Raw genomic sequence first — 45,156 nt, forward strand, 5'->3', positions numbered from 1 at the left:
GGTCAGTCAGGAGGATACCCCCCTCGATGCCAGGATAGAATCCCGGCCAATAGTACCGTCGAGCGCCGCCCGTGTCAGTCCGTCCGCCATCAAACAGCTGGAACCTGTGGTAACCCAACCCAGTCCGAAGCGAAATTTCCGAGTACCCATTGATCCAAAGCCTGGTTTTGCAAGCTCGTTAGGCGATAGCGTTGCAGCAGGCCTTCGATATCGCGAACATGGTCAGCGTTTTCACTGCGCAGCGCCGCAGCGCGGCTGTGTTGTTGCCCAGCGCGGCCCAATCTTCGCTGACTTCGCTCCAGTTCGGGTCCGAATTAACCCATTGCAGCCGCCTGGTCCTCAGCAGCATCGGAAAAATGTGGTTTGTAAATGAGATTTGGGCCGGTGCGGGAACGCCGAAGTTCGCGTGGCCGACATCGGCAAGGATATCGTACAGCGTGACGACACCCTGGACTTCGGGCGCATAGTCCGGCGGTCCGACAATCACCCATGCCCCTCGACATCCTCGTCAAAACTGCCGTCGGCACGCCGGATTTTTGCCTTCACGAACCCATCCGATGTGTCGTCGTGCCAGCCCGGATTTGTATAAAAACTTGGGAGCGGTGCGTTGGTCGGCGAGGAAGAAAAACCGAACCCGCCACAGACCAGCAGGTTTTGGTCCTTATCCGTCCGTAACTCACCGAGTGGCACGCGTCGTCCTTTGTACTCGCCCGTATTGAAGCGAACCGCTAAGGCGCTGGCGCCAGTGATCGAACGGCTGCCCGGGTCAACGAGCAGCTGACTTGCATTTGCAATGAGCTGTGGTCGAAGCGGCTGTGAGGGAGGGCCGTCCGGCCGCTGTACTGCAGCTTTCCTGTTTGCCAGGTGCACGGTCCACTCGACGGTCGAGCCAGCGGCGAGTTGCGCAGGCTGAGGTGCTCCGCCATCGGGCGGCAGTTCGAACAACCTGAACCTTGCCGCCTGTCTTTTGACCTGATCTGCGTCGACTTTGTATTCGGTGACGGCCGTCTCCACCCCGCAGCGTCGATTTCGACGCCGCGATGGCCGGGTCGTTCCGGCCGACATAGAACCTGTCGAGGTCGTTTCCGAGCCTGGCAATTCCTATCGCTGGATAGATTCGATACGGCATAGCAACGCTCTCCCTTCGAAGTTGAGGTTTGGTCGACGTCATGCGACCGATCACTGCATTCCATTGAGGAGATCCAGGAACTCGCGAAGATCCTCCGTGGCTTCCGGGACCCTGGTTTATGGCAAGACCGGGGAAAATTCTGTCCTGAGGCATCCAGAATCCGGAGTCACCGACATCACGGCTCGCTCGTTGATGCCGGCGACTCTCTGCGCGACGGCCGCCCGGTCAAACACGTTGTAGCTGACCGAGCTGTGACACCGATAACAGTATCGGTTGAGGTAGTAGACGAGCTTGCGATCCTCTTCGCGGGCCGGGTTCCAGGGGTCGGTACCGAAGCCTCGCCCAGCTGGCGGGACTCGGTTTATTCCGGATGCTCCCGGCCCATGCAGTTCAAGCCATTTCGTGACTGCGTTAAGCTGAAAATTGTTGCCTCCCCCAACCTCGGTATTCTGTGCTTTTACTTCCTCGTTGAACTTCCTGATGGCGTCGAACGCCGATGCAAATTCCGGCGCGGCGGTGTCCTTGCCGCCGTCGTAGAGAAGGCCGAACGGCGATTGCGCCAGTGACGTGAAATCCTCCTCGTTAAATTTTGAGTCGGTCAGCCCATATTCCGGCAGCACACGGTCGAACCAATGATCGGTGTCGAGGAAATTCAGCTTTCCTCTCACTTGAGAGAACCCGCCGTGACACTGCTGACAGGAATCCGCGACGAAGTATTCTTGCGCGGCCGAATTGGTTTCGGGATCCCGGTCGTCCTCATCGAACGTCGCTTTGAGATTGAAGATGATCGGTCCGTTTTCTTGAAAGGCGCCATCGATCTTTTCCGGTTTGCCGGCTGAATCGAGCTTAACGAACGGACCATAAGTCATGAAGAAAGTGGGCCGCTTGTCGCCAGTGTACGGGCCGCTGCCGAGTTTGCGTGTGATGATGACCTGGTTGAATTTGGAGACATTCCGGTCGGGATCGAACGGGGTCGCGGTTGCGGTTGCCTCAAACGTATTCTGCAGGACATAAAGCGTTCCAATACCGTTTCGAGTCGGCCGGCGAGCCCGCCTTCGCCTTGAACCTGACCAGCTTGCGCCAGCCGAAACCGCCGCCGGAGGATCGGTTGGCTTTTCCGCGACATCAGTGATTTTCGGCGCAAAAAACGGATCGCCAGGATTTCATCATTCGAGCCGAGCGCCATCAACTGCTGCGAGGTAAGGGCGTGAAGTCGCTCGACTTGACGTTCGTATGACAAAATATGCAAGCAGATCGGCGATAGACGTAGATAGGATCGCATCAGTTGGCTGCCCCGGAAAAAGCTGCTTCGAAATCACATCCTTGTAGTATGCGATCGCAGCCTGCTCGCTACGCCCTCCACACTGGAACTGTTTGAGCTGGAAGGCGTGTCCATTGAGTTGACTGCGAGGATGTCCGGCCGAAATCTCCTCCGCTCGGGAAATACCAGCCGCGAAGACGGATAGCAGACAGGCGGCGGACAGCCTGATGGAAGTGCAAATGAATATATTGGCCAGGGGCATGAACTGTCCTCCTGTTAGACGACTGGCGTCGATGTTGGTGCCTCCAAACCGAATCGGCGAAAAACTGCCTTCAGCGGGCTTATGAACGTGCCTCGCGCGGTACCACCGACGACAAGTCCAACAGCCCCGCCGCGACATCGCGTCGACGACGAGCGCACCGGAGTCTCCTCCGAGAGAGAAGGCCTTCTCAGCGCCACCGGACGAAAACGACATCGGCGAATGCATATGATTGTCCACCGGAGACGATCAGCCCTTCGGCTTGGGGTGTCCAACACCACCCCGACCGGTGTGCAGCGAGGTTGCGCCGTGCTTGCGTACGCTTTGATAGAGCAAGGGGCTCCATAAGAGGCCATTGCGGCTCACCGATCGCCGGGATCATGTTGGTGACGTCGGCTAGATGGTCCAAACGAGCGGACCGCCGCATCGAACTGTTCGGCTCGTCGCCTATCTGGAGAGGCTCGAAATCAGCCAGAACAGCAAGCCGTGTCGAAGTTGCCGACGGTGCAGGCGCTCGACGATCAAGTCACCAATCTCACCGGCGCCGGACAGCGCCAAAACATGACACGCCGAAGTATGTACAGGCCTCATCGCCGGGCTTTCGTACCAAGCAGCCCAGGGAGCCTGCCTTGCCTCGCACGTGGCTGATTCCGATGCCGAGATGCGCAGGCCTGGAATGAAAGCGCGGGCTGGCCGGATCGGGATCACATCAGTCGCTATTCCGGCGACAAACCGAGGGATTTTCTGATCGGAGTGGCGAGATCAGCCAGGGGAATTTTCGTCTAACATAAACCCGGACGGCTAGGTCACCGGTGATCTTCCCGGCTGTCTCCTTCGCACCGTATCCGATCCCAACGAGGTTCGCATTCTGTAGCAATCGAAACGTCGTCGGGATGTCATGGCACGATTTGACGCAAGGCTTTTCGCCACTAACCCCCTATCCGCGGCTATTCGCAAAAAAACAGCCTGTTCTTCAGCCGAGCATCATGTCGAAACTGCGTCCTTGAAACATGCCCACCCTGGCTCAAATTTGCGGCTGGGCGCGGCTAGCCCACCTCAGTAGACTGCCAGCGCTTCGACGACACTATGTTCGCTCCGGCTTGAGGATAAGGCGTCGTACATCTGCATTCTCTCAATCCGATCCCGTTGATCACTGGTCATGGCTGGCGTTTTCGCTGCGCGCTGTGCCTAGGGGAGACGAGATCAATCTGGATTGGGCAGTGATTCACTTAACCGATCGCTCCCTTGCCCACCGGCGGCGCTTACATCGGCGAATTTGGAGCGCGTTACCCGATACGAGCCTTCTTTGAACCAGTCCGATACCTTCGCGTCCATCACGATCCAGTCAATTGCTGGGTGCTTGCACCAAGTCGCGTTGGGCACTTCCTTGTGACGGTCTCCGGATACGCTACGAGAAGCGGCTCATCGAGGTTCTCGCCATTAGAAAACGCCACATCGGATCCTGGAAATTAAACTGGCGGAAACGCCGGTTGAAGTCACCGGCGATGATGAAGGCCGTGTGCTCCGCAACTCGCTCGTCGATGAATTCCTTCAACGGGAGCCGCTGCTGCCAGAAGATCAAGCAATCCGTATCGGTGCTCTGATCGGGCGCGGCCTGCGTTGAACAGCTCGACTTTAGGTGGACCGAGACCACCCAGACCGAAGTCCCAAACACGTCCAATTTCAAAGCCGTGCCGCGTCGCGTGTAGTGAGTGCCTCCGTCTTCATCAACATCGGCAATCTGAAGGCCGAGGATGTCCCTTTGCTCAAGGACTTTAATGTCATCTCGCTTGCGAACGACGACAGCTGCGTGGAATATCCTTCGAGGCTGCGGCCTGCGTGTCCTCGACATATCGAGACTCAATGAAAGTCTGATATCGGACGCGGGAACAGGCGAGCAACCGCCTCCTGGGTTCCGACCTCTTGCAGTGCGACTACGTCAGCGGCCAGTCCTTCAGCGTAACGCTTTAACGCCTCGAAATCGGCTTGTTGGCGCTTTGTACCAATTCCTTCGCGAAGTTCCACGTCGACGTGGTGATGGAAATTGGCGATGTTCCAGCTTGCCAGACGAATATTTGTCTCGGCAAATGCAAGGGACGGAATACAGAATAAGATTGTGCCGAGATTGGAAGGTAGAAGGACGACGACATGGCGTCTGCTCTCCGATTGGGCTGTCAATTCTCCTCGCTACTCATCAGAAGCACCCACTGCCACGCGAACAAATGCTGCGTGGGCCTTCGTGCACTCCAGTCTTTTGCGACGAACCCGGGCTGACCCCCCTGCAGTTCGCGGAAGTGGATTGAAGCGTAGCCGCAGCGCCGTGACTCGGGCGTGACAAGTCGCTGGCACGGGTTGCCGACTAATTCCAAGGCGCTCCCCGGCTTGAGCAAAACGCGCCTGCATAGTCCGGCGGCTGAAGGTTCGCCCGATTGGGCCAGCGAAGGAATTCTCTTCCGTAGCCCGGCGAACTCTGCACTACCTTTTCATAACCGGCGGCAGCTGCGGACCGGCAATCAGACGACAATCATTCCGCTACCGGGGCTGTCACGCCCGAGTCACGCCGCCGACAGTAAGCTGTGACAGGCCGTGTTTTAGACGGTTCATCCATCGTCCGGTTTTCGGAGTACCCAAGGGGGAAGCAATGCTTAGCCGACGGTCAGTACTCAGCGTTCTCACCTGCGGAAGCCTCACTGGCCCATGGCTCTTCAATGCACTCCACTCGCGCGCCGTGGCGGGCGAAACGCGCACGAGGAAAAACATCGATCAGCTGACACCGCAGGAAGTCGCTGATTACGGCTATGCGATTTCGATTCTCCGGAAGCGGAGCGAGGTCAATCCGAATGATCCCGCCGGGTACGACTATCAAGCCGCACTTCACAACGCGGATCGCACTCATCCGGACGGCACGGTTGGTTCGTGCGAACATGGGAGCGAGGAATTCCTACCTTGGCACCGCATTCACCTGCTGCTCTTTGAGGATCTCCTACGTGCATCGGATCCTCCTCGTACCTCGAACATTACCCTCCCATATTGGAACTGGCAGGAAAACGCCTCGGGCAAACGCTTTCCGAAAGCATTCGAAGATACGGCTTCGCCGCTGTTTCATGCTGGCCGGTGGGGTGTTGACGCGGGACCGGCACAATGGGATCCCGCCGATATTGCCGTCGCGATAAATGAAGACGACTGGAATCTGTTTGCAGGGGACGCAAAGCCGGCACCGAGCTACGGCTATCTTGAGCTTCATGCCCACAACACCATGCATGGTACGATCGGCCCCACAATGGGCGATCCTGGAACTGCAGCCGAGGACCCGATCTTCTGGTCCTTCCACAGTTTCATCGACCTTACCTGGGCTCGCTGGCAGCGACTTAATAGCCAAACTGCCCAGAATGGCGCGGCTACCGTGTGGGTTGAACCGGAGAGTCGAACCGTCAACCAAATGATCGTCGCGACGATGGATTTGGGTTACCTGTATGAGTTCGATTTCGCGGCGGATGGCGAGGCCGAAATACAGATGGCAGGAACCCGAACAACCAACGCGCTGTCGCCCGATCGAGTTGGCCTGCGCGCGATGACGACTAGCGTGGCCGCCCCAACCAAGGAGGGCGCGAGGCGGTTGCTCAAGCTGGTCGGTGTGTCGCCGTCTCTTGAGGCGAGCTACGAAATCCTGGTCTATGTTCATCCCGCGGGCTTTGACCCATTAGCCGGCGGTCCATCCTCAGAACGCGACGGCTTCTTGATTGACCGCCTTGTGATTTGGAAGGGTCGCGCAGGACACGGCCACCATGGCGGCGCGAGCGTATATGTCGATCTGAGCAAGGCGAATGGCCGGGATCTCTTGGACGGCTGGCAGTTGACGGTCGTCACCTCGGCGCTACCCCTTGTACCGCCCGCCGAGCGCGTCAACCTTCAGGACTCGGTCAATGACCGCCTTGCTTCGATCTCAAATCTCATCCAGCGCCTTGAGATTGAGGAGCGGTAGATGGCCCGGACGCCGGTATTTGAACTGCATATTCGGCCGATGTTTCGGGTGATCGACTGGGCACACATGCTGCCCAAACGCATCGGACCGGATCCGATAGACCTTTGGAATTATGATTTTGTATGCGCGCACGCTGAGGAGATTCTTGTCGAGCTCACCAACGCCACGCCCATGCCCACCCGAATGACAGGAGGGCCTTGGCCGGACGAGTGGATCGCTGTCTTCGAGCGATGGACGGCTGAGGGATGCAAGAAGCTCACCTTGGCAGCTGGATCAAACTATAAGCTCCGGCAAGTTGGTCCAAACCTGGCCTTGAGCTGCAATGCGACGCTTGACGATGTGAGTTCGAGGGCCTGGTTTGACTTCACCGATCCAACCATCGAGACGCGGCGATACCGACTGGTAACGGAGCCGCTGCCGGCTGGCCAGGCGGGAACCCCTTTCCCAACCACGATCAAGGAGCAAATCTTGTCGACAACCGTTGCTTCGGTGGTCGTGGAGGACGCCGCGGGCTCACATGTTGTGGAGCGAAGCTAAGATGAGCGGTAAGGGTTCACCCGCCCGTTCCGCTGTGCTCGGCGTTCTGTTGCTAAGCATGGCAAGTCCCGTTGCCGCCGACCCCTCGGAGTTTACACCGACCTACGAGGAGAATGGGCAGCTTAAGGTTCCTGAAGGATTCGACACTTGGGTCTTTGTGGGCTCTAACCTGGGCTTGTCCTACAAGAACAATCTTGCCGCCATGACTTCGCTTGAGGCCGAGCGCGCGGTCGAAGCACTGTTCCACAATGTCTACCTCGATCCCCACGCCTACAAGGTCTTTGTAGAAACCGGAGAGTTCGCGGATCCCACGACCCTGGTTATGGAAATATTCGCCGCCGCGGACCGAGAACCCAAAGGCGTCCTGGCCGCAGGACAATACAACGGCGACTTCCGGGGCCTTCAGGTCGCGGTTAAGGATTTAAGCAGACCTGGCAGGCAGCCCAGCGGGTCCGCATGGGCCTACTATGTTTTCAACAACGGCGCCATGGTCCTGCCATCAGCTCCGGCTTTTCCGGATGTCGCGTGCGCCAACTGTCACAAGGCCCATGCGAGCAAGGACAATGTGTGGGTGCAGTTCTACCCCACCCTGAGAAAGCTGGCGTCTCCAGACGGGCAGGGGCGCTGACAACTTAGGCGGTGGCACCGCCGGCGCTCGGCGAGTGATCTTAACAAGAATCTTGGGGGCTGGTATGGCAGCGCGCAAAATTTCGCGAACAACGATCGGTAAGGCAAAGATTGTGGTGCGTCGTGTGCGCACGTGGCCCACGCCTAAGGTATTGTCATTCGGAGTGGGTCTCGAGCCGATCGTCAAAACCTCCAAGCCGTTGGCTGAGCGCATCGCCCGTTTGGCAGAGGAGGTGCCGTTCAGCGTCGCAACCTCGACGAAAAGCGGTGAGCCCATTCAAGCACAGATTGGCCTGCTGACTTCCGGCAATATCGATGCCTTTCGACCGCTTCCAGAGGAACGGGAACGTGCGCTCGAAAAACTTGAGGCCGTCGGCTGCACGGTTGTGCGGCGCGGCCGCTTCTCCGTTTCGATGCGCGGTCCGGCCCATGTTGTTCAGGAAATTATCGGGCAAAAACTGGTCGTGCAGGCCAGCCCGCAGCAGTCCCCATTGCGCTCAACTCGGATGTTCGCTGAGAGCTTTTGGAAGCCAAGCCCGCAAGATTTGTTTCTGGCGCCCGAAAAGTCATTGAGTGTTTCCAGCAAAGTAGCCGATGGCGTTGATCACTTGGTGTTCATTCCTCCTCCTCTGTTCTTCGCGCAACCCAGTGCAAAAGCGCCCAATGCAAAATTCCATTCACTCAATGAAGCTGCGATCCGCAAGCTGCTAAATGTGCGTAAAGGTGTCTCAGGGGCGGGTGTCCGCGTGGCGGTCGTCGACACAGGCTTTTTTCCGCACCCTTACTACACAAAAAACAAGCTCGCGCTGACGCCGGTAAAGACGAACTCAGCCCCGCGCCCGCACATCGACGTGGAGGGGCACGGCACGGCAATCACTTACAACGTCTTTGCGGTCGCTCCCGGTGCGGAGGTGTTAGGCTTCCAGCACACCGACCCCCCGCAGGATGCAATCGAGGATGCTGCCGATCAGGGAGCCGATATCATAAGCTGCTCATGGGGCTATGACCGAGAGCAGGTCTTTCCGATCCTCCAAGCGTCCCTTCTGGATGTCATTGCCGAAGGCAAAATTGTGCTCTTCGCGTCAGGAAACGGCCACTATGCGTGGCCGGGCAGTGAGCCCGACGTGATTTCCGTGGGGGGCGTTTACAGTGACGAGAATTTCGGGTTGGAGGCAAGTAACTATGCCAGCGGCTATATGAGCGGTATGTTCTTGAATCGGAGAGTGCCGGATGTAGCGGGATTATGCGGCCAGACCCCCCGAGCCATCTACATCATGATGCCAACCCAGCCCGCAAACGAAATGGACCGAGACTTAGGAGGCGCCGATTATCCTGCCGGCGACGGTACGCTTCCCGATGACGGATGGGTCGGCGCATCAGGGACGAGCTCGGCGACACCGCAAATTGCTGGGGTTGTCGCTTTGATGCTTGAGCGAGCCAAGGCAAAGGGGCGCACCCTGTCGCCCAGCGAAGTCAAAGCCATGCTTACCGGGTCATGCACACCGATTTCTCAAGGACGCAATGCAATGGGATTCCCGGCCGTAGGCCAGCCCAACAACGCGGTTGGATACGGTCTCGTCGACGCGGCCAAAGCCCTCGCACAAGTTTGATAACCAATCGCCTGCCATATGGCTGACAACCGTGTATGCTTGGTCGCCATGAAAGGTGACTGGTCATGAAAACGAGGGCCACGGTACGTGTTCGAATGCCGCCGGGACAAACTGGCTCCCAGCCAGTGCGGATGAAACTGGCTGCGGACGTATTGAAACAAAGTGGTTTCAAGGTACTGAGAATCGGCCGCATCGGAGTCAGTGTGGAGGCAGACGCCCAAGTGTTTAGGAGAGAGCTCGGTGTCGAGGTTCCTATCGCCTCGGGCACTATTGCTACCAATCCCCAACGGTCGGATCTTTCGGACCTCGTTGACCTCGTTGAGATAGCCGGCAAGCCACTGCTTTTTTAGCGACCGCGCCGAGTCTCAAACTTGCCGTGGTGACGATCGCTGCAGGCCAGCTACCCTGTAAAACGGTTTCCAAAACTCCCTCCCGATCGGCGCCTCCAATTTTCCAAGCCGATTCACAGAACGGTAGCCGACCTGCGCGCGCTGCAGCTGCTTGATGATCGAGTGAAGACGCTCGATCTCACCGTCGCGATCCTCGACGACATCAGCCGTGTCTGAGCAGCAACTTCCCTCGATTTGCTGCGTCTTTGCTGCGAATTTCACCTGGCCAGATGCGGTCGCCAGAAGCGCTGCGGCGTACGCCAATCGATCGCTTCGAGCAGCGTCGCGAGTTGCGCCGGCGACAGCGGCACCTAGCCACCTGGCTCCGCCAACCCGGCCACCAGAAGTTTCCACGGTCGATTCGCTTGGTGAACAGGCAAAGCCCCGTGCCATCCCAAAAGGGATCTTCAGGAGCGAGGTATTCTTGCCGCGGAACACGAACGGATGCCCCGAGAAGATCCTTCTTGAGATGTTCTTGGATCAGCGTGGCGAGGCCATCGTGCCCTTTGCGCATGTCGGTGTGAATGCCAGATGCGAACGGTAGGTCGGGGCTTTCGCATGTCAATGGGTCAATTTTTATCCCATACTTCGTCGTCTGCCAGAATGGAACATCGATAGCCTGATCGCCAGTATAGCAAACTGTTCTGTGGAAAAGAAAGAGAGAGAGTGTTTCCTGAGCCCATAAGATGTCCTGATGCCTCATTCAATCATGTAGGGCGAATCAAGGGCGGGCGTTATCTTGAAAAGGATATTGACGGCTGTCATAGCAGCACAAACTATGGTTTCCGGATGTGCTATAAGACCGTTGCCGGAAGAGGTGACGGGCGTTGATACGTTTGGAATCGTGAATCAAATCCGTTGTGAAATGCGCCAGAGCATTCGCAATACTCTTGTCGACTATTTGACTGGCGGGGAGGGGGTCGACGATCCTTCGCGGCAAATCGGACGCCAACTGAAGGCCTCTCCCGACGAAATTACTCGCTTCTCCCCCTCGGCGCTTACCGGCAATGCCAGAAAACTGGTGTCTCTATTTTGGTCAAGTGGTATCGCGTACAACTTTGAACTTGATATGAAATTGGACAACCAATTATCGGCATCTACATCGTTTCTCGATAAATTTCCCGCAAGATTGTTCGAGCTCGGAGTTGATGCCAGTTTGGATCGTTCCCGTCAGAACACGCGAGAATTTACCGTCACTGACAAAGTTGATAACTTAATCGCTCATCCGCCCTACGGGGGCTGTCGAGGCAAGATCGTCGGACCCAACTACATTTACCCGATCGCGGGTCAAATAGGCGTCGAGGGCATGCTGCACAATTTTGTCTACCTCAGCCTGCTCGGCAACTTGGCAGCTAAGAAAGACGCAACAGGAAGTGCACCGACTATTACTGAGACCCTGAATTTCGAAACGACGATTAGCGGGACGGCCTCCCCGAAGGTGGTGTTCAATCCCCTGCCAGAACGCAGCTTCCGGCTCGCAGAGGCAGGACTTGTTGCGGAAACAAAGCGCATCGACACGCATAAAGTTATCATCGGCTTGTCGATACCCGAGTCTGCTAACAGTGATTTCCGGGACGCCCGAGGCCAATACGAGGGGCAGTTCTTGTCAGCAACGGGTGACCCAACTTCACTAAACGCCGCGCGCGCTGTTGACCGCTCGATTGCGAGAAAGGCTTTCCAGACGGTTGTCCACATAAACACTAACTAGGAAGGTATCTCCATGTCCGACCAATCGGATCCACGCAATCTTGTCACGTTCATGACGGCTGACGAGCCTGTGTCGTTTGCGGCGCGGGATATATTTCAAGTTCTCGATATGTATCGCAGACATGGCAAGGAACAGGTTTTTCGCGATTGGTTGGACAAAAACGGCCCGGGCGGCAGCTTAGAGATCCTTCTTCCCAAGGATACGGTAAATGCGTTGAAATTGGCTGTCGCGTCGGATCCGGCGCTGAGAGACGATCCGATCGCTCAGCGAATCATGAACCCGCCCCAGGCGATTGAGGGTCTGGATACGTTCTCCGCCCATTCCTCGTGTTGCGGCTTCTCCTCCGGCGGTTAGGAGGAAGCAGACGCCCAAAGGGTCGACTACAGTTGATGGCTTCTCATCCAGGCTGGCGTCATCGGTACGTCGATCATAGATCCCCGGACGCTGCTCAACTTGGGAGAAACGGGAGATAAGCGCCGACCGAAAATGGTCGCGGAGCAAGGCTGCCTAGAAGGCATCCAGTTTGGGCTGGGGTTTCCTGGAAGCTTTTCGAACTTTCTGGGTCGCGCCTCAGCCCGAGTTGCGGGTGCTTATGGACAAAGTAGGATACTAGATTCGGCTTTTGATCGTGCGGAAGGCATCGACTTCTGGCACGTATTCCGCGGGCGTCAGCATCTCCTCCCGAGTTCTCTACGGTCTGAACGGCAGCCTCAGTTCGGCCGCTCCGATGATCGGTTAATTATCCTAAGAGCAGCCGTCAACGTGTAGCACTATGGTTCAGACACTATGTCGGCGCACACTTCACTACACCGTCCACCGTATCGCTGAGGAATATGTGGTTGACGTAGTGCCCGGTCGCCTCGGCATGTGAACCTGCAGTTGGCAGAAGCGTCTTGCCGGGATCGAGCAGCCGGCAGGCGACATACATCCCCAGAAGCGTGTATCCGGCTCCCGCGCGTACTCGCCGACGAAGTTTGGGTCGGCGAAGGTCTCATAGACCGCGATCCATGGCCGGGCCCGAGACAGAACAAATCAACCAAGCTTGTCGTCCTTGTCCCGGATCATCACCATCGCTGTCGCTTACCAGACGTGCTCGACTGTGCGTCAGCCCACTTGCGCGAGCACTCGTCGATACGGTCGAACGTATCGCCGCGTCCGTCCATATCCGCTACGAGCGCGACGCTGACGAAACCGGGTCCGCCCTCGACCGGTGGAAGCCGCCACGCCTCGTACCGCGTCACACCCTGTTTCGTGCCCGGAGGCGGCGTTGGGTTCGGACCCCATCGGTCCGCGAGAACGGGATCACGTCGGCGCAGTTCGTCGAAGTCGATCGTCCAACGATGATCGGTCACCGTGCCGAATGACGGGATGATCCGGGGCAGGAGGTAATCGCGGACGATGTTGTCCAGGTCGTGAAGCACTGCTGCGGGGGTCGCTGCGCTCGGACGTACCACCACCTGGAGAGCGACGGCGATCACCAGCGGACTGATGACCCAGTCCCACCGCTGCTTGAAGGCTGCGATCTCTTCCTCAACCCTGCGCTTGAAGGCCCCTGAGCTGCCCGGGGTGATCGGAAGGTCGCCCAGCTGAAGGCGCAGCTTGGACCGGCCGATCAGCAGCGCCCATTGATCGGGCGGCAGAATCGGCGTCGACCCTTCCGGACGCCCGTACATCCAACCGAGGACAGGGATGTCGATGCCGCTACACCCGAGCAGAGCGCGTTGCGCGCTCCAGCGAAGCATCTTGAAGTACGCGTCGTAGAAGTCGTCACCCAGCCGCTCGCGCTGCCCACGCTCATCGCGGATCAGGTTGCGAAGATCCTCCATAGCCTCTTCCTCTTGGTCCCACCGGTAGACGTCTCCATAATTCTCCATCTCGTCGACACGGATCGCTTCGGCCGCAAGCTCCATATCGTCGAGCAGCGCCGACAAGGGCCGGCCGGCCACATGGATCATCGGATAATCTTCGCCGTGCCGGCAGCTGACGGAGAGCGCCTGGATCTGAGCATCGTTCTTGTAGAGGAGGTGCCGACGCATTCCCGGCACCCCCGCCCGCCGTTTCCCGAGGAGATCCAGCAGGTTCTTCGCGATCGTGTGCGCCTGCGGCGCAGTTCGGCTGGTGGTCGCTAGGTCGATCTTCAGCGCGACGGGTCCATTGAACGGTGCCCGCGAGAAGGTCGCCATCTGTTCAGACACCGCTGTCTGGAACCGGTCTCGATCGGCGTCCCGCATCCTCTTTGACTGCGGCTCAATGTCATGCACCAACACACTCACGCCTCGCCTGGCGCGCTTGCGGTAGCGCGCGACCGCCAGGCGCTCGTCTCGAGCCCGATTGGTGCCCCGCCGCATCAGTTCTTCGATCTGGCTGGCCACGCTGGCTAACTCCCCCTGTGACAGCGCAGCGAACATATAATGATCAGGGGCGCTCCGCGACCTTGCGAAAATGGTCGACGGACGTGATGCCTTAACAATCGGCGATCTGCGCGCCTGCATCGCTCATGTCAAGCAGGGCAGTCGTGCCGCGTCGAGATTGGGGCCTCAACGCGCTTCCGGAGTGCGCGCTGGACGGTCCATGCGATTGGGAACGATCGTGTGTTGCAAGGCAGCTTATCGTAGATATCGCCCGGGAGCAGACTGGCGGCTTCCGGCCCAAATCTGCCTCGGGAAATCCACATCCTCGCGCCGATCGGTCAGATCGACGCCAACGGCCAGCGCGGGGTGGTTTGCTGACATAGTTGTCGGGACTGGGGTTCTGCGCTCGCTGACACGATTTCACAGCTCCTCAGGCTATTTTTTTGAGACGCCCCAGCCATAGGGATACCGGATTGGATCGATGGGTTGAAGCGCCGGTGTGTATCTCACCTGCAGCAATCCCTTCGGGACGATCAGCTCCTTTGCGAGTTCCTCCTCGAAAGCGTCTTGGCTTACGCTTCGCGCCGGCGTCGGTTCGCCTTCCTCCACTGCATATTCAGGATCGCTCAGGCTAAAGACGTTCACCGTGTCGACGAACACGCCCGTGACCAGACGGCCGCGCTTCTCGGCCTTCGTGACGACCGACGCGGATAGCATATGGCCTTTGCCAGGCACCCTGTAGAAATCACCGTGCGCTCCGATCAGGGTTTCGGCGATGAACTCGAAGCTGTCCTTGAACTGCGGGAATTTCTCTAGCTCGAACGCATCGCTGAACATATTGCCTTTAATGGCTTCACGGAGTTCACCTCTCGAGTCGAAGAAAATCTCGTAAAGGATGCCATCGAGCAGCGGACGGATTTTTTCAGGCTTCATCCCGCTAGTCTTGCCTAAGAAATTCCGGATATAGGCTTCTGCCGATCGGGCGCCGCCATGCGCAGCCTGATAGATGTTGCGGCCCAAGACGAAGAGCGTCTCGTCCTTGACCGTGTTCGCGAAGGTCGGCGTCAGACGGTCCATCGCAGGGTTTTGCGTGTACCAGTCCACGCTCTTCAGGCCTCGGATGATTTGGTGTGAGGTTTTGCCTGGATCGAGCACGAAAAGGCTGTCCGCGAGTGATGACGACGCATAGGTGGTTACGAAGCTCATGGCGCTCGTGTTGAAATAGAAATCCCCGGCCAAGGAAGTGTGTTCCCAGGTAATTTGCTTCCCGTTGGTATCGGCGGCGACGGTGTTGCGCACGCGCTTGAAGACAGTCTCGATCGGAGTATCCGGCACGTCAATATGTTGCAGCAGCGCGCCGGTATACACGCCATTGCTGGACAACCCATCGGCCGCTATATGACCCGGCGACGTCGCATAGGCAATGATCGTCCCGCGCGGAGCGAAAACTGAGGCAAGCCCTCGATTTGCGCCCGATCGATGCCACGCAGCCTCGAACGGGTTTTCACGACACGCATCGAGAATGATGATCTTCGTGTCCGCCTTCGATCGGTCGAGGACATCGATGACTTGGTTGAGCGAAAGGGACGAATATTTCGCCTGGTTTTCACCTCCTGCATCCGTATCACAGGCGAAAAGGAAGTTCTCGCCGTCAATCTGGATGCCGTGACCTGCAAAGAAGACCAGAGCTACGCCGCCCGGCTGTATCGTGCCTTGGAATGTGCTCAGCGCGGTGCGCATTTGGACAAATGAGCCATCAGAAACCGATGTTAGACCAAACCCGTATTTTTTTAACTTCCTCGCGATCGCCGTCGCGTCATTGACGGGGTTTCTGAGCTTCTTTGTGTTCTGGCCGGTATAGTTGGCATTTCCAATGACAAGTGCTGCACGCTGTTGGATCAAGTACGGCCTCGGAGGTCTCTGCAGATGCTGATTGTTGGCGATGTCAGTACCATAGCCGCTTAAACCGCCGGCTGGAACAATTTACTCGCGGGGCGAGCTCCAAGGGTGCCGCCGCGCTTGAACCTGTCGCGAAGTACAGTTGAAATCTCGAATCGCGATTTAGAACTACGACGAGATTTTAGTCAGTCGCTAATGCGAGCTAGTGAACGACCGCTTCGGGGGTTGGAAGTCGCCGTTGAAACCAGGTTACGCTCAACGACAGCTATCCTCCAGCAATGATCCAAGAGCAGACCGTCTGGAATCGGCCCCACAGCTGCCGGACAGGAAGGCGCCGCATACTGGTCATTGGAAAAGCTGATAAAGTATTCCAGGAGCCGACATTGTTAGCGCCGAGGTCGTTTGACGCGGTGGTGACCGTCGCGGCTAGAACCACTTCCCCTTCGCAAGCCGTTGCCGGACGAACGTCAGATAGGCCTCTGAGCTAATCGCAGTCTTCCGCCGGTTCCGTCGACTGTTGCAGAGCCAACATGCCGCGACGACGTTCTCCGGTGTATCCTTCCCCCATCACATCTGGCAATGAGGTGCTCTACCGTACATCTACTGGATCCACCTTCGGCGGCCGGCGACATTGACCTTTCGTCGAGCGCGCGACCATGATCGCTGACCGTTTCATCCCGTGAGTACAGCGTTGCAGTATGACTGAGCCTTTCCAACCCTTTCTGCAGCGTTGCGTTTCGGTCGATCTGGAAGTGGATCCTGCAACCGCCACCATCTTCGCTTTTGCGGCGGTGCGCGATGACGCTCGTCCCGCAATCCTGGCAAAGAAACGCGATCTCGTGGCGGCCCTTGACCGTCTGGGAGCAGAATCAGCCGAGGCCGAGCATCTGCTCGGCCACAACATCATTCGACATGACTTGCCTCATCTGGTCGCGGCGCGGCCTCGGTTGGCTAATCTTTTTCGATCGCCGATCGATACCTTGTGGCTCAACCCTCTCGCGTTTCCGCGCAACCCCTACCACCACCTGGTCAAGCACTACCACGACGGTCGCTTACAAGCGGGCCATGTCAACGACCCGGAAATGGATGCGCGGCTAGTGTTCCAGGTGCTACGCAATCAGTTAGCAGCTTTGACGCAACAGAACGCCGACCAGCCCGATGCAGTGGCGGCCTTTCATTTCGTCACCACGAGGATGGAAAACCCAGGCGGGTTCGACGCGGTCTTCCAGGAGATTCGGGGGGCTCCTGCGCCCGAACCATCTACGGCAAGGCAAGCGATTTCCCGGCTACTGGCGGGGCGCGCCTGCGAGAGGCGGGTCGAGCAGACGCTGAACCGCCTTTCCAGCCCGCAACTCGGATGGCCTATGGCCTATGCTTTGTCCTGGATCCTGGTTGCGGGCGGGGATTCCGTCATGCCGCCCTGGGTGCGGGCGCAGTTCCGCGAGGCGGCACTGATCGTGCGGCATCTGCGCGATACCGACTGCGGAAGCCCGGATTGCGCCTGGTGCAGAGAGAAGAACGACCCGATCCGCGCACTGTCGCGCTGGTTCGGGTTTGATGCCTTCCGCGCGCAGCCGGTCGACGATACGGGCCGCCCCCTCCAAGAGCGGATCGTCGATGAGGCGATGCGCGGGGCAAGCATCCTCGGCATCCTGCCGACCGGCACCGGCAAATCGGTCTGTTACCAGATCCCCGCCCTGTCGAAATTCGACAAGACTGGGGCGCTGACAGTGGTGATCTCTCCGCTGGTCGCGCTGATGGCCGATCAGGTGCAGGGCATGGCGCGGGCGGGCATTTCCTCGGCCGTCACCGTCAACGGAATGCTGTCGATGCCCGAGCGGCAGGATGCGCTGGACCGTGTGCGTATGGGCGAGGCGGCAATGCTGCTGATCTCGCCCGAGCAATTGCGCAGCAACTCGGTCCGCTCGGTTCTGGCACAGCGTGAAATCGGACTCTGGGTGCTGGACGAGGCCCATTGCGTGTCGAAATGGGGCCACGATTTCCGGCCCGACTACCGCTATGTCAGCCGCTTCATCAAGGAATCCGTAGGGGATGAAGCTGCTGCCCCAGTGCTTTGTCTGACCGCCACCGCCAAGCCCGAAGTGGTGCGCGACATCCGCGACCATTTCCAGTCACGTCTGGAGCGCGAACTGATGCTGCTGGACGGCGGCGCGGTGCGCACCAATCTCAGCTTCGAGGTCCGGCCGACGCAGCGCGGCACCAAGCTAGCCGATATCCTCGACGTGATCGAGGCCAGGCTGCCACAGGACGGCGCTTCGGGTGCGGTGGTCTACTGCGCCACCCGCAGCGAGACGCAACGCGTTGCCGATTTCCTCAAACAGCAGGGTTTGTCAGCGGAACGGTTCCACGCCGGTCTGACGCCCGAGGAGAAGCGCGACATTCAGGAGCGTTTCCGCATAGGCGACCTGCGGATCATTGCCGCGACCAACGCTTTCGCCATGGGGATCGACAAGCCCGATATCCGGCTGGTGGTGCATGGCGACGTTCCGGGCTCATTGGAGAACTACTTGCAGGAAGCCGGGCGGGCGGGCCGCGATCGCGCCCATGCCAATTGCGTGCTGCTCTTCGCCGCTGAGGATGTGGAGCGGCAGTTCTCGCTTTCGGCCCGCTCGCGCCTGGCTCGACATGAAATCGGCGCGATCGTCAAGGCCCTGCGGCGGCTGGACGAGCGGACGAAGAAGACCGGCACCGTGGTCGCCACCTCGGGCGAGGTCGTGCGAGCCGAACGCGATCAGGAGTTCGAGCGCGACAGCACCACCGACGATACCAGGGTGAAGACTGCGGTGTCCTGGCTGGAAGAGGCCAAGCTGCTGCGCCGCGAGGAGAACCGGGTTCAGGTCTTCCCCTCATCCCTCAGGATCCGCAACCTGGAAGAAGTCGAAGCGATCCTGGCCAGGGCCGCGATCACCGGCACCCGTCGGAAGGAGCTTCTGGATATCACCCGCCACCTGATGAACGCGTCCCCCGATCAGGGCATTTCCACCGATGAACTTGCCGGGATCAGCGGATTGACAGGGGGTATGCTGAACAAGGCGATGGCCGATCTCGAGGCGCTCGGGATCGCCCGCAACGACGTCGTGGTCACGGTCTTTGTCCATGTCGCCGTCGAGGGTCATTCGCAGCAGCGGCTGGCGCAGGCCACACGGCTTGAAACCGCGCTGACCACCCTGATGCGCGAGGCCGCCCCCGATGCCGAAGGTGCCGGAGGCATTCCCCTGCATCTGGCCGAAACCTGTCAGGCGCTCCGCAATCAGGGGCACAGCGCGGTGCGACCCGACATCGTGGAAAAGCTGCTGCGCAGCATGGGTCGTGACGGGCGCGATCAGGATGGTGGCAAGGGCAATCTGCGGCTGCGCAAGGCTTCGCGCAACACATTGATGGTGACGCTGCAACGGACCTGGCAGGCACTGGAACAGACGGCAAGCCTGCGGCGGCAGGGCGCAGAACTGTTGCTGGGGCATCTTCTGGGCAAGCTGCCGAAGGGCAGCCGCGGTAAGGACATCCAGGTCGAAACCACAATGGGCGATCTGCTCGCCACCCTGACCGGAGACGCCCTGCTGCGCGGCAGCGGCATTCAGGACATGACCAAGCTGATGGACCGCGCACTTCTGTGGCTGCACGAGCAGGAGGTGGTGACTCTGGGCAAGGGGCTGACGATCTTCCGGCAGGCGATGACGGTCCATCTGAACCCTTCGGGCGGCCTGTTCACCGTGAAGGATTTTGTACCCCTCGAAGAACACTACGCCGAGCAGACGATCCAGACCCATGTGATGGCGGCCTATGCCGAAAAGGGCCTTGCCGCGATGGATCAGGCGCTGCGGCTGTCCGAGGACTACTTCGTGCTGGAACGCGACGCCTTCCTGCGCCGCTGGATGCCCGGCAAGGGCGGCGAGATCCGGCGTCAAACCACCGGCACCTCCTGGAAAGCGATCGTTGAGGCACTGAAGAACCCAGTTCAGCAAGAGATCGTTGCCGACGACCGCGAACAGACCAGCGTCCTGGTCCTGGCAGGACCGGGTTCGGGCAAGACGCGCGTTCTGGTGCACCGCATCGCCTATCTGATCCGGGTCCGTCGCGAGGATCCGCGCGGCATCCTTGTTCTGACTTACAACCGTCATGCCGCCGCGGAGATACGCATCCGGCTGCGCCACCTGATCGGCGATGACGCGAATGCAGTGACCATATCCACATGCCACGCCCTCGCGATGCGGCTGGTGGGAGCGAGCTTTGCCGGAACTGCGAACGAGACGATGCACGACTTCGATGGGATCGTCATGGAAGCCGTGCGCCTGTTGAACGGCGAAGGGCTCAGCAAGCCCGAGGCGGAGGCACAACGCGACACCCTGATCCAAGGTCATCGCTGGATTCTGGTGGACGAGTATCAGGACATCGGCCCTGAGGAATACGCGCTGATCTCGGCCATTGCGGGCCGCTCACTGGACGATCCGGACCTTCAGCTCAGCCTTTTTGTGGTGGGCGATGACGATCAGAACATCTACGCCTTCGCCGGGGCGTCCATCCGCTTCATCCGGCAGTTCGAGGCCGACTATCGTGCACGACCGCAGTTCCTGATCGAGAATTACCGCTCGACCGGACATATCATTGCGGCGGCCAACGCGGTGATTGCGCCCGCCGCTGACCGTATGAAGGCGGGACACGACATTGCCATAGATCGCAGGCGCAGCAAGGCGCCGCCCGGCGGAGACATGGCGGCGCTCGATCCGGTTGCGCAAGGGCGAGTGCAGGTGCTGGACTGCCGAGCCGGTGACGTGGCGCAGGCGATGGCCGCAGTGGATGAACTCGTCCGGCTTTCGCGTCTTGATCCGGAGTGGAGCTGGTCGCGCGCCGCGATCATCGCGCGCGACTGGCGGCGGCTGGCTTCGGTGCGGGCCTATGCCGAAACGCTTGGTATCCCGGTGGAGATGGCAAACGAGAGCCTGCCCGGCATCTGGCGCTTGCGCGAGATGCAGCAGTTCATTGACACACTGCGCCGCGAAAATACGCGTCTGCTGGCCGTCCGTGATCTGATGGATATGCTGAACGCGATACCGTCCAATCGCTGGACGGATCTGATCGCCGAAGGCATCGCCGCTCTTGCGAAGGAGCTTGCGAACAAGACCATGCCCGTGCCGGACCTTGTCGAGTGGTTCGCTGAGTGGGCCAATGATGCCCACAGCGATCAGCGCGCGCTGCTGCTGCTGACGGCGCATCGATCGAAAGGTCTGGATTTCGAGGATGTCGTCATCCTGAATGGCGGTTGGGACAAGCCTTCCAAAGGCGAGGACCCCGATGCGCCGCGCCGCCTGTTCTATGTCGCCATGACCCGAGCGCGACGCAGCCTCGCGATCATTACTCAAGCGCAGCATCCGTTCGTCCAGCAGGACAAAGAGCATGTGCTGCGCCGAGCCGCGCCGGCTGTCGCCGACGGCGCGGCTCTTCCGACCGCGCTGTACCAGGTGCCGAACCTCAAGACCGTGGACCTGTCATGGGCGGGGCGTCTCAGGTCGGGCCATCCCTCCCTCGCCGCCATCTCGGCGGCGAAAGCAGGAGATCCGATTCAGATCGTGCGCCATGGCCCGCTCTGGGCGATACAGGACAAGCACGGGCAGGCCCTCGGACGCATGGCCAGAAGCTGGTCGCCTCCCGAAGGCCTCAGCTTTCTGCGCGGCGAGGTCGGTGCCATCGTGCGCTGGCGCAAGTCCGACAATCAGGAAGAGTTCCGGGTGCACCTTCACCGAGACGTCTGGGAAGCGGTTGTGCCGGAGCTTGTATTCGGCTGACAGTTGCCCGTGTGACGGTGGGTCGACTAGGACAGCTTCGCTCATTAGTTCACATTGTGCGATGTGATGTTATCGCGCATTTCTCATGGAAAAATCGGCAAAATGTCATGTTTGAGCCAGTTTTGAGACCTTTTCGTTTTCAGCCTGAACGCTCGCTTCGCGCTCCGTAAGCCTGAAAGCGGTCCGCCTGCTGTCCGCCCCTATGCTGTCGAGCAGCAATGCGCCTCATTCCGGTCGTTCGGCCCCCTTGGCAACGGCCCAAAAGCTGCCATTCGGCCCCTGCCACGATGTAAGTAGTTTTCCGAGTTTCATCATAGCTCGGAAAGGCTGGGACCTGCTGATGTAGCCTAGATTGATCATCCGGAATTGGTGAGAGGCGCGCTCTGTTCTTTTTTCGTTCGACCCTTGAAGCGATCGTTTCTGAAACCTAGATGCGGTTAATGAGCGGTAAATCACCGCGGGGCAATCGACATCATTGCATTCCAATCCATTGGCTGCGGCCGGTAGTAAGACCCGTCCACCAAGGAGGGCTGGTGTGAAATGGATCGATTGGAGGATACTGTGGGGAGCTGTGGCTGACGCAGTCATCGCAAATTGGGACGGGCACGACTACCAGGCGCGATACTTCTGGATTCACGCGTCGGGGCTTCGTGACCCGGAACAACACTTTGTTGTCGAGGTCTCATACGAGGCCGATGGTCCGAAAGGGTTTGACGATGTGGTGGTGCGCTATAGCCCAGGGAAATCGGGCCGCCGTTCTTTTGCGGTCGAGGTTGCCCACCACCAAGTCAAATTCCACGTCAGCCAGGAAGGGCGGTTCGGTTACAAGGAGCTGACGAACCCGGACTTTATCCATGCGACGCGCTTTTCAATCCTTGAGCGCCTCAAGGAGGCGGTCGAGAAGGCGCCAACGAATTCCACGTTCACTCTCGTGACAACCGACCGCATTCGCGATGATGATGACCTCCGGAAGTTGATTACGTCGAAAGACCGCTCGATCAACGTGGAAATTTTATTCGACGGAACGACCGATCGCAGCTGGACCGGTAAGATCAGAAAATGCTGGCGCGAGCACCTGAAGCTGTCGAGCGACGAAGAGCTCAAGACGATTGTGGACACATTCCACATCGTTGAGGGCCATAGGTCGCTCGAAGAGATGCGCGATGAAGTCAATTTTCACTTCCGTGGCGTCGGGCTGAAGGCCGGTGGAAACACGCTGGAATTCAGGTTCGATGGCGCGGCCCGAGCCTTGAAGGCGACGCAGCGCAACAAGTTGTCCCGAGAAGATTTCGAACTGCTTTGCCAGGAACAGGATTGGATTCGTGCGGGCGAAGACCGGCGGAATGTCGCCATCCGCTCGTTCGGTGATGGCCCGACCGATTATTTACTGGCCGCTCCGGAAAATCATCTGTCGCTGCTCGATCATTTCGACGAACGGCTGCTGCGTCCGGGAAATGATTGGACCGAGACGATCATGCCTGAGGTCCGAACATTCCTTGAGCGCGTGCGCCAGACGACCAAGGATATTCGGCTTCATCTCGATACCCACGCCTCCGTTGCATTTCTGGCTGGTTCGCTCTTGGGTATGAAAAGCGGCACTGGTGTCGAAGTCATGCAGAAGGGGCGCCGCGGCACCTCCGTCTGGCGCTCGGACGACAAGCTCACGGGGCCGTCGATGACGGTCACCTGTCAGGATATCGAGGCGGGCAAAGATGTTGCGGTGGCAATCAGTCTTTCACGGGACGCACTGGCGGACGTCGAGGATTATGTTAGCACCTCCTTGGGCAACGTTGGCAAGATTCTGCATTTCGCCGCAGCAAACGGGGTTGGCCCAGGGTCGGTAGCAGGCGGCACTCATGCAGCAGAAATGGCTGACCAAGTGTCTGACGTCCTGGTGGCGCTTAGCCTGCGCGGCGGCGCCAGGGCCCACATCTTCGTTTCGGCGCCAAACGCCTTTTCATTCTTCCTCGGCCAGCATCGGGACGCCATCGGCCCGGTGAAGGTTTACGAGTTCGACTTCACCGGGTCCAAGACCTACCACCCCTCCTTCCGGATTGGATGAATATGGAACTGAAGCCTCAATTCAATGAGTTTCTTGCGTCGATCCGACCGACCGACAGGCAGAAGGAAGACTGGAAGGGCGGGGCCTCGACCCTGCGGGCGCGGTTGGACGCGGACCAAGATCTCAAAGGGCTGGTCGTGGCTACTTTTCTGCAAGGTAGCGTCCGTCGTTCGACGGCCATACGGCCTAGCGGTGACAAGCGGCCGGACGTTGATATCGTCGTCGTGACCAATATTGACTACGAGAACACGACGCCTGAGCAGGCCATGAAGAAGTTCGTGCCCTTCCTTGATCGCCACTATGAGGGTAAGTGGCGCTGGCAGGGGCGTTCTTTTGGCATCGAGCTGTCCTATGTGGACCTGGATCTGGTCATCACCGCCTTGCCGAAGGATCCAGAATCCCGGGCAGTGATGGAAAGTCTCTACCGGTCCAATTCCGTATTGACTAACCTCAGCGTCGAAGAAGATCCGTCATGGCGTCTCAACCGGCAATGGCGCCCCTCGGAATTGGGTGAAGCTGCGTCAGTGCTCAACGATCTGGCGCCAAGCGAGTGGCGACCGCATCCGCTGTATCTGCCCGATCGCGACGTGGGAGAGTGGGGCCGGACCCATCCGCTGGCCCAGATCCAGTGGACGGCGGCCAAGAACCGTGTCTGCAATGGCCATTACGTCAAAATCGTGCGGTCCTTGAAGTGGATGAAGCAGGAGGGGACCGAAGAGTTTCCGAAGTATCCCAAAGGCTACCCGCTTGAACACATGATCGGTCACGTCATCAATGACGGCACCACGTCGATGGCGATGGGTGTCGTACAGGTCCTCGAGAGCATTCGCGATACTTGGGAATACGCGGCTCAGATCGGCCAAGTACCGGTTCTGCCGGATCATGGTGTTCCTGAGCACGACGTGCTGAAGCGCTTGCCGCTGGAAGATTTCCGGGCCTTCCATAAGGCTGCCAGCGAGGCGGCGTCCCGCGCTCGCGCAGCACTGGACAGTAACGATGCCCAGGAATCGGCCGAGCTGTGGCGCTCACTGCTCGGCACGAAGTTTCCATTGCCTGGCCCCCGCGGCGGCGACCGGGCGCCATCGGTTTTCAATACCCCGACCAAGCCTGCCCAGCCGCAGACAACGCAGCGATTTGCTTGATCTTGAACTCGCCCTCGGTGCCGCCAGCACTGCAGGAGGTGCTCTCGCTGCTTGAGGACGAGGAGCGCGTCATGGTCAGGAACAACTGGAGCAGTGTCGCGCCAGGCCGATGGTGGTTAGCCATTGATGCGACATTGTCCGAGCCGGCGACAGAATTCATGGCAACCCGCACCGGATGGCGCGTGGTGGTGTCATTCGTGCCCGGGGATAATCGCGTCGAGATTTATCCTTGCGCATCGAGTGGCCCCACGGTCACATTTCCGCATCAGCTATACAATGGCAAGCCGGCGGGCCGCGACCCATGGCGCACTGGTAAACTTTGTCTTGACCGGCCGGAAGCCACCTTTGGCAGAGACAGGTGGACGGGCGAACCCTCGGACATTGTTGAGAAGGTGATTTGGCATCTCAGTCGGTTGCTGATGTGGATTGATGCCGCTGCGACCGGCCAGTTGAAGCAGGTCGGGGATCCGTTCGAAGTCCCGCCGTCGCCAAGAACCTCTCGCATCCAGTGATTGGCTTTGACGAGGCGATTTCCGGTTTCAAGTCTTGGATGGAGATGGAGCAACGCTGGGGAAGCGTCTCCTTCATTGATATCCCCCATGCGCGTGCCAACAGGGTGACGGTTACTTTCTCGGATAGCGGCGGCACGATTGTGAAGACTATTTCCTGGGGAGCCTGGGCCGGGCAGGCTGCATCGGTTCAGATGGGCGTATGGTTGAGACTCGACAAGATACCTGTCGTCAGACCGTGGGGCTTGCCGACAACCTGGAGCGAATTGAACGCACTGATTGCTGAACAGGGGTTTGACCTGGGCGAGATCTTGCACTTCGCCGGGGTCCAGCTTCGCAAACGTACCCACAAGAATGAAAGCGCAACTTTGCTGTTGGGGTTTCCCGTCGAAGAACGGGTTGGGGATGGGCCATCGCGATTGCATTGGATGGCTATCGGCTCCGTGCCTCTTCAACACCGCCATTCTAAAATGAATGGCTTCCGTCCGATCGAAGCCAATCGTCGTATGCTGGACAGGGCGGTGGCCCAATCCCACGGCCGGCTCGATTGGATGAGGACCATGAACTGGACGTCCGATCAACTCCGCAGGCGTGGCCCCTCATCGGAAAAGCTTGGTTCGTCCAGGATCGCGCTTTTGGGGGCGGGAGCACTTGGGGGTGCGGTCGCGGAAAACTTGCTCCGGATGGGCAACCGCGATTTGGTCATCCTGGATGGGGAGAGGCTTGAGGTCGGGAACCTGACCCGGCATGCACTTGGGCTTGAGGCCGTGGGCCGGAACAAGGCTGTCGCACTGGCGGACGCGTTAAATTCGTCGATGATTGATGGTCGTACTGTTGGGCATGCAACGAACTTTCCCCCCAGCGATGAGTCTGTGATCGCCACTCTGCGAGCCGCCGACGTGGTGGTGGACTGCACCGGAGCGGATGATGTACTGCGTCGAATGGCCGATTTCGACTGGGGTACGGAGAAGATCTTTGTCAGCTTGGCTATAACGTGGAGGGCCGAGGGACTACTGGCCTATACTGCATCCGAAGTAAGCTTTCCCTACTTTGACGCTGTGGAACGCATGGCGAGCATGGAGACGCCAAGCCCAGCGCGCTCGGAGTCGACGATGGAAGGGATCGGCTGTTGGCACCCGATCTTTCCCGCCACTGCCGAGGACATGAGATTATGGGCCGCGTTTGGCACGCGATTTATCCGGAAAGCAATTGAGAGTCCGAGCCGGACGTTGAGCTACTATCGTCAACACGAAGACGGCCAGATCGAACTGGTTGCCACCAATGTCTGAGTTTCCTAAGGTCAAATACAGCTCGATCGCTCCTGACGTGTCCGCTGTGTTTGAGCTGCCTCTGCTGTCTGAGGTTACGAGGTTGGCCGGTCGGGCCGGCAGTGTTGAAACCGGCGGCATTCTTGTTGGGGAATACTTTGACGGGGGGCGCTCTGTTCGAATTACTGAAGTCATGGCAATGCCCGAGGATTCCCGTTTCGGCCGGGCCTGGTTCAAACGGGGCCGGAAGGGCCTCGATGCTTTACTTCGCGATCGATGGGGGCAGGGCCAGTATTACGTCGGTGAGTGGCACTCGCATCCTGGGGGCAGCGCCGAACCCAGTGGCTCCGACATTGCCGCGATGCGGAAAATCGCTGGCGACCCGTTGTATCGCTGCGAGGCGCCGGTACTCCTCGTCGTAGGCGGCAGGCCGCCCGACAGCTTCTCGATCTCATTTACTGTTTTTGTATCGGGCTCACCGCACCGGCTGCGATATGGTACACCGAGCTAGCACAGGAACTTTGCCGGCCACCGCCGCCTGATCGGAGACTATCACTGCTTACGGTTGCATCGCCCAAATGCAGAGGCGAAATGTGATCACTCTGCTCGATTAACATTATCCTTCTTCGAATGATCAGGATTGTCCCGCGCATATTCCCGGCCGTTAATTTTCACGACGTGTGCGCCTTGGTGTTCGCCACGCTTAATCTCGGCCACGACGCTTCTTCGAGGAACATCTTTTCGATTGCCGATGTCGTAATGTTCGTTCCGGCCCCCGGGGCCATCATTCTTGCCTTTGATCTTGGTCATGTCTCGTCTCCAAATGTCACCTGCTGCATCAGAGGCTCCCAGACAGGAAATTCGAGCCGTTGAACGCTCATGTCTGTATACCACTCACCCGGGCGAATTGCAGACCTTCCGCTTTCGGCCCCAAAACTGCCGGTCAGAAATGCGCCTCATGCCGGTCAAAGAGACCTTGCCCGCCGTTCCTCCATAAGCAGACATTGCAGACCTACAAGGACGTCGCTTTTACGCCCGAAGCGCCGCTTCGGTTGGTCCTTCAGTGACCTGGCGGCCCAAGGGCGTCGTCCTCCACGGCCCGACCTCGTCCGCAACTCACCGTTGCCAGCGGCTCTGCTCCTGGCCTTCCCGCGATGACCGAGCGGGTAGTGAAACATCATGGTCAAGCCTGAAAAGCAAGGTCCAACCTAGCCGCCTTTCCGGGCCTGCGTCATCATCGTCCAGCACTCCAGGATCCTGCGTGCGCCAGCCGGGACCGTCGGGTCGGCCGGCCGCACAGTTTTTCATCCCGCTGGAACATTGGCGAAGGAATGCAGTTGGTGTCGCTGCAGATGCCGCCGCGCGGTGCCTGTGGGCGATTGGTGGCAACACCTGATCGGCCGCCGCTCCTTTACGAGGCGGCTTAGCGTGTGAGCCAATCCTGCAGCAAAGGCCTAGGGATTGGAACGACCAACAGGAGGCAGTCATGAAGCACCAGACACTCGATCAACTCCAGTCAGTCGCGGACATCAGTCCACTATCGCCGGCTCTGCTGGCTACAAGGACGCAACGGATAGAGCGGTGGGCGGAACTGCTCTATCGAAATCCGACGCGCTCCCTTGTGGCTCTCACCGGGACTGAGCATCTGCATCCCTCTGTCCGCGGAGAAGCGCGCGCGGTCGGATCGGCGATCAGTGTCGCCTTTGACGATCCACTGCTGCGTGCATCGGGCATGCAATCGGATACCTACGGGGAAGCCAGACGCTTCTTCGAACTCTCCGATTGGCAGTTGCATGAGATCGTCTGCAGTTGCCACACCGGCGCCACCATGCAGGCTGGCTGGGCCGCCGGGCGTGTCCGCAGGGTCCTCAATGGGAGCAAGATATTGGCTTGGCTGAGAAAAGGATTCATGCCGCACTGAGACACAGCGCTTGCGCCTGAAGAAGCATGCAGGCTCCAGCAGAGATTGCGCCGGCTCCGCGAAGGCATGGCTGACCTCAATGGAGCAGGGCGGCCGAGTTGCTTGCGACTTCAGAAATGACGTTCACCATTGCTTAGTGGACCTCGTCAGGGTGATCGGCAATTTCGTGAATAGCGAGTACCAGCGCCAGTTTCGACCAACCGGTCGGCAGCGCCCGCGTGACCAAGCGGGGTTACTTATCCTCGGTGCGTCACATGTGCGCTTCGTCAGCGGTATAGCCTGCCAATCCCTCAACAGCCGTTTTGACGGCGAAAAGCTCGAGGCCTGAGGGGTTAATTTGACCCAGGAATCCCGAAAACGGACCTTGCGCTTTCGGCCCCAAACCAACCGTCATCATCCGGTAACCTTAATAGTGTCCTGGAAAGAAAGTTGCCCCCTCCGGGCCTACGACTTGGCGACGAGTTTCGGCGTTTTTCGACGGTCAGTATGATTTCCGGCGGTTGGAGATTTGTATCGGCCTTTGATGAACGGCCGCTGTTGGGTTCAAAGTGGATGGTCGCGTTATCGTATGGACAGCAGGCTTGCGGCGTCCCTCGGTTGAGTTCACCCGCGGGTTTTTGCTCTTAAGTTCATCCAGATAATCGGCCCACCACTGCATCATGTTGATGCGCTCCTCCCAGTGCTCTGCCCGGGCATAGGCGCGCCGAACGTCGTTGTTCTCAATGTGGGCCAGCTGCCGCTCTATCGCGTCCGGATGCCACTCGCCGCATTCGTTCAGCAAAGTTGATGCCGTTGCTCGAAAGCCGTGCGCGGTAGCTTCTTCCTTGCCGTAACCCATACGACGCAGTGCGGCGTTTAGCGTATTGTCGGAAATCGGACGTGAAGCCGATCGAACACTAGGAAACAGCAGCGATCCACCACCAGAAATTTCCCTGAGTGAAGTCAGGACGCTGATCGCCTGCTTTGATAGGGGTATGCGGTGCGGCCGTCGCATTTTCATGCGTGCTTCAGGGATGGTCCACACCGAGCTTTCAAAATCGAACTCTTCCCATTCAGCGACGCGAAGCTCCCCGGGGCGGGGAAACAGCAGCGCTATCAGCATCAGACCGGCCCGGGTTGTAGGCTGTCCGTCAAATGCATCGATCGCCCTCAGCAAACCGCCCAAGGCCTTCGGATCGGTAATCGCGGCGCGAGACGTTACCGTCGGACTGATGAGTGCGCCTCTGAGGGCGAAGGTCGGATCTGTCTCGGCGCGTGCGGTCGCGATTGCGTATCGAAACACGCTGCCGATCGTGGAGCGCAGTCGCCTGGCCGACTCGTATCGACCGCGAACCTCCACGCGGCGGAGGGCGGTAAGGATGGTGGCCGGGTCGATCTCCCGAATGCACTTGTCGCCAATTATCGGATAGGCAAAGTCGAGCAGCCATTTGACCTTGCTGATCGTCCGGTCAGCACGTCCCTCCTTCTTTAGTTTGTCAACATATTCGTCCGCGATTGAGCGAAAGGTGTCCTTTGCCGAATCGGCCTTCCGCAAGCTGCGTTCCTTTCCAGGGTCGACGCCAGCTAGCAGAAGCCTTTTAGCGTCATCGCGCGCCTCCCGTGCCTCGGCGAGAGAGATAAGGGGATAGCTGCCCAGCGCGAGCAGTTTCTGCTTGCCGTCAAAGCGGTAGGCGAGCCGCCAGAGGCGAGAGCCCGTGGGCTGTACCCATAGCTGCAGCCCGCCCCCATCAGATAATTTCACAAGCTTGGAAGCAGGGCGGGCATTTCGACATTTCACGTCGGAGAGGGGCATTCGTCAGGTCTCCCTTGGCTGTTTCGATACCATCAGGATGTCGAATACCAACGGAAATACCATCCCCCCGCCTCGTTGGACCAAATGCTCCTGAAGCCCTCCGTGTCCCGCTTAACCGCGCAATGCGACCGCAAAAGACCAACAATTCCAAGCGATTGCAGAAGCTGCAGCGTAGAAGGTTCGGTGAAAGGGAGTGCCGGGAGAAGGGGGGATGGTGCCCAGAGGCGGAATCCAAGTGGAGAAAATCCCGTTTTCGTTTCAGAGACTTATGCGAAGGTTGGCCGCATCTGCTACCAACAGAAATACCAACAAAATATTTCTGTGGATTGGTTCGGTTCCTGATATTTATCTCAATGCCTCGCACCTGCACCTTGTCTTTTCCGGTTCGGTCTAGATCCTTCTTGGTTATCTATCATCATGCGGGGGGGTCAAGTGAAGACCACGGCTGGCCAAGACGACTCAATGAAAACGATGGCCGCCTGCGGCCCTAATGCGCCCTGGTATCGGCCGTTCGTTCACGCAGCTTAAGCCTGGAAGCTTCCGTTCCCTGACCAGCGGACGTAGCCGGGCGAGCTTATTAGCGCCGCAGCGGTATCACTTAACCGGTATTATCAACGGAGCCGGGCGCCCGTGTACGGCATAGGTCAGGATCGCGTGGTGGTTGCAGAAGCATTCGATCGCGAACTCGTGTCGGACTCCGTTCGCGTCCGTCAACACGACGGTTCCGTCGAAAATCGGACCTCTCCTAGCCCGGCCGGCACTGGCCCTGAGAAAGTTCCAACAGAATTCCTGAGTGATCCCCGGAAACCGCGTCCTGAACGCGGGTGAGCGGATGAAGTATCGCACGTCCTTGCCGCCGGGGTCGCGGCCGATATCGTCGTGGTGCGGATGGGCGCTGACCATCCCGAATGCCGGCGTTTCGCCATCCCGCTCCTCGACCGTGCGCCATAACGTGGTGGTTATCGTATTGCCGTAGCGCTTGGCCAGATTCTGGATGGACTTGAAGGTAATCTCGACGTCGCGAGCCTCGCACGCGAAACGGTCCTGAAGGAACAGCAAGCGTGCGGCGGCGAAATTAGCCTCCGCCTCCACATTGGCGTGGCAGTTCGGATCGAGCGTGTACTGATCGTCGCCGAACAGGAAATCCTTGTGCCAGGGAATGAAACTATGCCCAACCTCATGGGCCTCGATCCATCGTTTCTTCGCGTCGGGAACCTGTTGGTCGATCAGGATGCGATTGCCGTCGGGTATCCATAAGGCGGAGAGGTTGGCCTTCTTGATCACGTCGATCAGAATGGTCGGACGGGCGATAACCTGCTTGCCCGCCACCTTCATCCTATGCGCGACTTCCTGCAGGAGCGTCGGATTGGACAAGCTATAGTACTTGAGGTCTAGCGCGAGCAACTGCCGGACCTCCGGGAGACGGAGGGGCGGTTCGGGATTGCCGAGTTCGCGGAGAATCCTGTCAACGAGTCCTCGGATGTCGTCCGCCTCATATGCTCCGACCGTCCCCTCCATCATCGGTTCATTTCTGCCCCAGCACCAGAAACTTGACGAAACTGTCCAAGACCTGTTGCTCGTGCTTACTGAGCTTGGACAAATCATCGGACTTAGCCGCGAACTTCTGGGCCTCTTCCTGCAGGACCTCGTCTCTAGTAACCGTAGCGCCAGAGAGCTTCATCAGCGCTCGTGGCGGCATCCTAAAAAACTCGGCCAACTGGTGAACGGTCCTCGGCCTGGGTTTGTAGTTGGGGTCCCGTTCGATCAACCTGATCTCGGCGGCCTCCACCCGCGCCTTTGCGCCCAAGGTTTCAACCGACAATTGGTCGCGTCGTCTCAACTGGCGTATGAAGACCCCGAAGGCGTGCTTCATTTCGACCACGTTGCCCGCGTCCGACACAAGTTCGGACGGCAGGAACATCCCTATATTGTCGATGGCTTCCAACGGCCATCCCGCGTCATGGTCCGTATCCGGATCGGACTCGATCTTTCGCCGGAGCCAGTCGCGTGAGATAAGCATCTCCATCATCTGCTCCTTCTGTTTAAGTGAGGAAGGCGCGCGCTTGTGCTTCGGTCATCTCAAAGTAGCGCATGCGCGTGTCGTCGATTTCCAGGTCGGTCATTCCAACCACATCTCGATACCAAGCTTCGGCCTGTGGCAAGGCGTGCAGGCCTACCCGTCCCCTGAATTCCTCTTGAACACTCAAGCTGATCGCGGCAACCATCATGATGCGCCCCACGCCCTTGAAACGAGGGGACGCATCGAAACGCGGTCTGTTCCAAGGCGCGGTAGCCAGCAGGTCCACCGTGACCAGCGGCTTGCCGCGTTGCGAGGGTTCTTTGGCAAAACCTGCAGTCGTCACGAGCATCAGGCCCTGTGTGGCACCTTCCGCCACGATCGCGAACGACTGCCGGTCAAGCCGGTTTGACGCCATGTCGACTTTCTCGGACCATCGCCAATGAGCGTCCTGGATGTCGTTATCGGCGAGGAATTGCAGGTTGTATTGGCCGGCGGCTTTCAGTTCCGCAATCCTGGCTTCCATGAGCGGGCGCCACGAGCCGTCTATATCGGCGACATTGCCGGCATCCGCGGGGCTGAGGAGATGGGATTCCGTGAACTTGCCGGTCCGACGGTCTAACAGGTCGTAGGTACCGATGAGGCTACCCGACATGGCTTCAGCTCAGCATCATGAGCTCGGCTTTTTCCTTGGTGGAAGGGTGTTCGAAGAATACCTTCTCGCCGCGTTCTATTCTGTCCGTGATGGATTGGTAGAGCCTGAGGGCCTGTCGGACTAGGGCGGTCTTGGACAAACCTTTTTCATCGGCGAGGCGATCGACTAGATCCATCTCCTGCGAACTCAAATTCAGCGTCATCGTACGTTTTTCAACCATAGGGTCCTCCTTGACGGCCGCGCGTTCATATCATTATCCACGAGGCTAGTCAACAATTAATAGCTACAGGTCACGTATTGACTAGCTAAGAAATAGCTACTATTTGATGTGATATCGAGACGCAGGAGAAACCAAATGAACGACAGCGATCCCATTCGCAGCATCCATATCGCCGGCACCGACCTAGTGTTCCGCGCGGTTCCCGTAAATGACCAGACCCCCTCAGGCGACCAGATCGCCCTCGCCGCGGGGTTTTCGTCCGACGATTACAGCTATGTCCTGCAGATGCGGGACAACGGCGAACTTGAGGACGTCCGCAGCCGCGAATCCGTGCCCTTGTCCGACGGACAGCGGTTTATCGTCGCCCTGAGCGACCGATCCTACCGGCTTGCCTTCGCCGGCGGCCCCCTGGATTGGCCCGCGCGCTTCATCACGGCCGGAACCTTGCGCAAGCTGAAGGGCGTGGCTGCCGACAAGAGCATCTATCTGGAAAAGACGGACGAGCCCGACTTTCCCCTCGATGAGGACGACGTCATCGACCTGGATGAAGATGGCGTCGAAAGCTTCAAGGCGGGCAAGCTTGCGGGGCCAAAGAAGCAGACCGTGCGCGTCAAGCACCTGGGTGAACTGGAAACGGTGCGCTTCAAGGTCGAGTCCGGTACTACTCTGCAGTCGATCTGGGACCGGGCCTACGAGGAGCTCGACGTCATGCGCAACGAGCGTGACGTGTTCCAGGCCGAGACGGACGTCGGGACAGTGAGCCTGATGGACCACCTCGGCCTTCCTCTCGAGACGGCCCAGCAGGAAGGTTTGTGCGACAAGAAGTTCGAGATCGCGGCCAGGACCGGGGGGGCCTGAAATGGCATCGCATGGCGTCCGGCCCACCATCGACCTGCAGGCAGGCACGCAAGTGCTAGGCCAGCACTTGCCGCGGGTGCTGTCCTTCAGGGGCCAGACGATAGAAGAGCTCGGCTGGAGCCGGCCATCGGACCGGACGCTGCTTGTCCCCATGCGCGGCACTTTCGGCGGAAATACCGAAGAGTATCTTCTCCGGCTCGATTTTCTTGCCGGTTCGGACTGGCCGCCCAGCGCCAGGTTCGTCAATCCGGCGACCCTTGACTACGCCGGCCTAGCCGAACAGCACCATCTGCCCCAACTGACCTCGCCGGAGGTCCACGTCCATCCGGCTTACCAGAACCCCAGCGGGCAAAAGATCCAGCTCGTGTGCTGTTCCGCTGTGTTCGAATACTACGACGTCAATCACGGCGGCGAAGACACCACCCTCTGGCGCACGGGCGATACCTTTAATCATACGTTGGTGGCGATCGAACGTGCTTTCCGCAACCACTATTCGGGAAGATTCGGTCGTCATGCAGGATGAATACCTATTGTGGCGCGACCCGGCACCCGGGCCCTATGTGCCGATCGGATCCGTCCTTCGCTTACCTCCGACTGCGATTTCGGCGACACGCGAACTGCTTCAGCGCGAAGGCCGCCGGGAATCGTGTGTTTTCTGGTACGGCGAGCGGGACGGCGATACCGCCCTTGTGCGATCGGTCCGGGCGCCCACGCAGCGATCTATGCCCGGAAACTATCATGTGGAGCCGGATGCGATCAGCGAAATGGTGCGCGATCTGCCCGAAGGGTGGAAGCCCTTGGCTCAGATTCACAGCCATCCCGGAATGGGCACGGAACACTCGCGATATGATGACCGCATGATTTCGAGCCGCCGGATTCTTTCGATCGTATTCCCGATATACGGCGTCCCGGCCGCGCCCTGGCCGCAAGGCGTCGGCGTGCACGAGTGGCAGAACGATTATTGGCACATGCTATCCCCAGGGCAGGTCCATGGCCGCCTTGAGGTGATCGCCGCACCGGCAGTGGACAGAAGGGATTTCCGATGAGTGGCTTGGCATTGGGGGATCGTCATTCCCGACCGTTGGATGGTTTGGGGGACGTCGCGTCGCCTAAAACGATCCTCATTCGTGCCGGCGACGTATCAGGGGCAGTCAATCGCCAACACCTTCTGGTCTGTCTCGTCAATCTACTGGCTAGGCTGCATGGCTTGGTCGGTTCGATCCGGGTCGCGGTAAAAGGCGAGATGACGGTCGTCACGCCGAACGGGGCCGGTCCGGCAAATGCCTTCCAGGCCGTCGAGAACCTCGCGTCCTGGGCCAACGGCGGGCGGATACCGGTGCTTCCACCCGATGGCGTGGAGGACTTGACCATAGATATGACCGGTCAGATGCGTGGAGGCGCGAGCATCTATGTTTGGGGAGAGGGGTGGAAAGCCTGGATCGGCTCCGCTCCGCGAGCATTCGGTGGTTCTTTCGGCCGGCGCGATTGCCTCGGCCCATACCTGGCAGCGGCCTTGGCAGCAGGCGAGGTCTTCAAGCACGCCAAAGGCTTGAAGAAAGGACGCTTCGCCCGGGATGACGCGTATTCCCTGTGGTCGGGGGAATCCGGCCGCTGGGAAGTATTGGAAGACGGTCCAGCCGTATCGGACACGCGCTTGCCCCCTTTGTATGTCGTCGGGGCAGGCGCCGTCGGTCAGGGGATCATCCAGGTGTTGGGCGCCAGCGAATTGGCAAGCTCATTCCTCGTTACCATCGATCATGACCGCCACGACCTCGAGGGCACCAATCTTAACCGGTGCTTTTTGGCCGGCCTCGACGATCTCGACCGACCTAAGGTCGAGGCCGTGGAGCGATACAGGACCTTCAGCGGACTGGGGGGCTTCGAACATTCCGGAACGCTTCGGGATTACATCCTCTCGAGCCGGTCAGGCCTGCATCCGAAGCTCGATCTGGCGGAAGCGCGGGACTCGTACGAACTCGTGGTATCGGCCGTGGACATCAATACGTCCCGTCAGGACATCCAGGGTCTGTGCCCCCGCGTCGTCGTGGGCGGAAGTACAGACGGCTTAAGGGCTCAAGCGGTGATATACGGCCTCGTCGAACAAGCCGAATGCCTGGGCTGTTGGAACGTGCCCGACGACGGAAGGGCCAAGGCCGCTGCCCGGGAAGCGGCCCTACGGGCAATGTCGCCGGAAGAACGACGGAAGGAATTGGCCGGACAGGTCGAAAACCTTGATGCAGCCTTGTCCTATCTCGCTTCTGCCGAGCCCAGATGCGGACAGTTGGGAGAAAGCGATGTCAAGAGCTTCGTAGACCGGATGCCTCCGGAGTTTTCGGCTTCGTTCGTGTCCATGGCGGCCGCCACGATGGCCGCAGCCAGCCTATTTCGTGTCACATCGGGATTGTCTTCAGATGTGAACTTGCAACCCAAGACAATTCTCCAGTTCAAGAACTTGTCGATGGCTAAAACGGTGACTGCGCGACGGAGCGGTTGCGCGCATTGCTGTGTTGTCCGTGAGGCCGGTTCTCCGGCGAAACTCGGCTAGTACTTGGCCGCGGTCGATAACTCGGTCCCCTTGGACACTACCGAAACATTTGGGCCCTGATACGCCACCACCCGGGCAGGCACGCCACCCCAGAGTCGCGTCGGTACCCTCATCGCTGAACAGACAACTGACCTTCTGGACCTTTGGTGCCGCAAGGTGAAGCGACACAGAGGGCGCTGCACTTGTTCAACGCTATCCATTTTTCGGCGGCTTCTAAGGCAAGGGTTGCCAAAAGTAGACGGTCGGCTCCCGGCCCCCTCCTGAACGTTTGTGCTCTGGCCAATAGCGGCCTGAGGAGAAACGATATGGGACATTCGCAGTATGACCTCGCCGGACAAGGCCGTCCCGGTAGTGTGCTGAGAGTTCTGCAAATTCGCTGAGAGGGGGCGGTCATAGCAGGCTGGTCATTGTTCACTTCACCTGATTCCCGCGAAGGAACGCCACCATGGCCAAGACTCATTTCTCTGGGTTCATTCCTCCCGGAATGTCCGACTGATTTGGTCCGACAGCGGCTTCACGATATAGGAAAGCGCCGTACGCTCGCCCGTCTCGACCATCGCTTCGGCCGGCATACCGGGCACGAGCGTCAGGCCCTTGAGCTTCGTCAGTTCCGCCTGCGGAACCGACAGGCGCACCAGGTAGTACGAAATGCCGTTTTTTTCATCCGTCGCCAGATCGGCTGCGATCCGGCTGACATATCCGTTCAATATCGGCGTGGTTCTCAGATTGAAGGCTGACATCCGCAGCACGGCCTTGTGGCCAAGCTGGATTTGGTCGATGTCCTTCGGGGTGATTCGTACTTCAAGCGCAAGATCGTCGCCTTCCGGCACGATTAGCATGATCGGATCGGCGGGCGTAATCACTCCGCCGACCGTATGAATTGCGAGTTGTTGAATGGCGCCTGACTGCGGCGCGACGATATCGATCCGCCGCAGTTCCTGCTCAACCGCCACCTTGCGCTCAACATACTCCCCGACCTGCGCCTGAACCTCTCTGAGCTCCTGGCCGACTTCCGACTTGAAATCCTGATCGATCTGCGGGATCTGCAGGCGCGTTTCGGCTATGCGGGCTGCCGTCTGTGCCTGATCTGCGATCTTCTCACCGCGCTCGCCACCGAAAGTGGCAACCTGGACCTTCAGGCTGTTCAACCGTTGGTCCGAGACAATGCCTTGCTTGCGCAACCCACTTAGAACAGCAATTTCCTTTTGGAGAACCTCGATCATTTTTTCACAGGCAATTTCCTGCGCCTTGAGTCCTTCGATCTCGTGGTGATATTGAGTAATGCGTTCCGCCAATTGCGCCTGCTTCCCGTCGCGGGATTGCCTGCGGAATTCGAACAGCAGCGTCTCGCTATCTATTGCCGAAGCTACGTCTGGAACATCTCTTCGGGCGAGTAGCCAGTCCGGGAAGGCGATTTCCGCGAGATCGTCACGCTCAGCATCGAGTCGTGCCAGGTAGGCGGCCAGCTCATCGAGCCGCTTGGTGACTATGGCGAGATTAGCGCGCGTCTGGGTAGCATCGAGCCGCATGAGGATGTCGCCGGCTTTTACTTTATCCCCTTCGCGCACCAGGATTTCTCCGACCACCCCGCCAGTCGGGTGCTGCACCTTCTTGACATAGGAAACGACGACAAAGTGTCCGGACGCTACAACCGCACCGGAGAGATTCGTGAAGGTCGCCCAGGCTCCGGCTCCTCCCACAAAGATCACGCTCGCCAGAAGGCCCGCCACCAGGTGGCGGCGAATGGAGCTTGAAACGTCATTGTTCTGATCAATGCCGGACACCGGTATCCTCCATGTCAGCGCGCTCTGCCACGTGATCCTGTGTAGACTCGATGGCCTTCAGGACTTTGGAACGCGCACCGAATGCTCGCTGCCGTCCACCTTCCATCACCAACACCAAATCGACGGCGCTGATGACGCTCGGCTGATGGCAGACGACAACCGCAATGCCTTTGCGCTCGCGCACGGAGGCGATCGCCTTAGCGACTGCAGCTTCGCCTTCCGCATCGAGATGGGTATTGGGTTCATCCAGCACAACAAGGAAAGGGTCTCGATAAAGGGCACGGGCAAGACCGATAAGCTGACGCTGCCCGGCGGAAAGTGCCGATCCGACCTCACCGACCGGAGTTTCGTATCCGTGCTCAAATCGGAGGATGAGTTCGTGGGTGCCCGCTGCTTTCGCCGCGGCGACAATAGCCTCAGGGTCAGGATCATCTTCAAAACGAGCGATGTTTTCGGCAATGGTGCCGTCGAACAGTTCAACACCTTGTGGCAGATAGCCGATATGACGGCCTAGTGCTTCCCGGTCCCATTGATCGAGGCTTGCGCTGTCGATGCGAACCTTCCCGGCGACCGGCGTCCATGCGCCGACGATGGCGCGCGAGAGTGTCGACTTGCCCGAACCCGATGCGCCGATGACCCCAAGTGCGCTTCCCGCCTGAATGGCAAACGCAAGGCCGGTCACGGTCAGCTTGCTTTCACCGGGCGGAACGATTGTCACGCTTTCCAGGCGCAGTTCGCGTTCAGGTGCAGGCATAGGCACAACAGGAGCGGTTTCAGGAACCTTTTCCAAGAGGTCCTCCAGCCGCGCCCAACTCTGGCGCGCAATGAGGAAGGGTTTCCAGCTTGAAATGGCCAGATCGACCGGAGCCAGCGCACGCCCCATCATGATCGAACTGACAATCATGACCCCGGCCGTAGCCTCCTGCCTGACGACAAGGTACGCACCTACGGTAAGAATGGCCGATTGCACCTGCAGGCGCAAGTCGGCATTGCAACGCGCTGCTTGCAGCAGACCATTGCGTGCCATGTTGTGGGCAACGGTATCGCTTATCGGCCCTTGCGAGAGAGTGTTGGCAAGGAGTGTCAGAGATGTGAGACCGACCGCCCCGATAAGTGCCGTCATGCCGATCCAGAAATGAAGGAGGAAGCAAATGCCAAGATAAAACAGCATCCATGGCAGATCGAAGAACGCTGTCGGACCGTTTCCACCTAAGAAGCCGCGAACATTGTCGAGATCGCGAAGCGGCTGCAAGCCGTCGCCCGGCATGCGCGTTGAAAGCGGAAGGCGAACGATCGCATCGTGAACGCGTCCGGAAAACTGTCCATCGAAACGCTCGCCAATCCGCAGCAGCACGCGGGCGCGCAAAATGTCGAGCAGGCATTGGAACGCATAAAGCCCCGCAGCAAGCACGACGAGCCCCACTAGAGTGGATACGCTGCCACTTGCCAGAACGCGGTCATAGACCTGAAGCATGAACAGCGGCGAGATGAGCGCAAGCACGTTGACCACGCCGCTGATCAACACAATGCCCCAAATCGCGGAAGTCAGAGGGAAGGGTCTCAAAGCTGAATCCTTTAAGGAATGGTTGTCACGTAAGTCTCCGGAGGCTGGCGACCCAGCTCCCTATATTGCTCCCCGACCGGCAACCGACTGCATCCGCTCGCTGGTTCAGGATCAGTGCTCCGCCGAATATGTTTGGTCCCGGCATTTAATGGAGCGGGTCAACAACACCGTCCGGCTGAAAGTTTGGAAGGGATTCATCGTGGTCGGCCGCAAGGGCCCGAACAGGCTTCCGCCTCCACACCTTCAGTGGGATTTCGGTGCACGACCAGCGCGACGCGCAGGGCTTCGTCACTGTACACGCTGACTGCTCCCGGGCGCCCCGGCCCATGGCAAGTAGCGGAAACGGGAAAGCGCCCGCCCAGGGGGGCGGGGCGGGCGCGGTTCCGTATGGGTTTTCTGGATCAAACGAAGGTGAAGTCGGACGCGGTCAGGCCCAGGTCTGCCACGGTGACCACACCGCCCAGGTGGGCGAACTCGTGCGCGCTGCCGTCGGCGGTGACATAGGCCAGAGTTGCGAGTCTGTCGGTGTAGCTGCTTTGGTAGACAATGATGTCGCCGGCGTGCTCGCCGGAGATCGCACTCGCCGCCTCATTAGCAGAGTTGAAAGATTCGCCAGTGATCACCACGACGTGTTCGCCGTTCGCACCCGAGGCCGCACCGCTGTAGAAGCTGCTCACCGGTAGCCGGACTGTATGCTGGCGTTGTTGACGAAGTTCGCGCCAAAACCATCGTTGTAGAGGCCCACCGCATCGAAGGCGAACTTGTCCTCCGCCGGGTTGAAATCGGTGATAGTGGTAATGTCCGACGTCGACCCGACAACCCCAGGCACCGGATTGTGGAACTGGAACACGAACGTGTCACTGTCGCTGCCCCCGGTCAACGTGTCCTGGCCGTCACCCACGTAGAGGACATCCTGGCCGGGTCCGCCGCTGAGCCTGTCATTGTCCTCACCGGAGACGCGCGCGTTGAAGCGGCCGTTGTCGCCGGAGAGATCGTCCCAGCCATCTCCGCCGAAGATGCGGTCGTTACCCTTGCCGCCGATGGCTCGGTCACTGCCCGCGCCACCCGAGATCTCGTCGTTGCCGCCACGACCGTCAAGCCAGTCACCGCCCTGGTAACCCTCGATCCAGTCAACACCCTCGGTGCCGAGGAGTGTTTCGGAACCCGGGCCACCTTCGATAATCTTTGCCATTGAAAATACTCCTAATGATGCCCCTGCCTGAGTCGTTCATATTCGTCATCGGACAATTGGAGAAATCGATTGCTTGGATAGGCATACATTTACGAAATGGATGCATTCTCGTTCACTTCGCCCTTCTGCTGAGCAGTTGCGGGCTCGCAGGCGGCGGGGACACGCCCCAGGCAATCGGCCCGAACATTCACACTCAAAGAACGGTCCAGGAAAACTTGGCAACCGGTCGTCCTGGTTGGGCCGCCCTCGGAAGAACGGGCATGGGGCTGTGTTGCCGAGTCGCGCCGGCACTGCCCATTGCGAGCAATGGAACGTTAGGGAGCGCGTTCGCGCGAGCCGAGATCGGAACTGACAGGCGCACCAGGTAGTACGAAATGCCGGGTTCACCAGGATTTCTCCGACCACCCGCCAGTCGGGTGCTGTATCTTCTCACCAGGAAACGACGACAAAGTGTCCGGATCACGCTCGCCAGAAGGCCCGCCACCAGGTGCCGGCGAATGGACTCGAAACGTCATTGTTCTGATGAATGCCGGACACCGGGATCCTCCATGTCAGCGCGCTCTGCCACGTGATCCTGTGTAGACTCGATGGCCTTCAGGACTTTGGAACGCGCACCGAATGATCGCTGCCGTCCACCTTCCATCACCACACCAAATCGACGGCGCGGATGGCGCTCGGCCGATGGGCGACGACAACCGCAATGCCCTTGCGCTCGCGCACGGAGGCGATCGCATTAACGACTGCAGCTTCGCCTTCCGCGTCGAGATGGGCATTGGGTTCATCCAGCACGACAAGGAAAGGGTCTCGATAAAGGGCCCGGGCAAGACCGATAAGCTGACGCTGCCCGGCGGAAAGTGCCGATCCGGCCTCACCAATCGGAGTTTCGTATCCGTGCTCAAATCGGAGGATGAGTTCGTGCGTGCCCGCTGCTTTCGCCGCGGCGACAATAGCCTCAGGGTCAGGATCATCTTCAAAACGAGCGATGTTTTCGGCAATGGTGCCATCGAACAATTCAACACCTTGTGGCAGATAGCCGATGTGACGGCCTAGTGCTTCCCGGTCCCATTGATCGAGGCTTGCGCTGTCGATGCGAACCTTCCCGGCGACCGGCGTCCATGCGCCGACGATGGCGCGCGAGAGTGTCGACTTGCCCGAGCCCGACGGGCCGATGACCCCGAGTGCGCTTCCCGCCTGAATGGCAAACGCAATGCCGGTCACGGTCGGCTTGCTTTCACCGGGCGGAACGATTGTCACGCTTTCGAGGCGCAGTTCGCGTTCAGGTGCAGGCATTAGCATAACAGGAGCGGTTTCAGGAACCTTTTCCAAGAGGTCCTCCAGCCGCGCCCAACCCTGGCGCGCCATGAGGAAGGGTTTCCAGCTTGAAATGGCGAGGTCGACCGGAGCCAGCGCACGCCCCATCATGATCGAACTGGCAATCATGACCCCGGCCGTAGCCTCTTCCCTGACGACAAGGTACGCACCGACGGCAAGAATGGCCGATTGCAGCAGCACGCGCAGCGACTTTGAAATGGCACCCAGCCCACCTGCCACATCCCCAGCTTTCCGGTTGGCGGCCAGACACTTGGCATTGGCCTTTTGCCATCGGGGCAGCGATCCGCTTTCCAAGACCGAGAGCTTGCACGACCTCGGCATTGCAACGCGCTGCTTGCAGCAGACCATTGCGTGCCATGTTGTGGGCAACGGTATCGCTTATCGGCCCTTGCGAGAGAGTGTTGGCAAGGAGTGTCAGAGATGTGAGACCGACCGCCCCGATAAGTGCCGTCATGCCGATCCAGAAATGAAGGAGGAAGCAAATGCCAAGATAAAACAGCATCCATGGCAGATCGAAGAACGCTGTCGGACCGTTTCCACCTAAGAAGCCGCGAACATTGTCGAGATCGCGAAGCGGCTGCAAGCCGTCGCCCGGCATGCGCGTTGAAAGCGGAAGGCGAACGATCGCATCGTGAACGCGTCCGGAAAACTGTCCATCGAAACGCTCGCCAATCCGCAGCAGCACGCGGGCGCGCAAAATGTCGAGCAGGCATTGGAACGCATAAAGCCCCGCAGCAAGCACGACGAGCCCCACTAGAGTGGATACGCTGCCACTTGCCAGAACGCGGTCATAGACCTGAAGCATGAACAGCGGCGAGATGAGCGCAAGCACGTTGACCACGCCGCTGATCAACACAATGCCCCAAATCGCGGAAGTCAGAGGGAAGGGTCTCAAAGCTGAATCCTTTAAGGAATGGTTGTCACGTAAGTCTCCGGAGGCTGGCGACCCAGCTCCCTATATTGCTCCCCGACCGGCAACCGACTGCATCCGCTCGCTGGTTCAGGATCAGTGCTCCCGCCGAATATGTTTGGTCCCGGCATTTAATGGAGCGGGTCAACAACACCGTCCGGCTGAAAGTTTGGAAGGGATTCATCGTGGTCGGCCGCAAGGGCCCGAACAGGCTTCCGCCTCCACACCTTCAGGCGCGTTCATATTCGTCATCGGACAGTTGCAGAAATCGATTGCTTGGATAGGCACACATTTACGAAATGGATGCACTCTCGTGCGCTTCGCCCTTCTGCTGAGCAGTTGCGGGGTCGCAGGCGGCGGGGATCGCCATCCATGCCTCCTCTCATAGTCGAGGGGGGGCAGTTTCTCAATTTGGGGACAACTCAGACGTCCGGTGCTCTTAGGCAGAGGAATCATACGAGATCCCTCCTGCAACATCATTTCCCGCATCCACAGGCTTGCCGGATCACTATTGTGGAGCGCAGGCCATTGAACGGCCTCCGTGAATGCGGGAGGAAGTGGCGGCGGAAGTTTGACAATCCGCAGGGGTGTTGTTTTTGCGAAATGCTGCGCCAGCCGTAAGGGCATGGTCCCGATGCGGCTGGTGCCTGATACAACGGGCGGGATCAGGCTAAAGCCGTGTACGACAACTTCGATGCGTCTCTCGAAACCGTGCTCGAGCAAATACCATTCCTCCATGGAGAGCTGCCGAGTGTCCCCGAATTTGAACACAACCTGCCCCATCGATAAGTATCGCTCCAATGTAAGTGGCTCTGACAGCTGCTTGTTCGTGCCGCAGCCTACGCACACGAGCATATCTTCGACAGGGCTGCGCGAGGATGTTTCGACATGAATACTTCCGGCATAATTAGAAAATCAACGTCGCCGCGCCGGAGAAGCTCCTCGGGGTCGTCGGAAATAGGGAGACATTCAAAGCGGACGGCGGGAGCTTCCGCGCAGCACGTTCTACGATCTTCTTAAAAAAATACGAGCGGATGTAATCGGAAAGGATAATCCGGAAGCGACGATCCGATTGGGCTGGGTTGAAGGCGTCCCAGGAAATAATCGATAGCTGGATGTGCAGCAATGCCTCCCTGACTGCTGGGGCGAGCCCCTCAGCGCGAGGTGTCAAATGAGCTCGCGGCCGCTCATCGTAAATAGCTCATCGCTGAAATAGGCGCGTAACCGAGCAACGGCGGCGCTCATTGCCGGCTGGCTCAGGTTAATACTGCGGGCCGCCGCGGTGACTTTACGTTCCCTGACCAGAGCGTCCAACACAACGAGGAGATTCAGATCGAGTCCCTTAAAACGCATGTCTTGATCTAGGCGGCGTGTGAATGGGTTGCGACCAAACATTCAATTCGAATGGTGAGTAGCGTCAACGCATCAGCCTTCGACGAAAAAGAGCATCGAAAAGAAGAAGGGCAAAAATGTGTATATGCAAAGCGCGCCGATATGCAGGCCCATTTTGGTCAATCGGACGGCCAAGCATCGCTGGACGAATGAGGTCGATTGCATGTGCGAGCGGTAATAAGGAGGCAGCATACTGAAAAGCGCCGGGCAATTGGTTGACCGGAAACATCGCGCCGCAAAGGAACAGCATGGGTGTAATAACAAGCGTATTATAAAATATGAAATATTCCATAACTGGGCGCAAGCGCCGTGACGACCATCGCTAGACTCGCGAAGGCGAGCCATTGAGAGCGATGACTGGCAGCAAGCAGAGGATGGATGGCCACGATGCGTAGCCGAGCGTGGTGGCAACAATAGTGATTGCTGTGCCCGCCATGAGG

General features: G+C 59.0%; 36 protein-coding genes and 3 pseudogenes. 18 read left to right on the forward strand and 21 right to left on the reverse strand.

Annotation, left to right across the window (positions count from 1 at the left end; genetic code table 11):
- Positions 1-178 precede the first annotated feature (178 nt).
- The 5 genes from NKK52_RS31975 to NKK52_RS31995 form a co-directional block, all read right to left on the reverse strand.
- Positions 179-487 carry a hypothetical protein gene (locus NKK52_RS31975; RefSeq protein WP_352630990.1) on the reverse strand — a complete coding sequence of 103 codons (309 nt, stop codon included), beginning with the start codon at positions 485-487 and terminating at the stop codon, positions 179-181.
- On the reverse strand, positions 484-1,014 hold the full coding sequence (locus NKK52_RS31980) for a LodA/GoxA family CTQ-dependent oxidase (protein ID WP_352630993.1): 531 nt from the start codon (positions 1,012-1,014) through the stop codon (positions 484-486). The genes NKK52_RS31975 and NKK52_RS31980 overlap by 4 nt, the downstream gene beginning before the upstream one ends.
- Before the next feature lie 231 nt (positions 1,015-1,245).
- Positions 1,246-1,998, reverse strand: coding sequence for a hypothetical protein (locus NKK52_RS31985; protein ID WP_352630995.1), 753 nt, complete (start codon positions 1,996-1,998; stop codon positions 1,246-1,248).
- A 2,059-nt stretch (positions 1,999-4,057) separates the two neighbouring features.
- Positions 4,058-4,501, reverse strand: a complete 444-nt coding sequence (locus NKK52_RS31990) for an endonuclease/exonuclease/phosphatase family protein (protein ID WP_352630998.1) — start codon at positions 4,499-4,501, stop codon at positions 4,058-4,060.
- A gap of 8 nt (positions 4,502-4,509) precedes the next feature.
- Complete coding sequence (locus NKK52_RS31995) at positions 4,510-4,827, reverse strand: hypothetical protein (protein WP_352631000.1); 318 nt, start codon at positions 4,825-4,827, stop codon at positions 4,510-4,512.
- Positions 4,828-5,290: 463 nt separating this feature from the next.
- On the opposite strand from NKK52_RS31995, the gene NKK52_RS32000 reads away from it, so the two are divergent.
- The 4 genes from NKK52_RS32000 (at position 5,291) to NKK52_RS32015 (ending at position 9,405) form a co-directional block, all read left to right on the forward strand.
- Complete coding sequence (locus NKK52_RS32000; RefSeq protein ID WP_023685860.1) at positions 5,291-6,631, forward strand: tyrosinase family protein; 1,341 nt, start codon at positions 5,291-5,293, stop codon at positions 6,629-6,631.
- A complete protein-coding gene (locus NKK52_RS32005) occupies positions 6,632-7,168 on the forward strand; it encodes a hypothetical protein (RefSeq protein ID WP_023685861.1) in 537 nt (178 codons plus the stop codon).
- 1 nt (position 7,169) lies between these two features.
- Positions 7,170-7,796 (forward strand): cytochrome P460 family protein, encoded by a 627-nt coding sequence (locus NKK52_RS32010; RefSeq protein WP_031204492.1) that lies wholly within the window; start codon positions 7,170-7,172, stop codon positions 7,794-7,796.
- 64 nt (positions 7,797-7,860) lie between these two features.
- The gene (locus NKK52_RS32015) at positions 7,861-9,405 is read left to right on the forward strand and encodes a S8 family serine peptidase (RefSeq protein WP_050592022.1); all 1,545 of its coding nucleotides are present in this window, start codon (positions 7,861-7,863) and stop codon (positions 9,403-9,405) included.
- 552 nt (positions 9,406-9,957) lie between these two features.
- On the opposite strand, the gene tnpB is transcribed toward NKK52_RS32015, so the two are convergent.
- On the reverse strand, positions 9,958-10,497 hold the full coding sequence (gene tnpB, locus NKK52_RS32020) for an IS66 family insertion sequence element accessory protein TnpB (RefSeq protein ID WP_198031560.1): 540 nt from the start codon (positions 10,495-10,497) through the stop codon (positions 9,958-9,960).
- A gap of 48 nt (positions 10,498-10,545) precedes the next feature.
- On the opposite strand from tnpB, the gene NKK52_RS32025 reads away from it, so the two are divergent.
- Together NKK52_RS32025 and NKK52_RS32030 are read left to right on the forward strand one after the other, a co-directional pair.
- Positions 10,546-11,502 carry a Y4kA family protein gene (locus NKK52_RS32025; protein ID WP_352630918.1) on the forward strand — a complete coding sequence of 319 codons (957 nt, stop codon included), beginning with the start codon at positions 10,546-10,548 and terminating at the stop codon, positions 11,500-11,502.
- Between the two features lie 12 nt (positions 11,503-11,514).
- Entirely contained in the window at positions 11,515-11,856 is a 342-nt protein-coding gene (locus NKK52_RS32030) for a hypothetical protein (RefSeq protein WP_023685868.1), read from the forward strand.
- 710 nt (positions 11,857-12,566) lie between these two features.
- Here the strand turns inward: NKK52_RS32030 and NKK52_RS32035 are convergent.
- Both NKK52_RS32035 and NKK52_RS32040 read right to left on the reverse strand, forming a co-directional pair.
- Entirely contained in the window at positions 12,567-13,874 is a 1,308-nt protein-coding gene (locus tag NKK52_RS32035) for a RusA family crossover junction endodeoxyribonuclease (protein WP_198031561.1), read from the reverse strand.
- A 414-nt stretch (positions 13,875-14,288) separates the two neighbouring features.
- Entirely contained in the window at positions 14,289-15,755 is a 1,467-nt protein-coding gene (locus NKK52_RS32040; RefSeq protein WP_031204498.1) for a caspase family protein, read from the reverse strand.
- 695 nt (positions 15,756-16,450) lie between these two features.
- Here NKK52_RS32040 and NKK52_RS32045 point away from each other — a divergent pair.
- The 6 genes from NKK52_RS32045 (at position 16,451) to NKK52_RS32070 (ending at position 27,045) form a co-directional block, all read left to right on the forward strand.
- Positions 16,451-21,553, forward strand: coding sequence for a RecQ family ATP-dependent DNA helicase (locus NKK52_RS32045; RefSeq protein WP_023685871.1), 5,103 nt, complete (start codon positions 16,451-16,453; stop codon positions 21,551-21,553).
- Positions 21,554-22,088: 535 nt separating this feature from the next.
- Positions 22,089-23,615 carry an SAVED domain-containing protein gene (locus NKK52_RS32050; RefSeq protein WP_245263176.1) on the forward strand — a complete coding sequence of 509 codons (1,527 nt, stop codon included), beginning with the start codon at positions 22,089-22,091 and terminating at the stop codon, positions 23,613-23,615.
- Between the two features lie 2 nt (positions 23,616-23,617).
- Positions 23,618-24,757, forward strand: a complete 1,140-nt coding sequence (locus NKK52_RS32055) for an SMODS domain-containing nucleotidyltransferase (protein WP_031204500.1) — start codon at positions 23,618-23,620, stop codon at positions 24,755-24,757.
- Complete coding sequence (locus NKK52_RS32060; protein WP_023685874.1) at positions 24,754-25,269, forward strand: hypothetical protein; 516 nt, start codon at positions 24,754-24,756, stop codon at positions 25,267-25,269. Before NKK52_RS32055 ends, NKK52_RS32060 begins: the two co-directional genes overlap by 4 nt.
- Positions 25,266-26,555: a ThiF family adenylyltransferase gene (locus NKK52_RS32065; RefSeq protein ID WP_031204502.1), complete on the forward strand. Its 1,290-nt coding sequence runs from the start codon at positions 25,266-25,268 to the stop codon at positions 26,553-26,555. Before NKK52_RS32060 ends, NKK52_RS32065 begins: the two co-directional genes overlap by 4 nt.
- Complete coding sequence (locus tag NKK52_RS32070; protein ID WP_023685876.1) at positions 26,548-27,045, forward strand: Mov34/MPN/PAD-1 family protein; 498 nt, start codon at positions 26,548-26,550, stop codon at positions 27,043-27,045. Before NKK52_RS32065 ends, NKK52_RS32070 begins: the two co-directional genes overlap by 8 nt.
- Positions 27,046-27,131: 86 nt before the next feature.
- On the opposite strand, the gene NKK52_RS32075 is transcribed toward NKK52_RS32070, so the two are convergent.
- Complete coding sequence (locus NKK52_RS32075) at positions 27,132-27,344, reverse strand: DUF3892 domain-containing protein (protein ID WP_084634073.1); 213 nt, start codon at positions 27,342-27,344, stop codon at positions 27,132-27,134.
- A gap of 676 nt (positions 27,345-28,020) precedes the next feature.
- Between NKK52_RS32075 and NKK52_RS32080 the strand changes: the two genes are divergently transcribed.
- Together NKK52_RS32080 and NKK52_RS32085 are read left to right on the forward strand one after the other, a co-directional pair.
- Entirely contained in the window at positions 28,021-28,455 is a 435-nt protein-coding gene (locus NKK52_RS32080; RefSeq protein WP_023671095.1) for a hypothetical protein, read from the forward strand.
- A 10-nt stretch (positions 28,456-28,465) separates the two neighbouring features.
- Positions 28,466-28,783 (forward strand): hypothetical protein, encoded by a 318-nt coding sequence (locus NKK52_RS32085; RefSeq protein WP_156939327.1) that lies wholly within the window; start codon positions 28,466-28,468, stop codon positions 28,781-28,783.
- Positions 28,784-28,936: 153 nt separating this feature from the next.
- On the opposite strand, the gene NKK52_RS32090 is transcribed toward NKK52_RS32085, so the two are convergent.
- From NKK52_RS32090 to NKK52_RS32110, 5 genes are all read right to left on the reverse strand, one after another.
- Entirely contained in the window at positions 28,937-30,247 is a 1,311-nt protein-coding gene (locus tag NKK52_RS32090) for a tyrosine-type recombinase/integrase (RefSeq protein WP_031204573.1), read from the reverse strand.
- A gap of 594 nt (positions 30,248-30,841) precedes the next feature.
- Positions 30,842-31,768: an ImmA/IrrE family metallo-endopeptidase gene (locus NKK52_RS32095; protein ID WP_023686070.1), complete on the reverse strand. Its 927-nt coding sequence runs from the start codon at positions 31,766-31,768 to the stop codon at positions 30,842-30,844.
- A gap of 4 nt (positions 31,769-31,772) precedes the next feature.
- Positions 31,773-32,276 carry a helix-turn-helix domain-containing protein gene (locus tag NKK52_RS32100; RefSeq protein WP_023686069.1) on the reverse strand — a complete coding sequence of 168 codons (504 nt, stop codon included), beginning with the start codon at positions 32,274-32,276 and terminating at the stop codon, positions 31,773-31,775.
- A 13-nt stretch (positions 32,277-32,289) separates the two neighbouring features.
- Positions 32,290-32,919: a hypothetical protein gene (locus NKK52_RS32105; RefSeq protein WP_023686068.1), complete on the reverse strand. Its 630-nt coding sequence runs from the start codon at positions 32,917-32,919 to the stop codon at positions 32,290-32,292.
- A 4-nt stretch (positions 32,920-32,923) separates the two neighbouring features.
- On the reverse strand, positions 32,924-33,139 hold the full coding sequence (locus tag NKK52_RS32110) for a ribbon-helix-helix protein, CopG family (protein ID WP_023686067.1): 216 nt from the start codon (positions 33,137-33,139) through the stop codon (positions 32,924-32,926).
- Between the two features lie 135 nt (positions 33,140-33,274).
- On the opposite strand from NKK52_RS32110, the gene NKK52_RS32115 reads away from it, so the two are divergent.
- Genes NKK52_RS32115 through NKK52_RS32130 form a run of 4 tightly spaced genes read left to right on the forward strand, consistent with a single transcriptional unit; the run spans position 33,275 to position 36,542 of the window.
- Positions 33,275-33,997, forward strand: a complete 723-nt coding sequence (locus NKK52_RS32115) for a multiubiquitin domain-containing protein (protein WP_023686066.1) — start codon at positions 33,275-33,277, stop codon at positions 33,995-33,997.
- A 1-nt stretch (position 33,998) separates the two neighbouring features.
- A complete protein-coding gene (locus tag NKK52_RS32120) occupies positions 33,999-34,520 on the forward strand; it encodes a hypothetical protein (protein WP_023686065.1) in 522 nt (173 codons plus the stop codon).
- On the forward strand, positions 34,510-35,043 hold the full coding sequence (locus NKK52_RS32125) for a Mov34/MPN/PAD-1 family protein (protein WP_023686064.1): 534 nt from the start codon (positions 34,510-34,512) through the stop codon (positions 35,041-35,043). The genes NKK52_RS32120 and NKK52_RS32125 overlap by 11 nt, the downstream gene beginning before the upstream one ends.
- Positions 35,040-36,542, forward strand: a complete 1,503-nt coding sequence (locus NKK52_RS32130) for a ThiF family adenylyltransferase (RefSeq protein ID WP_023686063.1) — start codon at positions 35,040-35,042, stop codon at positions 36,540-36,542. Before NKK52_RS32125 ends, NKK52_RS32130 begins: the two co-directional genes overlap by 4 nt.
- A 470-nt stretch (positions 36,543-37,012) precedes the next feature.
- Here NKK52_RS32130 and NKK52_RS32135 read toward each other — a convergent pair whose 3' ends face one another.
- The 7 genes and pseudogenes from NKK52_RS32135 to NKK52_RS32165 all read right to left on the reverse strand — a co-directional run.
- Positions 37,013-38,326: an HlyD family type I secretion periplasmic adaptor subunit gene (locus NKK52_RS32135; RefSeq protein WP_031204569.1), complete on the reverse strand. Its 1,314-nt coding sequence runs from the start codon at positions 38,324-38,326 to the stop codon at positions 37,013-37,015.
- Positions 38,313-39,848 (reverse strand): type I secretion system permease/ATPase, encoded by a 1,536-nt coding sequence (locus tag NKK52_RS32140; protein WP_502903007.1) that lies wholly within the window; start codon positions 39,846-39,848, stop codon positions 38,313-38,315. Before NKK52_RS32140 ends, NKK52_RS32135 begins: the two co-directional genes overlap by 14 nt.
- A gap of 443 nt (positions 39,849-40,291) precedes the next feature.
- Entirely contained in the window at positions 40,292-40,567 is a 276-nt protein-coding gene (locus tag NKK52_RS32145; RefSeq protein WP_352631008.1) for a hypothetical protein, read from the reverse strand.
- Positions 40,564-41,082 carry a calcium-binding protein gene (locus tag NKK52_RS32150; protein WP_352631011.1) on the reverse strand — a complete coding sequence of 173 codons (519 nt, stop codon included), beginning with the start codon at positions 41,080-41,082 and terminating at the stop codon, positions 40,564-40,566. The genes NKK52_RS32145 and NKK52_RS32150 overlap by 4 nt, the downstream gene beginning before the upstream one ends.
- A 511-nt stretch (positions 41,083-41,593) precedes the next feature.
- A pseudogene (locus tag NKK52_RS32155) lies at positions 41,594-43,309 on the reverse strand (type I secretion system permease/ATPase).
- 429 nt (positions 43,310-43,738) lie between these two features.
- Positions 43,739-44,677, reverse strand: a pseudogene (locus NKK52_RS32160) (LysR family transcriptional regulator); the annotation flags it as partial.
- A gap of 64 nt (positions 44,678-44,741) precedes the next feature.
- Positions 44,742-45,156 (reverse strand): annotated as a pseudogene (locus NKK52_RS32165) (ABC transporter permease); the annotation flags it as partial.

It is taken from the genome of Mesorhizobium sp. C277A, from assembly GCF_040324395.1.
In the GTDB taxonomy this organism is placed as follows: domain Bacteria; phylum Pseudomonadota; class Alphaproteobacteria; order Rhizobiales; family Rhizobiaceae; genus Mesorhizobium.

Bases quoted from the DNA above. Each gene is read 5' to 3' on its own strand.
- NKK52_RS31990 (WP_352630998.1), bottom strand. From the start codon at position 4,501: ATGTCGAGGACACGCAGGCCGCAGCCTCGAAGGATATTCCACGCAGCT.
- NKK52_RS32120 (WP_023686065.1), top strand. From the start codon at position 33,999: ATGGCATCGCATGGCGTCCGGCCCACCATCGACCTGCAGGCAGGCACG.
- NKK52_RS32095 (WP_023686070.1), bottom strand. From the start codon at position 31,768: ATGATGGAGGGGACGGTCGGAGCATATGAGGCGGACGACATCCGAGGA.
- NKK52_RS32015 (WP_050592022.1), top strand. From the start codon at position 7,861: ATGGCAGCGCGCAAAATTTCGCGAACAACGATCGGTAAGGCAAAGATT.
- NKK52_RS32005 (WP_023685861.1), top strand. From the start codon at position 6,632: ATGGCCCGGACGCCGGTATTTGAACTGCATATTCGGCCGATGTTTCGG.
- NKK52_RS32105 (WP_023686068.1), bottom strand. From the start codon at position 32,919: ATGTCGGGTAGCCTCATCGGTACCTACGACCTGTTAGACCGTCGGACC.
- NKK52_RS32075 (WP_084634073.1), bottom strand. From the start codon at position 27,344: ATGACCAAGATCAAAGGCAAGAATGATGGCCCCGGGGGCCGGAACGAA.
- NKK52_RS32070 (WP_023685876.1), top strand. From the start codon at position 26,548: ATGTCTGAGTTTCCTAAGGTCAAATACAGCTCGATCGCTCCTGACGTG.
- NKK52_RS32055 (WP_031204500.1), top strand. From the start codon at position 23,618: ATGGAACTGAAGCCTCAATTCAATGAGTTTCTTGCGTCGATCCGACCG.
- NKK52_RS32100 (WP_023686069.1), bottom strand. From the start codon at position 32,276: ATGATGGAGATGCTTATCTCACGCGACTGGCTCCGGCGAAAGATCGAG.
- NKK52_RS32125 (WP_023686064.1), top strand. From the start codon at position 34,510: ATGCAGGATGAATACCTATTGTGGCGCGACCCGGCACCCGGGCCCTAT.
- NKK52_RS31985 (WP_352630995.1), bottom strand. From the start codon at position 1,998: ATGACTTATGGTCCGTTCGTTAAGCTCGATTCAGCCGGCAAACCGGAA.
- NKK52_RS32000 (WP_023685860.1), top strand. From the start codon at position 5,291: ATGCTTAGCCGACGGTCAGTACTCAGCGTTCTCACCTGCGGAAGCCTC.
- NKK52_RS32080 (WP_023671095.1), top strand. From the start codon at position 28,021: ATGAAGCACCAGACACTCGATCAACTCCAGTCAGTCGCGGACATCAGT.
- NKK52_RS32010 (WP_031204492.1), top strand. From the start codon at position 7,170: ATGAGCGGTAAGGGTTCACCCGCCCGTTCCGCTGTGCTCGGCGTTCTG.
- NKK52_RS32130 (WP_023686063.1), top strand. From the start codon at position 35,040: ATGAGTGGCTTGGCATTGGGGGATCGTCATTCCCGACCGTTGGATGGT.
- NKK52_RS32115 (WP_023686066.1), top strand. From the start codon at position 33,275: ATGAACGACAGCGATCCCATTCGCAGCATCCATATCGCCGGCACCGAC.
- NKK52_RS32030 (WP_023685868.1), top strand. From the start codon at position 11,515: ATGTCCGACCAATCGGATCCACGCAATCTTGTCACGTTCATGACGGCT.
- NKK52_RS32045 (WP_023685871.1), top strand. From the start codon at position 16,451: ATGACTGAGCCTTTCCAACCCTTTCTGCAGCGTTGCGTTTCGGTCGAT.
- NKK52_RS32090 (WP_031204573.1), bottom strand. From the start codon at position 30,247: ATGCCCCTCTCCGACGTGAAATGTCGAAATGCCCGCCCTGCTTCCAAG.
- tnpB (WP_198031560.1), bottom strand. From the start codon at position 10,497: ATGAGGCATCAGGACATCTTATGGGCTCAGGAAACACTCTCTCTCTTT.
- NKK52_RS32110 (WP_023686067.1), bottom strand. From the start codon at position 33,139: ATGGTTGAAAAACGTACGATGACGCTGAATTTGAGTTCGCAGGAGATG.
- NKK52_RS32150 (WP_352631011.1), bottom strand. From the start codon at position 41,082: ATGGCAAAGATTATCGAAGGTGGCCCGGGTTCCGAAACACTCCTCGGC.